The organism is Brevibacterium sp., assembly GCF_031179145.1.
Taxonomy (GTDB): domain Bacteria; phylum Actinomycetota; class Actinomycetes; order Actinomycetales; family Brevibacteriaceae; genus Brevibacterium.
In genome coordinates this window covers 1-44,399 of record NZ_JAPSIB010000005.1, presented here as the reverse complement: position 1 = coordinate 44,399, position 44,399 = coordinate 1, and the positions used below count along the sequence as shown (strand labels likewise).

Genomic DNA, 44,399 nt, shown 5'->3' with positions numbered 1-44,399 from the left:
CGACGTCAACACCACGGCCAACGTCGACACCACCGCCGACGCCAGCGCAACCGCCGGAGCGGAAGCCACAGCCGAAGCCACCGACGACGTCAACACCACGGCCAACGTCGACACCACCGCCGACGCCGGCGCAACCGCCGGAGCGGAAGCCACAGCCGAAGCAACTGCCGGAGTGAACACTACCGCCGACGCCGGCGCAACCGCCGGAGCGGAAGTCACAGCCGACGCAACCGCCGGAGTGAACACAACCGCCGACGCCAGCACCACCGCAAGCGGACAAGTCGATGCCGGTGCAGGAGCAGAAGTGACTGCTGACACCGATGCACGAGGGGACCTTCCCACAACGGGTGCCGGTAACCTCTGGATGGTGGGAGTCGCGATCGCGCTCCTCGTAGTCGGAGCTTCTCTCTTGCTGCTGACCAGACGGACCCGGACCGGGCGCTAACCGTTCGCGCGCACATCAACTAGCAGCAGGACGGTGCTCTGAGGCCGAGCGTCAGGGTATTAGGGAAAGGGCAGCGGATTCTCTCCGCTGCCCTTTCCCTTTGCTCTTCAGCGACTCACGCCGCGAAGATCGATCCCTTCGAAACGCGGTCGACGAGGTGCTCGGTGTAGGCCGGCATCGTGATGAACTCCGGGAACGCGTCGTCGAGGGCGCACTGACGGAAGAGCTCCACCGCCTCGGTGTAGTGATCGGCGGGGTGGCGCTCGATCAGAGCCAGCTCCTCCCCCATGTAGCGCTCGACCAGGCGGCGGGTCAGCTGCTTGCCGTTGTCGAGGGTGACTCCGTGCCGGGTCCACTGCCAGATCTGGGACCGGCAGATCTCCGCCGTCGACGCATCCTCGATGAGATTCTCCAGCGCCACATGCCCGTTGCCGCCCAGCCACGCATTCATGTAGCCGATGGCGACGCGGATGTTCAGCCGCACCCCCTCCTCGGTGACCTCCGGATCGAGCCCGTGGACGTCGAGGAGGTCAGCCGCGGTGACATCGACGTCCTCACGCAGCACATCGAGCTGGTTCGGCTTGTCCCCCAGCACTTCGTCGAAGACCTCGAGGGCGACGGGCACGAGGGCCGGTTCGGCGACCCAGGTCCCGTCGAACCCATCGGCGACCTCCCGCTCCTTGTCCTCGCGCATCTGGGCGAATTCGGCGGCGACGAACTCCTTGTCGGGATGCTTGCTCATGAGGTTGCTCATGCCGCCGATCGCATGGGCACCGCGCCGATGGCAGGTGGCGACGAGCAGATCGGTGAAGGCCCGCATCATCGGAATCGTCATCGTCAGCTTGTCACGGTCAGGCAGGACGAATTCGGGGTACTTCTTGAAGTTCTTCACGATCGAGAAGAAGTAGTCCCAACGCGCCGCATTGAGGCCAGCACAGTGCTCGCGCAGCTCCCAGAGGATCTCCTCCATCTGGAACGCCGCGGTGATCGTCTCGATGTGAACGGTGGCCCGGATGGTGCCGCGGTCGATGCCGAGGTGCTCCTGGGCGAAGACGAAGACCTCGTTCCACAGCCGGGCCTCCCGCGCGGATTCGAGCTTCGGCAGGTAGAAGTAGGGACCCGACCCGTCCTCGATGAGCTCACGAGCGTTGTGGAAGAAGTAGAGGCCGAAGTCGACCAGCGTCCCCGACGCCGAGAAGTCGGCGTCGTTGTCGTCGACATAGTGCAGGTGCTTCTCGGGCAGATGCCACCCACGCGGCCGCAGTCCGATCACCGGCGGAGTCTGGTTGTGGACCCCGGGCAGTCGACCGCGCACGGCCTTCATCAGATTGAGCTGGCCGGTAATGATGTTGATCCAGGTCGGACTCGTCGCGTCCTCGAGATCGGCCAGCCACACCTTGGCCCGAGAGTTGAGTGCCGCGACGGTCTCACGTTCCGTGACGGGTCCGGTCACCTCAACCCGACGATCCTCCAGCCCGGGAGCACCCGCGAATCCTGCGACCTTCCACGAGGGGTCGCTGCGGATCTCCTCGGTCTCGGGTTTGAATGTCGGGAAAGTTCCATGGCTGATCTTCGCCGCCCGGATCCGGCGCGCCTCGAGCAGATCCGCTCGCGGGATCCGGAACCGGTCGTGCAGCGCCGCCAGGAAGTCGAGGGCCCCAGCGGTCAGCACGGCATCGAAACCGGGCGGCATTGGTGCGTTGATCTTCATGTGTGACATGGCGTTTCTCCTCACCCTGCGGTCGATCACGAGGCCTGTGCAGCGATCACGAGTTCGTGGAGATCGACCGGAGCCGGATGCGTCGGGGTTTGAGTCCGATCTTAAGGGGTTTGGGAGGGAAATGGATGTGAATGCGTCGACGCGAGTCGACAATGCAAACCCCGTGAAAACATTGTCGACCCGCGCCGGGTTCTTGGGTGGCGAAGCGAACCCCGCCGAGGCGGCGGACCGATCCCCGCCGAGGTGACGGGCGGTCAGGCTGCGACGATCGGTTCCTTCGCCGGGGCACTCTCACCGATGAGGAACTCGCTGTAGGCCGGCATCGTGAGGAACTCGGGGAAGTCGTCGCCGAGAGCGCTGCGGCGGAAGACCGCCACCGCCTCGGCGAGGTGATCGTCAGGTTTCCGCTCGAACCGGGCGAGTTCTTCGGCCATGTACGCCTCGACGAGCCCGCGGGTGAGCCGGTGTCCGTTGTCGAGGGTCACCTCGTGGCGGATCCACTGCCAGATCTGCGAGCGGCAGATCTCTGCCGTCGAGACATCCTCGAGCAGGTTCTCCAGCGCCACATTGCCGCGCCCGCCCAGCCATTCGCGGATGTAGCCGATGGCGACGCGGATGTTGACCCGCACGCCTTCCTCGGTGACGATCGGCTCGAGGCCCGTGAGGTCGAGCAGGTGCTCGGCGCAGACGGTGACGTCGGGGCGCAGGTTCTCGAGCTGGTGCGGACGCTGCCCGAGAGCCGCGTCGTAGACCGCGAGCGCCGCGGGAACGAGACCGGGATCGGCGACCCAGGTGCCGTCGAAGCCCTGCCAGGCCTCCCTCGCCTTGTCTTCGCGCAGCCGGTCGAACTCGGCGGCGACGTACTCCTCATCGGGATGATCGGTCATGAGGTTGCTCATGGTGCCGATCGCATAGGCCCCGCGGCGATGGCACGTCCAGACCAGTCGATCGGTGAACGCCCGCATGAGGGGCAGGGCGTTCGTCAGGCGCTCACGGTCCGGCAGCACGAACTGCGGCAGATTCCGGAAGCTCTTGACGACGGAGAACAGATAGTCCCACCCCGCCGATTGGAGCCCGGCGCAGTGCTCGCGCAGCTCCCAGAGGATGTCCTCCATCTGGAAGGTCGCGGTGATCGTCTCGATGTGCACGGTCGCCCGGATGGTGCCGCGGTCGATGCCGAGACGCTCCTGGGCGAACTCGAAGATCATGTTCCACAGGCGGGCCTCGAGAGCCGACTCGAGCTTCGGCAGGTAGAAGTACGGTCCCGAGCCGGTGTCGATGAGGGCCTGCGCGTTGTGGAAGAAGTAGAGGCCGAAGTCCACGAGCGCACCCGACGCCGGTGTCTGCCGTCCCTCGTCATCGACAACGCTCAGATGCTTCTCCGGCAGATGCCATCCGCGTGGCCGCATCCCGATGGTGGGTCGGTGCGAGTTGTCCACTCCGGGCAGCCGATCGCGCACCGCGTTGAACAGGGAGACCTGACCGCCGACGATGTTCGTCCAGGTCGGACTCGTCGAGTCCTCGAAGTCCGCGACCCAGACCTTCGCCGACGAATTGAGGGCGGCGACGACCTCGGGTTCGGTGACCGGACCGACGAGCTCGACCCGGCGGTCCTCGAGACCCGGGGCGCCTGCCGAGCCGGCGACCATCCAGGACAGGTCGGCGCGGATGCGGGCGGTGTCGGGGTTGAACCGCGGAAGCGTGCCGCCGTCCATGGCTGCGGAGCGAGTCCGGCGCTTCTCCAGCAGAGACGCCAGACGATCGGCGAAGCGGTCGTGCAGCTCCGCGACGAAGTCGAGGGCCGGTGCGGTCAGGACGGTGTCGAAGCCGCGTTCGATCGGTGCGTTGACGGTGATGTGTGACATGGGGCTTCTCCTCACCCGGGGGCGAATCATCAATGGGACGTGCGAATCGGTCGTGCGGGGTGCCGGTGGTATCCGGCGGACCCCGCCCCCACCTCGGCGGCGGGGGCGGTGCCGGTCGTCCGGCTCAGTGGAATTGGGCGGCCTCGGTCGAGTCGGCGAGTGCGGTGGTCGAGCTCTCCGGGTTGACCGCGGTCGAAACCAGGTCGAAGTAGCCGGTGCCGACCTCGCGCTGGTGCCGCGTCGCGGTGTAGCCGCGCTCCTCGGCGGCGAACTCCCGCTCCTGCAGGTCGACGTAGGCCTTCATCTGCTCGCGGGCGTAGCCGTGAGCGAGGTCGAACATCGAGTAGTTGAGGGCGTGGAAGCCGGCCAGGGTGATGAACTGGAACTTGTAGCCCATCGCGCCGAGCTCACGCTGGAACTTCGCGATCGTGGCGTCGTCGAGGTGCTTCTTCCAGTTGAACGACGGCGAGCAGTTGTAGGCGAGCAGCTGATCCGGGTGCTCGGCCTTGATCGCCTCGGCGAACTGCTTGGCGATCTCGAGGTCCGGCAGGGACGTCTCCATCCACAGCAGATCCGAGTACGGCGCGTAGGCGTTGCCGCGGGCGATGCACGCCTCGAGGCCGTTGCGCACCTTGTAGTAACCCTCCGCCGTCCGCTCACCGGTGATGAACGGCTGATCGCGTTCATCGACGTCCGTGGTGATGAGCGTGGCGGCATCGGCGTCGGTGCGGGCGACGATGACCGAGGGAACGTTCTCGACGTCCGCTGCCAGGCGCGCCGCCTGCAGGGTCCGGATGTGCTGCGAGGTCGGAATCAGGACCTTGCCGCCGAGATGGCCGCACTTCTTCTCGCTCGCGAGCTGGTCCTCCCAGTGGACACCGGCCGCACCCGAGTTGATCATGCCCTTCATCAGCTCGAAGGCGTTGAGCGGTCCGCCGAAGCCTGCCTCGGCGTCGGCGACGATCGGCACCAGCCAATCCTCGACGGTCCTGATGCCCTCGGCATGCTCGATCTGGTCGGCGCGCATGAGCGCATTGTTGATCCGGCGGACGACCGCCGGCACCGAGTTCGCCGGGTAGATCGACTGGTCCGGGTAGGTGTGGCCGGACAGGTTGGCATCGGCCGCGACCTGCCAGCCGGAGAGGTAGATGGCCTTGAGGCCGGCCTTGACCTGCTGGACGGCCTGGTTGCCGGTCAGTGCGCCGAGGGCATTGATGAAATCGTTGCTGTGGATCTCGTCCCACAGCCGCTCGGCCCCGCGGCGGGCCAGGGTGTGCTCCTCGACGACCGTGCCGCGCAGCTTGACGACGTCCTCGGGCGAGTACTCGCGGGCGACTCCCGACCACCGGGAGTTGGTGGCCCAATCGCGGCGGATCGCTTCCACATCATGCAACGGGTTCGCGGTGTTCTCAGTCATCTTCCTTGCTCCTGCCTCATCGGGGTTGGTGTCTGTGAGTTCATTCTGTCGCCGCCGAGAAGGGGTCGACAGAGAAAAGCCGCATGAAAAACAGGCATTCTTCTCATTTCAGAAATTTCGGGGTTCTGTCATACTGATGAACACCATCACCGTTCGACCATCCACCTGCGAAGGAACCCGCCATGACTCAGCAGATCGCCGAATCCCTCGCCGAGGAGGTCCAGCCGGACAGCCTGAGCATCGGCAGAAGAATCCGGTTCTTTCGCAAACAGCGTGGAATGACCCTGAGCGACCTGGGCGAGAAGGTCGACCGCGCGGCGTCCCAGATCTCGACGATCGAGAACGGCAAGCGAGAAACTTCTGTCACTCTCCTGACGGCCCTCGCGACTGCCCTCGACGTCGACATCGCCGACCTCCTCGACCCCACCCCGGTCGACGGTCGGCAGGCCCTGGAGCTGGAGGCCGAGCGCTACCAGGCCTCCCCCATGTACTCATCCCTGGGGCTGCCGCAGGTGCGCACCAAATCCCTGCCCCACGACGCCCTCGAGGCGATCGTCGGTCTGCAGCGCCAGCTCGCCGAGGTGCTCGCCCGCAGAGCTGCGACCCCGGAGGAGGCCAGGCGGGCCAATCGAGAGCTGCGGGAGAAGATGCGGGCGCGCAACAACTACTTCCCGGAGCTCGAGGCGAAGGCGGCCGAGCTGCTCGACCTCGTCGGCTACCGAGCCGGGACCGTCTCCCAGCGCCAGACCGCGATGATCGCCGAGAAGCTCGGTTTCAGCCTCCACTACGTCTCAGACCTGCCGAAGTCGACCCGGTCGATCTCGGACACCGTGAACAAGCGCCTCTACCTGTCCAACGAGGACGCCGCCTTCGACCCGCGCTCACACATGCTCACCGCCCTGGCCCAGCACGTGCTCGGACAGGACTCCCCGAAGGACTTCCGCGAGTTCCTCCAGCAGCGGGTCGAGGCCAACTACCTGGCAGCCGCGGTGCTGCTGCCCGAGAGCGCTGCGGTGCCGATGCTCACCGAGGCGAAACGGAAGCGGGAGCTGTCCGTCGAGCACCTGCGTGACATGTTCGGCGTGGGCTACGAGATGGCCGCCCATCGATTCACGAACCTCGCCACGGAGCACCTGGGTCTGCCCGTTCACTTCATGAAGGTCCACACCTCCGGCACGATCCACAAGGCGTACTCGAACGACGGGCTGCCCTTCCCCACCGACCCCCTCGGTGCGGTCGAGGGGCAGTTCGCGTGCAAGAAGTTCACCTCCCGGACGGTGTTCGGCGTCGCCGACCGATTCAGCCCCTACTACCAGTACACGGACACACCGGCGGGCTCCTACTGGTGCACGGCCCGGGTGCTGCCCGGCGGTGACTTCGCGATCAGCGTGGGCGTGCCGTTTGCCCACGTCAAGTGGTTCGAGGGTCGCGAGTCGCCGATCCGCTCCCGGTCGGGCTGCCCGGATCCGGGATGCTGCCGGCAGGCCCCGGAGGAGCTGGCGGAGAAGTGGGCGAGCCAGGCGATGCCGGCCGCGCGGATGCATGCCTCCCTGCTCGCCGCGGTGCCGCCCGGGGCCCTGCCCGGCGTCGACGACACCGAGGTCTACGAGTTCCTCGAACGCCACGCGCAGTGAGGCCTACGGGTTCCTCGCGCCACGATCAGTGAGGTGATCAGCGGGCGGAGGCCCGCAGTGAGGTGGTCAGCGGGTGTAGGCGCGCAGTGAGGGGATCAGCGGGTGTAGGCGCGCAGAGCCTGATCGGCGACGTGCTCGGCGACAGCCAGCGCCGAGGTGGCTCCCCACCCCGGGACGTTCCTCACCTCGGTCAGCCTCCCGCGCGTGGTGACGATGAGCTCGTCGCGCAGTTCGCCTGCCGAGTCGATGGTCTGGGCGTGGACTCCGCGCGGCCCCGGCTTCACCGCACCGGCCTTGATCTCCGGCACGAATCGTTGCACGCCCTCGACGAACGCCGAGGTGCTGACCACGGACTTCGCTCCGCGCACCGCGGTCTTCGCATTCTGCGAGGCGAACTTCCAGAACCCTTTGAACCCGAGAGTCGAGCTGAGGTCGCCGAAGTTCACATCTCGCCGTTCGTACGCCTCACGGCCGAGTGACGGGTAGGTGTTCGGCCCCAGCAGCAGGGTTCCGCTGACCGTTCTGGCGAGGGTGGTCCTCGTCAGCGGTGCCTTCGGGTCCGGGACGGAGCTGATGATTCCGTGGACCGCATCGGCGTCGGGTTCGGACGCGACGAACCAGTCGCTGGTGAACGGCACGATCCGGGGTTCGGGGTCGAGCCCGGCAGCTTCGGCCAGCCGGTCCGCGTGAAGGCCGGCGCAAACGAGAACGAGGTCGAAAGACCCGGCATCCTCATCCGGGATCCGGGACGACCGGCTGCGCGGCTGAGCGGCCTGCGGTGCGGGTCGCACGTCGTCGGTGCCGTGTCCGGCATCGTGAGTCCGCCCGAACTCTGCGCCTGAGTCCCGGCCGACGCGCCCGGCGTCTGAGTCCCGGCGGGTGTCCGAATCCTCACTGGTTCCGGTGCCGTGACCCGCGCCGGAGATCTTCTCACCCCAGCGGTCGAGCGTATCCTCCACCTGCTTGAACCAGTCCTTTTCGCCGAACCGGCTGCGCAGCTCGTCGCCGAGCCCGATCACCGGGTCCGCGTCGCGTCCGCGGTAGGTGTGCGGCACCTCCCGAACCTGCTCGTCAAGATGCTCGTCAACGCCGCGATCCGCCCGCACGTCCCCCGGCTCGACGTGAATGTCATCGGCGTCGGACCTCTCATCCTCCGGGTCGACCCGGACATCCTCCGCTCCGCCCTTCGTGTCCTCGCTCCCGGCCTCATCGGACGTCGCCTCACCGGCCCCGGAGCTCACGGATCGCGCCCGCAGCCGCACCTCGTCGGCCATGACGTCGATGCCAGTGACCTCGGTGCTCAGGCGGAACTCACCGCCCGCGGCTCGGACGTCGGAGGCGAGCGCCTCGGCGAGGGCGGGATAGTCGATGACCGCGGTGTGCGGTGAGTACAGGGCGAGCACGCCCCGGGCATGGGGTTCGATCTCGCGCATCTGGCCGCGGTCGAGCAGCCGCACTCCGGGGATCCCGTTCGCCGCGGCGCGGGCGAGCATCTCCTCCAGGCGGTCGGCGTCGTCGGCGTCCTGGGCGACGAACAGCTGCCCGCACTCGCGGTAGGGGATGCCGCGTTCGCTGACGTAGGGGACCAACTTCTCCACACCTCGGCGGGAGACGGCGGCGCCGAGGGAGCCGGGCACCTCCTCGAGGCCCGAGTCGACGATGCCCGAGGTGTGTCCACTCTGATGGGCCGCGATCCGGTCCTCTTTGTCGAAGACGGTGACCTGCGCCTCGGGGAGCCTGTCGGCGATCTCGCGGGCGAGGGCCAGGCCCACGAGCCCCGCGCCCACCACTGCCACTCGTGCGATACTCATACAGCAATCTTGGCACCGATCGGCGGCGAGGAGAAGGATGACGACCACCCTGGATTGGCCCGGCAAAGCCGCCGCATTCGCCCTCGGGCAGGAGTCGATCTCGGCCACGTCGTCCACTACCCACCTCCTTCGCCGAGGTGAGCGCTGTGCCCCGGGCACCGACGAGAACCTCCTCATCGTCGGTGACAATCTGCCCGCGCTCACCGCGCTCCTGGCCACGCACCGCGGTCGGGTCAAAGTCGTCTACATCGATCCGCCGTACAACACGGGCAGTGCGCTGGCGTACAAGGACCACGGTCACGATCACGCGAGCTGGCTGAGCTTCATGACTCCGCGGCTCCTCCTCGCGCGCGAACTCATGAGCGATGACGGTGTGCTCTTCCTCCACCTCGACGACGGTGAGAGCGCGTGGGCGCAGCTGCTCGGGCACGAGATCTTCGGCGAGGAGAACTCGCTCGGCACCCTCATCCATCAGCGCGCGAAGGGCGGCGGGAACTCGCCCTCGTTCGTCCGCGGCCACGACTACATCCACGTCTGGGGCAAGGACGCCGAACAGGTGGGCCCGTTCCTCACCGAGAAGAAGGCTCCCGCGAAGCTCGAGGTCATCGACGGCAGGCGGATGCTCGTCGAGACGGATGTGCTGCGCGCCGGGTTCGGCCGCTACGCCCGTGGGCAGGAGCGACGCCTCATGTACGAGGACATCCTCAAGGTCAAAGGCCCCAAGAAGCTCGCCGAGGTGGACGCGAAGCTGGACTCGGGGGAGTACATCCTGCGGCCCTGGGGTGAGGACGGGAAGCACGCCGTGGTGCGGGTGACTCCGGCGGAGAAGGCGAGCTCGAAGCTCTACTCGATCATCAAGGCCCTGGGCGGGCAGAACGACCTCGACGAGCTGGGGCTGGCCGGGATCTTCAGCTATCCCAAACCGGTCGAGCTGGTGAAGACACTGGTGGCATCGCAGACATTCTTCGACCCGGATGCGATCGTCCTCGACTTCTTCGCGGGCTCCGGCACCACTGCGCAGGCGGTGATGGCGGCGAATGAGCGCGACGAGGGCAGCCGGACATTCATTCTCGTGCAGACTCCGGAGCCGTTGCGGACACGAGTCCTGGTGGGCGAGATGGATGCGGTTGACGACCTGAACGCAGGTGAATCCCGAGGTCAGCGACGTTTCCGCACCATCAGCGACCTGACCGCCGAGAGGATTCGCCGCGCTGGCGCCAGACACGCACCGGAGCTGTCGTTCGAGGAACTCACGGTCAGCGATTTCCCGGGATGACGATTCCCCCGGGATGACGATTCCGCGGGAGGAAGATTTCCCGGTAGCAAAAGGTCGAAATCGACCGGCGAAATCGACCATTTCCTCCCTGGAAATCCTCGGGGCGGAGCACGCCGACCCGGGGATTGCCGCTCAGAGGCTCGCCTCCCGTCGCCTCAGCCACGCCGCGCTGCGCTCGTCCGAGGTCAGTGCGATCGCCTTCCGATAGGCTTCCGCTGCCTCCGCCCTCCGACCGGACCGGCGCGCCACCTCGGCGAGGGTGGCCCAATAGGGCTGGAAAAGAGCACACGCGGGATCCTCCGACAGCTCACCGAGGAGGGCCGACGCCTCTTCGGGTCCATGCGTGCGCAGGGTGATCGCGGCCCGTGCGACCTGCGCCCCGAGCGAGGGCGCCAGCACCAGGAGTGCGTTGACCAGGACCAGGAGCGCGGGCCAATCCGTCCGGCCGGTGCGGGCACGATCCGCGTGCACCGCCTGCATCGCCGCTTCCAGGGTGAAACGACCGGGGCGCTCGATGGCCAGGGCACGGCGCAGGTGGGCCTCGGCCTCGGCGATGAGTTCCCGATTCCAGGTGGACGGGTCCTGGTCCTCGACCGGCAGATAGTCTCCTCTCCGCGCCGGTGCGCGGGAGAGCGAGAACGCCACGAGCGCGGCGAGGCCGTGGACCTCCGGCTCGGTCTCGAGGAGCTGGGTGAGGGTGCGGGCGAGGAACAGGGCTTCATGCCCCATCGACTCGGCCAGGTCGATGTCCGGGCTCTCCGCCCACGCGATCGCGAGACACCCGTAGACGGCTTCGAGGACAGCGCCGAGGCGGTCGGGAAGGTCACTCAGGGAGGGCACGACGAAAGGGATCCGGGCATCCCGGATCCGACGTTTGGCGCGCACGAGCCGCTGAGCCATCGTCGCCGGTGTGACGGCGAAGGCGCGGGCGATGTCGGCGGCTTCGAATCCGAGGACGACCTGCAGCATCAGCGGAGTCCGCACCGCGGGGTCGATCGCCGGGTGGGCGCAGACGAAGAGCAGGGACAGGCGGCGGTCCTCGATCTCCTCGGCCCCGATTTCGTCAGCCCTCGCCTCGGCTGAGTCGGCGTTCATCCAGGCCTCGTCGAATTCGGTTCGCCGGCGGTGGGCGGGTGACTTCCACACGTCACGCTGGTGGTTGCGCGCGACGGTGAGCAGCCAGCCTCCCGGGTTGCCGGGAATCCCGGCCTCCGGCCACCGGATCAGCGCCCGTTCGAAGGCCGTCGCCACCGCATCCTCGGCGAGCTCGACATCCCCGTCGGCCGAGGCCAGGAGCGCGATGATGCGCGGCCGCGACTCCCTGGCCGCGACCGCGAGCACCTCGTGCACGGGATCTGTCATCCCACCTCCGGTTCCGACCTCGGCTCCTCGTGCATCGTCATCGGCGTGATCCGTGTGCCGGGTCCGCTATTCAGCGGGGGCGGATGGGCACCTGTCGGGGCTCTGCTCTCCCATCGTCCAGTTCCCGTCGACGACATGAGTCGCACCGGGTCGGATCTCGATGGCGCCCCATTGCAGCGGAGGTGCTTGGCGAGCCCATTCGATCGCAGCGTCGAGGTCGTCGACATCGATGACGAATGTGCCGCCCAACTGCTCCTTCGTGTCCGCGAACGGGCCGTCCTTGACCTGAACGGAGCCGTCGACCATCGTCAGGGTGGTCGTCAGCGGAGAGGGTGAGAGCACCTCGGCAGACAGGAGGACTCCGGCCTGGTGCAGCGCGGTGACGTAGGCCGACATCTGCGCCTGAGCCTCCTGCATCGCCTCGGGAGGGAGCTCCAACTCGCCTTCCTTGGGTTCCGGGTAGTGCATCAGCAGTGTGTATCGCATGATCGTTCCTGCACTTTCTCGTTGTGGCGTTGAGCTTAGCAAGGAGGCGGATCTGCCTCCTGCGCCCCTATGACGACACAGCGACCGCCCAATCGACAGGTCGGACGAGTTCTTTTCGAGAAAGTTCTGATCTTCGCGGCGCCCTTGATATCTTTCCTGGTCAGGGTGTAGGAATGCATTGAGGCTTATCTTTCCCCTCGCCGTCCACCCAGGAGTGATGCAGTGCCGACATACACCTACAGATGCAGAACCTGCGGGGACATCGAGCAGTCATTTCCCATCAGCGACAAGCCCAGTACGATCCCCTGCCCCGAGTGCCGAGCCACGGCCACGACCGTCTTCGCGGCGCCCCACCTCGGCGCCGGCGCGAGCACGGCGCATCGACTCATCGACGCCACCAAGAAGACCGCCGAGACTCCTGGCGTGGTCTCACAGCTGCCCGGTTCACGGCGCCGCCCGCGCCCCGTGAGTCGCGACCCTCGCCATGCGAAGCTGCCGCGGGCCTGAGATCCGCCGCTCGATCCGCACCACCGTCTCGATCCCCACCGCCCTCTCGATCCGCACCACCGTCTCGATCCCCACCGCCCTCTCGATCCGCACCACCGTCTCGATCCGCGCCACCCCACAGTTCCACCGCGGTCAGCACCACAGCGATCAGCACCACAGCGATCAGCACTACCTCGATCAGCACCGACCGCATGCAATGCCGACACTATGAAAGGGATTCCCCATGCCAGACGTCGTGTTTCCACTCGATTCGACCAAACCGTTCACGGAGCAGGAGATCACCGGTCACAACCGGTGGCACCCGGACATCCCTGCCGCAGTCCATGTGAAGCCGGGTGACTCCTTCCGCTTGGACTGCCGGGAATGGTTCGACGGCTTCATCAAGAACGACGACAGCGCCGACGACATCAGGGACGCTCCCGTCGACATCGTCCACGCATTGTCCGGACCCGTCGCGGTCGAAGGTGCGAAGCCTGGCGACCTGCTCATCGTCGACATCCTCGACGTCGGGCCCATCCCCCAGGAAGAAGGTCCCCTGGCCGGCCAGGGCTGGGGCTACACGGGTATCTTCGCGAAGAAGAACGGTGGATCGTTCCTCGTCGACCAATTCCCCGACGCCTACAAAGCGGTCTGGGACTTCAGCGGCGGCAAGGCGACCTCGCGCCACGTTCCGCACGTGTCATTCACCGGCATCGTCCACCCCGGACTCATGGGCACCGCCCCGAGCAAGGACATGCTGGGCAAGTGGAACACCCGCGAAGCCGCACTCATCGCCACCGACCCCGACCGCGAACCGCCGCTGGCCCTTCCGCCCGAGCCGAACGGCGCCATCCTCGGCTCCCTGACCGGGGATGACTTCGACCGGGTGGCGGCCGAAGGAGCACGCACGGCTCCCCCGCGGGAGAACGGCGGCAACCAGGACATCAAGAACCTGACCAAGGGAACCCGGGTGTTCTATCCGGTCTTCGTCGACGGGGCGAACTTCTCCGCCGGTGACCTCCACTTCAGCCAGGGCGACGGCGAGATCACCTTCTGCGGCGGCATCGAGATGGGCGGATACCTCGACATCCGCGTCGACATCATCAAGGGCGGGATGGAGACCTATGGCGTGTCCGAGAATGCGATCTTCCAGCCCGGCAACACGGACCCGCAGTACTCGGAGTGGCTCGCATTCTCCGGCACCTCGGTGACCCTCGACGGCGAACAGCGCTATCTCGATTCGCACCTGGCCTATCAGCGCGCTTGTCTGCACGCGATCGACTACCTGACGAAGTTCGGCTACAGCCCGGAGCAGGCGTACCTGCTGCTCGGAGCCGCCCCGATCGAGGGGCGCTTCTCCGGGGTCGTCGACATCCCAAACGCCTGCGCCACGGTGTACCTGCCGACCGCGATGTTCGACTTCGACGTCACGCCCTCGGCGGATGGCCCGGTCCAGATCGACCCGGGCATGGGGGCGCCGCACTCGGCGTAGGTTCGAAATCGTGGGGACAGCGCCCCGTCTTCGCGGTGAGCCTGCCCGATCCTCGCGCTGAATCCGGACAGTCGAGCACGTGGACGCTTCAGGCCGGATTCAGATTCGCGTCGTAGGCTCGACACGGTCGGAGGGACCGACCTGCCGGTCAGCAGCCGGCGGTCGGTCCCTTGATCACACTCGACCACGTCACCGAACTAGGAGCGAAACATGTCCATCGTCGCCATCAACACCCTCTCTGTCCCCGAACCGGCCCGCGCCGAACTGGAGAAGCGCTTCGCGGCCCGCAAGCACTCCGTCGACAGCGCTCCCGGCTTCGAAGGCTTCCAGCTGCTGCGCCCGGTGGCCGGCGGCGACCGCTACTTCGTCTACACCCAGTGGGCCACCCGCGAAGACTTCGAGAACTGGAAGGCCAATCGCCAGTCCTCCCACGAGAGCACCGGCCAGAAGCCCGTCTCCGAAGCCGCCGATCTCCTCGAATTCGAAGTCGTCGACCTCGGCGACTGAGCGGTCACCCGCGACCGAGAAGCCCGTCGAGCTCATCGGGGCTCGGCGGTTGCGCTCCGCTGCGGGAGACCGCGATCGCCGCGCTGGCCAGCGCAGTGTCGAGCACTCGAACGATCTCCTCTGGCCCCAGGCTCCTGCCTTCGACGAGGTGCCGGTCGATGCCGTCGCGAACGATCCCGAACAGCAGTCCGGACATGAAGGCATCGCCGGCGCCGATCGTGTCCACGAGCTCAACCGGATACGCGGGCCTCTCGACGGCAGCGCCGTCGACGATCGCCATGCACCCGTTCCGGCCGCGGGTCATCACCGCGAGTCTCGCACCGGAGTCGGAGATGGAACGCAGCACCTCCTCGGCGGTCTGCCCGGTCTCGACTCCGAGCCAGGCGGCGTCTTCGTCGCTGAGTTTGACCACATGGCACACGGCTGCGAGGTCGCAGATCAGGCGCCGGGCCCGGCCGGCGTCGCCCATGATGTCGGCGCGGATGTTCGGGTCGAAGCTGCGCAGCGTCGCCGGGCCCGCCGCGCGGATCGCGGCGCGGGCCACGGAACCGCCGGGTTCGAGCACTGCGGCGATCGAACCGGTGTGGACGAGAGTCGCCTCCGACACGTCCGGCTCGTCGATCCGCCAGTCGAGGTCGAATTCGTAGCTGGCCGAGCCGTCGGCCTCGACGGTCGCGGCAGCCGTTGAGGTGCGCCCCGAATCCACGAAGGTCGGACAGCGCTCGACGCCCGCCTCGTCGAGGTGGGAGGCGATGAGCGCGCCATGATCGTCGTCGCCGACTCGGGCGTGGAGGCACGCGGCCACGCCGAGGCGGGACAGCCCGACGGCGACATTGAGCGGCGAACCGCCGACATAGGCGTCGTCGCCGACGACGTCGACGAGCGCTTCGCCGACCACAACGGCGCGCGGCTTCATGTGCCCACCACGGATCCGACGACGAGGCTCTCGAGCCGCACCGCTCCCCCGATGCCTGCCAGACTCAGCTGCGGCGACCGCAGTGAGCCGATGAGGTCGGTGAGGACCCGCGTCCCGTTCTCGGCGTAGATCTCCACAGCTCGGCGATCCAGCCACAGGGTCAGGGTGATCACGGGTGCGGCCGCCACAGGCATCCGTTCTGCACTGGCGAATTCGGCCGGCAGTCCGGCGGCGCTTGCCCGCCGGTCCACCGACAGTTCCTCGGCCTGAGCGTCGTAGGCGAGCACCACTCGCGCCTCGTCCTCGCCCTCCAGACCGATCTCGAACCCGCAGGCCTCCCCCAGGGAGATCGCGAACTCGAGACGCCCGGCGTCCGGCACAGCCACCGGCAGGTGGGACTTCTGCGTGACCTCAAGCTCCTCGAGTCGAGCGCCCTCCACCACGGAGGGTGCCACCGGAACCTGCCGCAGCCGCAGGCGGCCGTCGACGTCGACGAGCGACAGCCGCCGGGGCAGAGTCATGCTCCCGCGCTGCGGCGCACCCTCGTCGACGGGCATCTGCTTGGCATAGTCCCAGTTGCTCATCCAGGCGATGAGTGTCCGCTCCTCGTCCGGCAGCCCCGCGAACGTGACCCCGGCGTAGCAGTCGCGCCCGTAGTCGACCCAGTCGAGCCTGCGCATCCCCGCATCGTCCGCGGACTGTGTCAGCGGGAAGTCCGTGTGCGGAGTGAAGGTCCGACCATCGAACTCGCCGAGGAAGCACTGCGTCCCGGAGCCGCCCGCGATGCCGCCGGGGTTGAGGCTGACGAGCAGAACCCAGTGGGTCTCGTCCGTCCCCTCCACCCGCAGCGGGAACAGGTCCGGGCATTCCCAGACCCCGCCGACGGCTCCGGCGGGTCCGAAGGTGGAGAGGTGCGTCCAGTGCAGCAGGTCGTCCGAACGGTAGAACACGACCTGCCGGTCCTCTGCCTCGACGGCGACCATGACCCAGTACGTCTCCTCGGCGCCCGTGCAGCGGATGACCTTGGGATCGCGGAAGTTCTCCGAACCACGGTCGAGGATCGGGTTGCCGGAGTACTTCGTCCAGGTCAGCCCGTCGTCGAGGCTGTAGGCGATCGACTGCGTCTGCAGGCTCTGTGTCTTCGAGTGAGAGGTGTAGAAGGCGATGAGAGCCGGCTCCTCCACTGTGCCCAAGCCTGTGGAGTTCTCGTGGTCGACGACGATCGAGCCGGAGAACACCTGCTCCTCGTCGTCGAAGCCGATCGCCACCGGATGGTCGTCCCACTCGAGGAGATCGGGACTCGAAGCGTGGCCCCAGCTCATGTTGTCGTGCTCGACGCCGAGGGGGTTGTACTGGAAGTAGAGGTGGTAGCGGCCCTTATGATGGACCAGTCCGTTGGGGTCATTCACCCAGTTGCGGGGTGGCGAGTAGTGCAGGCGTGTCATGGCTCCAAGCTCTGGCATCGTCGGATCGGTCCGGGCAAACGGTTCAAACGTACACCACCGCCCGGTGGTCTCATTCCCGGGTACCGGTGCCCGGTGAGGCAGCGCCGAGGCGGCCGATGCCGGGAACTCTTTCGATCGGCGGTGGTCAATCGACTCGCTCCGGAGGCGCCTCGTCGAGCGGGCCTGCGCTGTCGTCCTGGTCGACGCTTCCGCGCGAGTCGGCAGCGCCTCGGGTCTTCCGCCATGGATCCCGCACGAACGGGTCGCCGACGACCTGCTGGTCGTCGCGCTTGAGCACGAACAGGGCCCAGATCCCGGCTCCGAGCACGAGGGCGGAGATGATGTAGAACGTCGGCTGATAGCCGATGGCGTCGCGCACCGCGCCGAAGGGGCGGGCGAGGAGCATGTTGCCGACCTGCGCGGACACCTCGAAGGCGACGAGGTACATCGTTGCCGAGAGGTTGGCCGGGAAGTGGAGGGTGATGTAGCGGAAGATGCCGAGGATGAACAGCGGCACCTCGATCGCGTGCATCATCTTCACACCGGAGACGATGACCGGATCGTCGAAGACGGCGGAGCCGAGGATCCGCAGGGCCATCACTGCGATGCCGAGCAGGAGGATGTTGCGCACCCCCACCTTCCGCATCAGGATCGGCACGAGCATCATGCAGCCCGCCTCAACGAACACCTGGATCGAGTTGAGGACACCATAGGTGCGCTGCCCGGCCTCCTCCTCGGCGAACAGATGCGTGTAGAAGTCCGGGAACATCTGCTGGTCGTAGAGGTTGTAGAACGTCCAGGAGCAGATGACGATGATGACGATCTGCCAGACGCTCTTCATCTTCAGCACCGCTGCCATCTCGGTGAAGCTCGGCGTCTTCGGGTGGTCGCTGTGACCGGGTGCCAGCGGAACCCTGTCCGTCCGCCAGAAGAGCTGCACGAGGAGGCAGATGACGCCGAAGACCGAACCCGCGACGAAGTTGAGCATCGGATCGACGGTGAAGAGGAAGGAGGCGAGGAGGGCGGCCACCGCGTAGCCCAGCGATCCCCAGCTGCGGGCCTGGCCGTACTCGAAGCCGTAGGTGCGGCTCATCCTCTCGGAGACGGCTTCGAGCAGCCCGGCGGCAGCGGTGTAGCCGATCGGCAGGAAGAGAATGCCGACGAAGACGCCGATCGCGAAGTTGTTCCGCAGCAGCGGCTCGTAGACGAAGATGACGAAGGGTGCGGTGCACGCCATCGCAAGAGAGGCGAGGATGACGAGCTGGCGCTTGAGGCCGAGCCGGTCCTGGATCGTGCCGTAGAGGAACATCACGACGAGGGTCGCGAAGGAGTTCGCGGCGTACAGGGTTCCGACCTGCTCGCCGTTGAGCCCGAGGCCGGATTCCTCACTCGTCAGCCAGATCTGGAAGAACGACCACCAGACTCCCCAGGATCCGAAGAAGAGGAGCAGCGTCGCTGAGCTCTGCAGGTACGCGCCGTTGCGGAAGACCTTCAGATTGAAAGACATGTCGAGACCTCCATTGGTCTTGCGAGTCAGCCCAGGACACCTTCCCGGAGTGTCGGAGCCGTATCGAGCCGGTCATATGCTAAAAGCTTTTAGCACTGGTAAGTTAACACGTGAGCCGGAAGTAGGTCAACGGCCGCGTTCACCCGCTCGTCACGCTCGGTTCACCGCCCCGCCCCCAGTGCAGCTCATCGGCAGTGGGCCGACCCACTTCCGGGCAGCTCGTCGGCAGCGGGCCGCCCGGCTTCCGGACAGCTCGTCAGCAGCGGGCCGCCCGGCTTCCGGACAGCTCGTCAGCAGCGGGCCGACCGGCTCGCTAAGGTGAGCGTGAGACCCATCGATTCGAGGAGGACCCGTGGCTCCACCCGCCGCCCGTCGGCCCACTCTCGCCGACGTCGCCCGGCTCTCGGGGATGTCGACCGCCGCGGTGAGCATGATCCTCAATAACCGTCCCGGTTCCCGACTCTCCGCCGAGGCGGCCGACCGTGTCCGTGCCGCCGCTGCCGAGCTCGGCTACCGCCCCAATCCGGCCGCCCAGAGTCTGCGCCTGGGCCGGACGCGGACGATCGGCTTCGTCTCGGACGAGGTGACCATCACCCGTTACGCCTCGGCGATGATCCGCGGGGTCCTCGACGCCGCCAGAGCCCGCGACCACACCGTGCTGATGACCGAGACCGGGGGCAGCGACGACCTCACCCAGGCCGTGCAGGAGATGACCGATCGACGGGTCGACGCCCTGCTCATCGGGCTGATGACGGCGCGGATGATCGATGTTCCGCCGGTGCCGGACACACAGCTGCCTCTCGTCGTCGTCAACGGCGCGTCGCCGGAGGGGCACGCGAGCATCCTTCCCGATGAGCGTGCTGCCGGGGCAGAGGTCGCCGGTCACCTCATCGAGCGCGGGCACCGCCGCATCGGCATCATCGGCGACCTCCCTCAGGTCGCGGGGGATCCCCGCCGATCGATCACCATCGCCGAACGGTTCGCCGGAATGTCGGAGGCGATGGACGAAGCCGGGGTCACACCGGTGAGAACCGACGTGCCGGACTGGAGCCCAGAGGTCGGACGCGAGCACTCGGCCCGTCTGCTCGACGCGCACCCCGACCTCACCGCGCTCATCGCGGGCAATGACAACACCGCTTTCGGCATCTACCAGACGGCCGCCGAGCGGCGGCTGCGCGTCGGCGAGGATCTCTCCGTCGTCTCCTTCGACGACGAGGAGCTCGCCGGATATCAGAGGCCCGGCCTGACGACTGCCCGCCTTCCCTACGAGGAGATGGCCCGCCTCGGTGTGGAGATGGTGCTCGGCGACCGGGAACTCGGCCAGACGCTCGTGCCGATGCCGCTCATCGTCCGCGAATCGGTGCGCACCCTCGGCTGAGGGGGCATGGCTGCGGCAGCCGAGGCGATCGGCTCGGCGCCCGCGGGTCTACCTCTCGGGGTCTTTGTCGAGCTCGCTGAAGGCCTCCACCTTCCGCGGATGACCCGCGACGAGGATCTCGTCCTCGGCGTAGAGAACCACTTCGGGGTCCGTGATGTCCCAATGCTCGGTGCCGTTGCGCTTGAACGCGACGATCGTCACCGAGTACTTCGTGCGCACCCCGAACGAGGCCAGCGGGACATCGGCGATCCGCACCGGCGTCTTCGTGCGGGCGAGAACGAAGTCCTCGTCGATCGGCAGGAAGTCGGAGATGTGCCCGCGGATGAGGTGGGCGAGCCGCTTGCCCATGTCGTTCTCCGGCCTCACCACATGGTCGATGCCCATCTGGTGGAGGATCTCGGCGTGGGGTTCGCTGATCGCCTTCGCCCAGATGTGGCGGTTGCCGAGTTTGAGGATCCGCGAGGCGACGAGAATGCTCGCCTGCAGGTCGCTGCCGATGGCGATGACGACACGGCTGACCTCGTCGACGCCGAGCTGACGGAGCACCACCTCGTCGGTGGCGTCGGCACGCGAGGCATAGGCCAGCGAGTCCGCGAATTCCTCGACGGCCGCCTCGGCGATGTCGATGCCGATGACGTCGACTCCGTGCGACGCGAGCTCGCGCGCCAGCGATCCCCCGAACCGGCCGAGCCCGATCACGGCCACGGCTCCCTCCCGCCCCATCGGCTTGGGGTCGCCGGCGAAGAAGGCGGCCGGTCGCGCCAACCAGGATTTCTCGTTCATTGCAGTCCTTCCATCAGGTCCCCGTCAGGGGCATCAGGTCCCCATGAGGGGGTATCAGGTCCCCACGAGGGGGTATCAGTTCCCCACGAGAGGGCGAAGTGGGTACGGGTGCCTCAGCCGATGAGCGGTCGCTCCTTCGGCAGTTCATAGCGCACGGGCCGCGAACGCAGGGCCAGCGCCGAGGCGACGGTGACCGGGCCCAGCCGGCCCGCGGCCATGGTGAGGATGATGGCCGCCTGGCTCAGCGGGGGCAGATCAGCGGTGATCCCGGTGCTCAGACCCACGGTGCCGAACGCGGAGACGACCTCGAAGAGGATCCGGTCGAATCCGAGTTCAGGGGCGTCGAGCATGATGACCATGGTCACCGCGACGATCAGCCCCATGGCCAGGATGATGACCGTCGTCGCCTGCCGGTGGACGGACCGCGAGATCCGTCGCCCGAGCAGGTTGACCGCCCGCCCGCCGGTGACCTCCGTCCATGCCATGGCCCCGATGACGAGCACCGTCGTGATCTTCACACCCCCGGCGGTACCCGCAGGCCCGCCACCGATGAACATGAGGATTTCGATTCCGAACCAGGTCACCGGGTGCATCTGCGCGATGTCGACGGAGTTGAACCCGGCGGTGCGGGTGATCGTGGACTGGAATGCCGCGGCCTGGATCTTCCCCCACCAGTCGAGCGGACCCAGGGTTCCGGGGCTGTTCCATTCGATCGCGGCGATGAATGCCGTACCGCCGATGAGCAGCACCGGAGCGAAGACGACGACAGCGCGGGTCGTCATGCTCCACGTCAGCGGAAGCCGGTAGCGATGGAGGAGCTCGATGAGCACCGGGTAGCCGAGCCCTCCGACGATGACGGCCGCAGCGATCGGACCGCAGATGAATGGATCGGTGACGAATTCCATCAGACTGTCGCTGCGGAGTGCGAATCCTGCGTTGTTGAACGCGGAGATCGCATGGAAGACCGCGTCCCAGACTGCCCGGGCCGGAGCTTCGTCGTAGTGGAGGAGGAAGCGCAGGAAGAGCGCCGAGGCGACCGCGAGTTCGACCACCAGCGTGAGTCCGACGATGCGCAGCACCATCGACTTGATCCCTCCGATGGTGCCGCTCTTCGTCTCCGTCGCCACCGACTGGCGGAGCCGGAAGCCCGCCCGGCCGGCGACGACCAGGGCGAGCAGTGTGGTGAGGAGGACGACGCCGAGGCCGCCGACCTGGATGAGGGCGAGGATGACGATCTGTCCGAAGAACGTGAAATCACTGCCGGTGTCGAGGACGACGAGCCCCGTCACGCTCAGGGACGAGGTGGCGGTGAAGAGCGCCGACAGCAGTGAGATGCCGCCCGGTGCGACGGTGGCTGCGGGTGTCATGAGGAGGCCGGTCCCGAGCACGAGAGCGGACAGATAGCCAGCGACCACTCGGCCGATGGCATTGCGATGAGTGCTGTGCACAGAGGAAACCTAACACTTTGCGCACAATCGACGGCGACTGCCAGGTAACTCTCAGAGTCCTGCTACTGTTCCATTCAGCACTGTTCGAGGAGCGAGGAATTCGCTCGCCGGACACCGCACAGCTCGATTCGTCGCAGCGCCGCTCGGAGCACCGGGCGCAGCTGAGACCTTCATCTCACCGGCGCTATGAAAGGCACATCATGAGTCAGCCGCAGACCACCACGAATGACCGGGACCACGGTTTCGTCAAGGCATTGGGCACCGTCGACGCCCTGTTCATCGGTTTCGGCGCGATGATCGGATTCGGCTGGGTCGTTCTCACGGGCGACTGGCTCACCAGTGCGGGCACGATGGGCGCGATCCTCGCCTTCGTCGTCGGCGGCATCATCATGTGCTTCGTCGGCACCGTGTATTCGGAGCTGGTGGCTGCGATGCCGCATGCCGGCGGTGAGCACAACTACCTGATCCGGGCGATGGGACCCAAGGTCTCCCTGTTCGGGTCCTGGGCGATCACGGGCGGCTACATCAGCGTCGTCATGTTCGAAGCGGTCGCGGTCCCGCGCACGGCCCTCTACCTCTTTCCCGACATCGAACACATCAAGCTGTGGACGATCGCCGACTCCGACGTGTACCTGACCTGGGCTCTCATCGGCACGGTCACCGCGATCCTCATCGCCTGGATCAACATCCGGGGCGTCAAGATCGCCTCCCTGGTGCAGACCTTCGTCGTCTCGTTCCTCATCATCGTCGCCCTCCTGCTCCTGACCGGCGGACTGGTCGGCGGCGAGGCGGCCAATGCCGAACCGCTGTTCACCGGCGGAGGGGCCGGATTCATGGCCGTCGTCGCGGTGGTCCCGTTCCTGTTCGTCGGCTTCGATGTGATCCCTCAGTCCGCCGAGGAGATCAATCTGCCCGCTCGCAAGATCGGCAAGCTCGTCGTCATCTCCGTGCTCATGGCAGTCGTCTTCTACATCATCATCATCGGCATGACCTCCCTGGCGATGCCCGCCTCGGAGATGGGCGCCGACGCACTGGTCACCGCCGATGCCCTCGCTGCCATGTTCGGCTCCGCCTTCTGGGGCAAGTTGGTCATCGCCGGCGGCCTGGCCGGCATCATCACCTCGTGGAACGCGTTCCTGATGGGATCGTCGCGGCTGATGTGGGCGATGGCCGTCGCCGGAATGATCCCCGCCTGGTTCGGAAAGCTGCATCCGCGTTACCGCACCCCCGTCAACGCGATCCTCTTCATCGGCGTGCTCTCGGCCCTGGCGCCGTTCCTCGGACCGACGGCTCTCGGCTGGATCGTCGATGCGGGATCCCCGGCGATCGTCATCGCGTACTTCCTCGTCAGCGTCGCCTTCCTCGTCCTGCGCAGGAGTGAGCCGACCATGGACCGGCCGCTGCGGATCGGCGGCTCGGGCAACGGCGGAATGATCATCGGCGCCATCTCCGTCGTCCTCACCTTCCTCCTGTTCATCCTCTACGTGCCGATCACTCCGGTCTCGGCGCAGCTGGCACCGCAGTCGTGGATCATGTTCTTCGCCTGGATGCTCGTCGGCGTCGTCTTCATGTTCCTGCTGCCCAAGGGAGTCAAGGCCGGGCCCAACGCCGAGGTGGAGCTCCTCGCCAAGGTCCGGGACCGCCGGAGGGCCTGACCCGCCGGGGCGCAGGACGCGAGAGCCCCAGTTCGCCGCGCCGGCACGACCCCGCCGAGCACGGTTCTCACCTCAGACACCAGTAGCCTCTCTTCGCACTGCTGCAACTGTGCGAAGAGAGGCTACTGGTGGTTCGTGTCGCGCTACCGGTGGGAAGTAGGGCCATCGCGCTCAGACGGCGGCGTCGAGTCCACGTGTCTTCAGGCGCTCACGCTGGCTGGGATTGACGCTCGGACGGAACGGCATCTCCACCACCTCGGCGTGGACGGGCTCACCCGGCTTGTCCGCGTATTCGTCGGGCAGCTGGACCCAGAACTCGGTGCCGAGCGCGGACGAGTCGACCGGCACGTGCGCCATCGCGATGTTGGCCTCGAGCTCGGGCGAATACCACGGCGAGGTCACATAGCCGACGGGATCGCTGCCTGGAGAATCGCTGACCAGCCAGAAGTCGGGAGCGTAGTCCGTGATCGGCTTGCCGCCCAGGAGCAGTCCGACGAGCTGTGTCCGGTACGGCGGGTTGCCCGCGTCGAGCTGAGCACGGGCCTCTTCGAGACGTGCTTTGCCGATGTAGTCAGCCTCCTTCTTCCGCGGCACCTGGTAGCCGAGGTTGACCTGGAAGGGCAGAGTCTCGAAATCCATGTCCTGGCCCCATGAGAGGATGCCGGCCGCGATCCTGCGGTGATGGCTGGGCGCGACGACCCGGAGGTTGTACGGCTGCCCGGCTTCGAGCACCGCGTTCCACATGTCCTCAGCGTACTTCGTCGCATCCTTGAGATAGATCTCGTAGCCCTTCTCACCCGTGAAGCCGGTCTGCGAGATGATGACGTCGTGGCCGCCGACCTGGGCCTCCATGAGTCCGTAGCTGGGCAGCTCGCGTCCCTCCTCACCGACGAGGTCGGCGATGACGTCGACGGACTTCGGGCCTTGGACCTGGACCGGTGCGACGTCGATCTCCTGAATGGTGACGTCGAACTTCTTGCCGACGTTGACGCCCTGGAGCCACAGCATGAGGTCGGTGTCGGAGAGGCTGAACCAGAACTCGTCGATTGCGACCCGGAGCAGGATCGGATCGTTGAGGATCCCACCTGCCTCGTTGCAGAGGATGACGTAGCGGGCCCGCATCACCGGGATCTTCGTCGCGTCACGGGTGATGACGTAGTCGACGAACGCCTCGGCGTCGGGGCCCTTGACCTGGATCTGGCGCTCGACGGCCACGTTCCACAAGGTCACATCATTGACCAGTGGTTGATATTCGGCCATCATGCCGCCCTCTTCCCGCGGAATGTAGCCGCGGGGGTGGTACATGCGGTTGTAGATCGAAGCCCGCCAGCAGCCCTGCTGAACCGAAAGCTCCCAATAAGGAGATTTGCGAACTCTGGTGTCGATGAGCATTTCGACTGGAGTGGGCCCTGACTGGCGAAGATTGATCGGGACTGCTCTATCGGTCTGATCGACGGATGGGACGTTGTTGTCCATTGTGTTCCCCCTGCATAACAGTTCTATATTATGGAACAGGATTCCCATAATATGGGTACTTCGAGTGTAGGATTGATCACACCGAGGAAGCAAGGGTCCGCACGAATAATTTCTACCCACAAAGAACCATCCCGCGGCAAGGCCCTTTGTCGCCCAGACACACTGCAGGAGACGAGGATGTCCGACACAACCATCCGCAAGCTGCTCGAGTCCGCCCGCTACGAGATCCTCCCCACCACCGGGATCGTCGAACGCGTCCACGAATACGTCGCACCCGGTCGGGTGATCACCGTGACCGCGTCGACCGGCCTCACGCTCGACGCGACTCTGAGCACCGCCGAGCAGCTGCAGGCGCTGGGATTCGCCGCCGTACCCCACATCGCGGCGCGAATGGTGCACGGTCGCACCGAACTCGAGGAGATCGTCGACCGGCTGACCACCGCCGGCATCAGCCGAATCTTCGTCCCCGCCGGCGACGCTACGCCCCCGGTCGGAGGCTACAGCGGGGCGCATGACCTGCTCCTGGACCTGACCAGCATGGCGGCCCCGTTCACCGATATCGGCGTCGCCGCCTACCCCGAGTCCCATCCGCTCATCCCCGATGACATCACCGTGCAGGCGATGTGGGACAAGCGCGACTACGCCAGTTATCTGGTGTCGAACCTGTGCTTCGAACCCTCTCTCGTCTCCGCATGGCTCAAACGGGTGAGGGGGCGCGGAATCGAGCTTCCCCTGTACCTCGGCGTGGCTGGAAAGGTCGAACTGGGCAAGCTGGCGAAGATCGCCTCGAAGATCGGTGTCGGCGAGTCGACGCGGTTCCTGCGCAAGAACACCGCGACCTTCGCCCGGATGGCCAAGCCCGGCGGCTACAACCCCCAGAAGTTCCTCGACAAGCTCGAGTCCGTATTCGACGATCGCAGCCTCGGCGTCGTCGGCCTGCACATCTACACGTTCAATCAGATCAAGGACACCGAGGAGTGGCGCCGCAAGCAGATCGACAAGCTCGGCGGTGACGGCGGTCTCAAAGTCGGCACCGAATCACGCCGCTAAGCCTCGTCCTAGAGGTGGTTGACCTTGCGCTTGAGGCTGCGTGAGAGCAGTCCCGCCTCGGCGACGAGGAGCTGGCCGAGGCTCTCGTGGTTCTCGGCGATCCGCACGGTCGGTCCGGAGATGCCGACTGCGGCGATGACCGTGCCGTCGACTCCGTAGACGGGGGCGGCGAGCGCATCGAGACCCTCCTCGAACTCCTCATGCACGATGGAGTATCCCCGGGCGCGCACCTCGGCGAGGTTCTCCATGAGCTCCTTGCGGGAGCCGAGGGTGTGCGGGGTCCGGCGTTCGAGGCGACCCGACGGGATCGAAATGACGTCAAAGGCGAACATCACCTTGCCCAGCGCCGAGCAGTGGGGTGGGACCTCGACGTCGACCCAGTTCGTGGCGCCGAGGACGTAGGTCGAGTCGACCTGCGCGACCTGCACGACTCCGGCCGCGCCCGGCACGGCGAGGTTGACGGTCTCGCCGGTCTCCTCGCTCAGACGCTGCAGGATCGGGTCGGCGGCGGTCACCAGTGTTTCGACGCGGTCGAAGCGAGAGGCGTAGGTCGCGAACAGGGACCCGCCGCGGTAGAGACCCTCCTGGTTGCGCTCGACCAGACCGTTGCGCTCGAGAGCCGAGAGCAGCCGGGACACCGTCGACCGGGCCAGCTCGGTGGCCTCGACCACCTCGGTGTAGGACACCGGCTCGTCCGCCTTGATGATCAGGGACAGGATCTCTGCGGCACGATCGATCGATTGCGTCCCGTTGCTCATACTGCTCGCACTCCGTGAAGTCAATGGTCCGCCGGCGCACCCAGGCACCCCGGCGGCTCTCACCCTACATGACCGGCGCTCGCCCCTGTCGCCGCTTCGCCACCTGGGCTACAGTGTCGAGGAGAGCAGCACACTGCCGTTGAAGACGAGGGCGTCTTCGTCTTCGGAGAGGAGCCGTCATGGCTTCCGTTCCCAGTCAGGCCAGCGTCGTCGTCATCGGAGCAGGCATCGTCGGCAACAGCCTCGTCCATCATCTGGCGCAGCTCGGGTGGTGCGACATCGTGCAGGTCGACAAGGGACCTTTGCCGAATCCGGGCGGCTCGACAGGACACGCCTCGAACTTCATCTTCCCCGTCGACCACTCCCGTGAGATCACCGACCTCACCCTCGACAGCATCCGGCAGTACCGGGAGCTCGGCGTCTTCACCCAGTCCGGCGGCTTCGAGATCGCCCGCACCGAGGAGAGGATGCAGGAGCTGCGGCGCCGCATGTCCTCGGCTCAGGCCTGGGGCATCGAATCCCACCTCGTCAGCGCCGAGGAGGTCGTGGAGAAAGTGCCCTACGTCGATCCGTCCGTCATCCTCGGGGCGTTCTGGACCCCTGGCGTCGGCGTCGTCGACTCCGTCGGCGCGGGCACCATGATGCGCGAATCCGCGCAGACCCTCGGAGCGCTGACGGTGTCACCGAACACCGAGGTGACCGGCATCGACGTCGAAGGCGGCCGGGTGGTCCGCGTCCACACCGACCGAGGTGCGATCGAGACCGATCGGGTGCTCGTCGCCTGCGGAGTGTGGAGCCCGCGCATCGCGGCGATGGCCGGAGCGGCGATTCCGCTCACTCCGGCCGTGCACCAGATGATCAGCGTCGGCCCGGTGCCCGATCTCGCCGCGATCCCGGGGGAGATCTCCTTCCCCATCGTCCGCGACATGGACGCCCTCTGCTACGAACGCCAGCACGGCTCAGACCTGGAGATCGGCTCCTACGCCCACCGCGCGATCCTCCACGAGCCCGATGGGATCCCCTCGATCGCCGCGGCCAAGCTCTCCCCCACGGAGATGCCGTTCACGGCCGATGACTTCGATCCGCAGCTCGAGCAGGCCCTCGAACTCATGCCCGACGTCCTGTCCGACCCGAACGTCGAGATCCGCTACGCGATCAACGGCCTCCTGTCCCTGACACCCGACGGCTCCCCCATCCTCGGCGAGTCACCGCAGGTCAGAGGCCTGTGGTCGGCCGCCGCCGTGTGGGTGAAGGAAGGCCCGGGAGTGGGTCGCGCGGTCGCGGAGTGGATGACGAACGGGCTGCCGGAGGTCGACGTCCAGGGCGCCGACATCGCCCGGTTCCACCCCCACCAGCGCACCCGCGAACATGTCAGGGCCCGCACCTCCGAAGCGTTCATCAAGACCTACGGCATCGTCCACCCCGGCGAGCAGTACGAGTCGGATCGCAAGGTCCGCCTGTCTCCGATGCACTCGCGTCACGAGGAGCTCGGCGCGGTGTTCTTCGAGGCCGCCGGGTGGGAGCGGCCGCAGTGGTATAAGTCGAACGCGCACCTGCTCGAGGAGTTCGGCGACCGGGTCATGGACCGCACCGCCGAATGGGATTCGCGCTGGTGGTCGCCGATCATCAACGCCGAGCACCTCGCTCTGCGGGAGCGGGCCGGCATCGTCGACCTCTCGAGCTTCGTCATCTTCGACGTGTTCGGGGCTGCCGCCCTCGACGCCGTCCAGGCCATCGTGGTCGCCCAGATGGATGTGCCGATCGGTCGGGTCGTCTACACACCTGTCCTGGACGAAGCGGGCGGCTTCCGCTCCGACCTCACGATCATCCGCCTCGCCCATGACCGGTTCCGGGTCGTCACGGGAGCAGCCCATGGCATGGTCGACGTCAAGTGGTTCGCCGACCGGCTGCCCGAGTCCGACGCCGCCATCGCCGACCTCACCTCCTCCTTCACCACGATCGGCATCTGGGGTCCCCGCGCCCGCGACATCGTCTCAGCTCTCACCTCGGCGGACATGACGAACGACGGCTTCGGATTCGGCACCGCGCGGACGATCGAGGTCGGCAGCCTCGAGGTCCTCGCCTCCCGCATCTCCTACGTCGGCGACCTCGGCTGGGAGCTCTACGTGCCGATGGAGTCGGGGGCGAAGCTCTGGGACACCCTCCGCGAAGCCGGTGCCGGTCACGGTCTCGTGCCGGTCGGCCTCGGCGTCTACGGCACCACCGGTCGGATCGAGAAGGGCTACCGGGCCTTCGGCGCCGAGCTCGACTCGGAGCGCACCGTCGTCGAGGTCGGCATGAGCAGGCCCAAGGTCAAGGCACAGGACTTCGTCGGCCGCGAGGCGCACCTGCGACACAGGGAGGAGGAACCGAAGACGGTTCTGTGCTCGCTGACCGTCGACGACCACACGAGCTCGACGGGCGAGAAGCGCTACATGCTCGGCGGGGAGCCGATCGTGGACCGGGACGGACAGCCGCTCATCGACGGACATGGGCGCCGCTCCTACGTCACCTCGGCGGGATCGGCGCCGAGCCTCGGCAAGCATGTGCTCATGGCCTTCCTCCCACCCGCCGAGGCGGTCGTGGGCAACCAGCTCCAGGTCGTCTATCTCGAGGAGCGCTATCCGGTGACGGTGGCGAGCGTGGATGCGACGCCGCTCTTCGACCCCGACAACGAACGGATCAGGAGGTAGGTGATGGACATTCTCGTCTGCATCAAACGCGTCCCCGACATCTCGGGGCAGATCACGCTCGACGCCTCGGGCCGGGACATCGACCACGGGGCGCTCGGCCATACGATCTCCGCGCACGAGGAATGCGCCGTCGAACTCGCCGTCCAGCTGGCGGGTGCCACCGACGGTGAGGTGACCATCCTGACGCTGGGCACCGACGACGCGGTCGAGCAGCTGCGGGCGTCCCTGGCCGTCGGGGCCGACGACGCCGTGCTCATCGAGACCGAGGACCCCGGCGCGTACGGGCCCGAGGACATCGCGTTCGCCATCGCGGAGGCGGTCCGGACCCGCGCGAACGACAGCCGGAGCTGCGACCTGGTGCTCGTGGGCAACGACGCCGCCGACACCGGCGACTTCCAGGTCGGCGTCCGCCTCGCCTACGAACTCGACCGCCCCGTGCTCACCGGAATCACCCTGCTCAGACTGGCCGAAGAGGCCGCCGAGGTCGACGCCGCCTCCGAAGGCGGCCCCACCTCCGTCGAGGCCTACGGGATCGGCCCGGCCGGCACCGAGGTCTTCCGCCTGCCGCTGCCCGCGGTCGTCGCCGTCCAGGAGGGCGGGGTCGAACCCCGGTATCCCTCGATTCCGGGCCGGATGAAGGCGAAGAAGGCGCCCCTCGACGAGGTGGACGCCCCCGAGCCGGTGCACGGCAACCCGCGGAACGCCCTCGAGCTGCCGCCGGAGCAGTCGAGCACCGTGACCGTCCTCGGCGAAGGCCCGGAGGCTGCCGGTGCCCTCGTCGATGTGCTCGACGAGTTGGGAGTCCTGCGATGACACTCGTATTCGTGGAGATCGAGGGCCCGGATGCGCCGAGTGGGTCCGGTGGGGTGCAGCTGACCTCCGCCGAGGCGGTGACCTTCGCCCGCACGAACACTGCGATCCTCGACGGCGGCAGCGCGGCGGACTCGTCCCCGCTCGAGGTCGCCGTCATCGGCGCACTCACGGACGAGGCGCGGGACCGGCTCGCCCACCTCGGCGTCGACCGGATCCATCACATCGACTCCCCCGACGTGCACGCTTATTCGGCTGCCGCGTGGGCGCAGGCGCTCGTCGACGTCGCCCCCACCCATGGCACGGTCATGGCCTCGGGCACGCCACGGGGCATGGAGCTCATGGCTCATGTCGCCGCGCGCTTGGGCGCTCGGATGGCGGCGAACGTCGTCGCCGTCGACGAGGACGGGTTCTTGCGACAGGTGCTCGGCGGTGCCGCCTTCGAGAGGCTGAAGCTCACCGGCGCCCTGCAGGTCCTCACTGTTGCCGGCCACGCCTGCGACCCGGAGGACACTGCACCGACCGAACCGGAGATCCTCACCCACTCGCCCGAGGCGTCAGCTGATGACCTGCGCACCCGAGTCGTGCGGACCGAGGTCGAGGAGGCCGACGACACCTCGGGTCTGACGCAGGCGAAGGTCGTCGTCGGGGCCGGCCGCGGTGTCGGTTCGGCCGATGGCTTCGCCGAGGTGCTCGAACTCGCCGACCACCTCGGCGGGGCGCTCGGGGTCTCCCGCGTGGTCACCAGCTTGGGCTGGCGACCGCACGCCGAGCAGGTCGGGCAGACCGGGAGCCGGATCTCCCCGGACGTCTACATCGCCTGCGGGATCTCGGGGGCGATCCAGCACTGGGCAGGCGTGCAGGGGGCGAAGTCGATCATCGCGATCAACACCGATGAGGAGGCGACGATGGTCCAGCGCGCGGACTACGCGATCATCGGCGACCTCCACGAGGTCGTCGCCGCCATCAACGAGGAGATCACGCGCCGTCGGAGATGAGCGGGGTGGTTCAGCGGCCGGCGCCGTGATTCCCAGGGAGAAAATGGTCGAAATCAGCGCCGAATCTCGACCATCTGCTCCCTGGAAATCCCGATTCGACCATCTGCTCCCTGGGATTCCGCCGGACACCGGAGCCGACCCTAACCGTCCTCACGCCTGATGGCAGCCGGGGAGAACCTGGGCGCGGGGGCGGGCTGGTCGACGCCTGCGCCATCGGTGCTGAAGAGCCCCCGCGCGACGTTGTGTCGGTCCTGTTTGGCCTCGGCCATGGTGAGCACGGGTTCGACGCAGGCATCGCGGTCGGCGAAGAGCGCGACGAGGTCGTCCAGGGTGCGGGAGGCGAGCGCAGACGCGAAGGCGGCCCGCAGTGCCGGCCAGTGCCGGGGCTGCCAGTGGTCGAGTTCTCCTAAGGGTTCGGGCAACTGGTCCTCGAGGTCGAGTGCGCGCACGAATTCTGCGAAGAAGGCCGGTTCGATGCAAGCCACGGACACATACCGGCCGTCGACGGTTGGATAGACGTCGTAGAAGGGCGCGCCCGAGTCGAGGAGATTGTGGCCGCGGGCATCGTGGTGCCACAGCCCCATGGCGCTGAAGCCGTGCATCATCGACCACAGCAGGTTCGCGCCGTCGATCATCGCGGCGTCGACGACCGTGCCGATTCCCGTGGCGCGGGCCCGGGGCAGGGCCGCGAGCACCCCGACGACGAGCAGCATTCCGCCGCCGCCGAAGTCTGCGATGAGGTTGGCCGGGAACTGAGGAGGGTCCTCGGCCCGGCCGAGTTGATGGAGCAGCCCGGTTGAGGCGATGTAGCCCAGATCGTGCCCGGCCTTCTGTGCCTTGGGACCGGTCTGCCCGTAACCGGTGATGCGTCCGTAGACGAGTGCGGGGTTGATCTCGTGGAGGTCGGCCGGTCCGAGGCCCAGGCGTTCGGTCGTCCCGGGTCTGAACCCTTCGACGAGGATGTCGCTCCGGGCCGCGATCGTCCGGGCCCGCTCGAACCCGGGCTCAGCCTTCAGGTCGGCGATGACCGATTTCTTCCCCCGGTCGAGGACCGGGTTCCTCAACTCATCCTGCAGGGAAGGCGGGTCGAGGCGAATCACCTCGGCGCCGAGATCGGCGAGCACCATGGTCGCGAAAGGACCGGGACCGATGCCGCCGAGGTCGAGGACCCGGGTCCCCTCGAGCGGGCGGCTTGCGTCGAACGGACTGGCGTTCTGCGGGACGCTTCCACCAAGCGGGCCGCCGTCGTCGAACGGATCGCTTTCGTTCACGGGGCGATTTTCGTTGATGGTGTGACTGCTGTCGGGGACAGCTGGCATGGATTTCCCTTTCGCTGGGCGGTCCTGCTTAACTGTAGAACGATCGTTCAGTGCGGACAATGCACTTGCGCGTTCACCCCCTTCTGACACCGAGTTCGGCCCAGGCACCCCCTGCTCCGAGCTCTGCCGCTCCACCTTCACCCGGAGGCTCTGTGAAGACGTTCGAATACCGACCGGAAGTGCGCTGGTCGGACCAGGATCTGCTCGGCCACGTCAACAATGCCCGGATGCTGACGCTCATCGAAGAGGGGCGGATCAAGTGGATGCACGAGATGGGCACCGTCCGGCTGACCGGCGGCGGTCTGCTCGTCGCCCGGCAGGAGATCGACTACCTGCTGCCCGTCATGTACGGCCCTGAGCTCACGCTGACCCTTTCGGTGGCGAGAATCGGGTCCAGTTCGTTCACCGTGAACACACGCGGTGACCAGAGCGGGCGCCAGGTCTTCGACTCCAATGTGGTGCTCGTCCACATCGACAGGGAGACCCAGCGGCCGGCGCCCCTGACGGACGTCGCCCGCCGTTTCCTCGAGGATTACCTCCCCGATTGAGGTCATTCCGGTCCGGTCCACGCCTGGAGAATCGGACCAGATCGACCATGATCGACACCAGTGGCGGCCTTCCTGACACGTTTCGGCGCCCTATGGGGTCAGCGCCCTGCGAAAGAGAATGCGAGGGAAGATGTCCGTTCTGTTCATGGTCGGTCTCGGTGTTCGCACCTAGTCTGAGGACATGAAACTCGACGCGATATCCATCATCACTGCCGACATGCCCGCCGCCGTGCGCTTCTATTCAGCACTCGGTCTCGAACTCCTCGACGGAGGTCCCGAGGCCCCGCACACCGAGTTCTCCGCCGGCACCCTGCGGGTTCTCCTCGACACGGAAGAGGTCGTGCTCAGCATCGGTCCTGAGTGGACCCGACCGACGGGTGGGCACAAGATGTCCCTGGCCTTCGACTGCACCACTCCCGCGGTGGTCGACTCCACCTTCGCCCAGCTCACTGATCCCGGCACCGAAGGCGGACCGGTGGCAGGCGTGGCCAACGAGCCCTGGGATGCGTTCTGGGGTCAGCGCTATGCCGTGATCACCGATCCGGACGGCAACACCGTGGATCTGTTCGCCGCCTTGTCCTGAGCCCTCGCCTCACTACTCACTCGCTGCGTTGTCCTGAGCCCTCGCCTCACGACTCATCTGCCGAGGAGCGCCTGCTCGTCCCTCCACAGATGTGCGGCATCGGAATAGCCGGCCGCCGCGGCCGCTGCGGTCTTCGTCTGCCCGGCGGCGATGAGCCGCCTCGCCGCCTGCCATCGCAGCACCTTCGCGAGGTGCTTCGGTCCGTAGCCGAACCAGTCGGCCGACAACCGCCGCAGCTGCCGCGGGGAGTAGGCGAATTGTTCGGCCGCCTCGGCGATCGACGGGGAAGGCGAGGGACGAAGACTCGACGCGAACGCCATCGGAAGGGGATTCAGTTCCGTCCGATCGGCAAGCATGCGCGCTGTTCCGAGCAGTGCCCGCGAGGCCCGATCCACAGGTCGATCCGAGTTTCCATCGGAGTCGAGCGGGGTGGCCGCGTCCAACGGGGTGACCGCGTCCAGCGGCGTGATCGCGTCCAACGGCGTGACCGCGTCCAACGGCGTGACCGCGTCCAGCGAGGTGGCCGCGTCCAGCGGCGTGGCCGCGTCCAGCGAGGTGACCGCGTCCAGCGGCGTGATCGCGTTCGCGAGCTCCGCCGCCGAGGTGGCCAACAGCTGCGGGAGAACGCCGGGATCGAAGCGCAGGCCGACGGCGGTCTGCCGGGCCCCGCGGAAGGCACGGGCTGTGGAGTCGGCTCCGGCGACGACCACCTCGGCGTCGAGGACGATGAGGTCCATGCATCCGTCGGGCACGATCAGGGATTCAGCCGGCGCTTCGTCGAGCGGTTCCTCCGGCTCGGAGCGCCACAACGTGGCGGCCAGGCGCGGGATTCGGAATTCTGAGTACATGGCTCGCCCGTGACCCTTCAGCTTCGAGCGGTATCCTAGGATCGAAAATCCCACCCGTTCGGCGGGGATCCATACTCAGACTAACCGGTTGCCGCCGAACTCAGTCCCCAGCCTCGGCGACCTTTTTGGAAGGAACGATGTCCGCTGCATCCCCGTCGCCGATCTCGGCACGTCGGCAGGCGCGGCACGTCACTGTGTTCCTCGACGTCGACGGCGTCCTCAACTCTTATCCGGTGCCGAAGCTGCGGATCGTGACCGAAGGACGCAAGCGGCTCCAGGCCTGGGACTACGAGCTTCACTACAAGCCGGCGGTGATCGAATTCTTCGACCGCCTCGTCGAGACTCACGACGTCTCCGTCGTCTGGCTCTCCACCTGGTCGGGGCGGTGCAAGACCGAGCTGGAGCCGAAGTTCGGACTGCGCAACTCCTTCGACTGCATCGAGATGCCCGACGACACCCACAACCGTTTCGCCAACGACCCGCACGTGTGGTGGAAGGCACGAGCCATGGAGGAGTGGCTGGACTCCCACGAGCACGGCCGCGCGATCTGGATCGATGACGACCTCGTCGCCCCGGCGACCCGGCAGTACTTCATCGACCGGTACTCTGCGAACAAGCTCAAGCTCATCGCCCCCAAGTTCGCGAAGGGCCTGACCCGCGCGCACCTGAAGGAGATCAAGGACTTCGTGTACCCGAAAGAGGCCTCATGACGCGCATCGGTCTGCTCGACTCCGGGCTCGGCCTGCTCGGCACGGCCGACGCACTCTTCCACCTGTGCCCGAGCGTGGAGCTGGTGCTCGCAATGGACCCGGACTTCACCCCCTACGGTTCGCTGAGCGCCGCCGACCTGGAGGCACGGACGTTGAGTTCGGCGGCAGTGCTCGCCGAGTGGGAGCCGGACGCCATCGTCATCGCCTGCAACACCGCCTCGGTGCAGGCGCTCGAGGCCGTCCGGGCGCTCTACGAGCCCGAGATCCCGGTCATCGGCACGGTTCCGGCAGTGAAGATGGCGGCCGGCACCGGTGAGGACTTCGCGATCTGGGCCACTCCGGCGACGACGGGGAGCATGTACCAGCAGAACCTCATCGACATGTTCGCCGCGGACGTCGCCGTCGCCAAGGTCGCCTGCCCCGGCCTCGCCGAGGCGATCAACGTCGCCGACATCCCCGCGATCGACGCAGCGATCGACGCCGCACTGGACCAGATGGAGCCCGGCATGGAGACGATCGTGCTCGGGTGCACCCACTACGGCCTCGTCGCCGACCGGATCATGGCCGCCAGGGCCGGAGCCATCACCCTCTTCGACTCCCCCATCCCGGTGGCGAAGCAAACCCTGCGCCGCATCGGCGACGACCTCGCGTCGGCGAGCAGCGCGAGTGCCCCCGGTTCCGTTCATTCCGACACTATTCATTCCGACGCCGAGGCGGCCGCAGGCCCCAGCGAGACCGACGGCTCCCGGGCGTCCGGCGGGATCCTCGCCACCTTCGCCTCCGGCCGCCGGATCTCGCTGCCCGAGACTCTGCGCGCCTACCCCGCAGGCAGACGCCTCCTCGCCAGGGAGCGAGCTGCCACTCCCCGATCCTGATCGGCCGCAAGCCGGTCAACGACTCCCCCATCCTGATCGGCCGCGAATGGTAACCGAAGGAGAGCATTCGCACAACTTTCGGTGCTAGCCTGAATTGACCGTTCATCGCTGAAGGAGGCGGTCTCGATGTTCGCTCTGTACATCGCAATCGGCCTGGTCACGTTGGGTGCGCTCCTGCTCGGTAACAGCTTGCGAATCGTCAAGCAGTACGAGCGCGGGATCATCTTCCGCTTCGGGCGCGTCACGAGCGCCCCCAAGCCCCCGGGTCTCACGGCCATCGTCCCGTTCGTCGACAAGATGCAGAAGGTCAGCCTGCAGATCATCACCATGCCGATCCCCGCTCAGGACGGCATCACCCGTGACAACGTCACTGTCCGCGTCGACGCCGTCATCTACTACAAGGTGGTCGATCCGCGACGCGCCGTCGTGGATGTGGAGAACTACCATCTCGCCGTCGGGCAGGTCGCTCAGACATCGCTGCGGTCGATCATCGGCCAGAGCGAACTCGACGATCTGCTGACCAACCGGGAACAGCTCAACCAGGGCCTGGCCCTGATGATCGACAACCCCGCCGTGGACTGGGGCATCCACATCGACCGAGTCGAGATCAAGGACGTCGCCCTGCCCGAGGGCATGAAGCGGTCGATGTCGCGACAAGCCGAGGCCGAGCGCGAACGTCGCTCCCGGGTGATCATCGCTGACGGTGAGCTGCAGGCGTCGAACAAACTGGCCCAGGCCGCCGAGGCGATGGCGAACACGCCCTCGGCCTTGCAGCTGCGTCTGCTGCAGACGATCGTCGAAGTCGCCGCTGAGCGGAACTCGACGCTGGTCCTGCCCTTCCCTGTCGAGCTCCTCCGGTTCCTCGAGTCCAACACGCCCCAGCAGGCCGACGCCACCGCCGAGGACCGGCCTGCGACCACGGATCATGCAGCCACATCTCCGGATCGCGCGACCACGGATCATGCGGCTCCGGACCGCACACCCACGGTGACGCCTCCGCGGACGAAACCCGATGTCGCTCCGGCATCGGGATGAGGGATTGACAGCGTCCTTCAATCCCCGCTGATTACGCTGGGCACATGGATCTCAAACGCACCAGCAGGGCAGTCATCGTCAACGGCGCGATCGCTTTTCTCGTCGGCGCGCTCATGATCGCCTGGCCCGGCGCCACCGCCGAGGTGGTTGTGCGCATCTTCGCCTGCTGGCTGGGCCTCATCGCCGTGACGTCGATCGTCCTTGCTCCGCGCGGGGGCCGCACGGGTGGATTGGTCGTGCGCTCACTCCTCCTCATCGCCTTCGCCGCCCTCATCTTCGTCTCGCCGATGTTCTTCGCCGCTTTCGTGACGATCGTGGTCGGCATCGCGATCATCTTCTTCAGCGTGCTCGCCATCAGCTCCTCCCTGTTCATCCGCCAGCTCGGAGTGAGTGCGTGGTGGGTGCTGACGATCATCGGCGCGATCGGCATCGCAATCGGTGGTTTCTTCCTCTTCGCCCCGCAGGCGGGGATCACCGCTCTCATCTTCACCCTGGCGGTCTTCATCGGGATCGTCGGCATCGCCCTCATCGCACTCGGCTGGCGGCTGCGCCGGCTGGACTCCCAGATGGCCCGCGATCCGCGGCGCCACAATGGCGGCAATGGCGACACCATTCGCGGCGAGATCATCGAGTAGCCGCCTCATCTCTCGCCCACGCGACTGCACGCGCAGCAACACCGTCAGTCACCTCGGCGAGGCATCGAGCCCCTCCCAGCCGTCGGGCAGCTGAGGATGAAGTCGCCCAAAATTTCCCCTTGCTGAACCCTGGTCGGTTCACGACGCCCGTGCTACATTGACTCGCATGGGAACTTTGAACAGCAGCGCAATGACAGCGCTCAATTTCTACATCCGTGACCGCCGCTCCTGACGGCGCGCACGATTCTCGACTTCTGAACCCCTGACGGAGTCCTCCGGCTGACGCCGGCGATCTCCTGTCAGCGCGGATCCTGACGACCTGTAGAAGCACGCGCGCTGTAATCCCGGACCGACATCGGCATCCGGGGCGAGCGGCACTGTTCTCCTCTTTGCGCTGCCTTGGGTGCTCCCTCCCAGATTCCTGGAGCGCCATCCCATGCGTACCCATTCATCTTTCGGCGGCCGTCATGAACTCGGCCAGAACTTTCTTCATTCCCACCGCACTATTCGCACGATCGCGAGCCTGACCGAAGCGACCACCGGACCGATCCTGGAGATCGGTCCCGGCACCGGGGCGGTGACCGCCCAGCTGTACCGGCTCGGTCGACCGCTCACGCTCGTGGAACTCGATGAAACGAGGATCAATCATCTTGAACATGAATTCCCCCGCGCACAGGTCCGGCACGCTGATGCTCTGAGCACTCCGTTCGACGCACCCGTGATCGTCGGAAACATTCCGTTCCACCTGACCACACCCATTCTGCGCAAGCTCCTGCGGGCCCGCGCCTGGCGTTCCGCCATCCTGCTCACGCAATGGGAGGTGGCTCGCAAGAGAGCCGGGGTCGGAGGGTCGACCATGCTCACCGCCCAATGGGCTCCCTGGTACGACTTCCGTCTGATCGAACGAGTTCCCGCGCACGCGTTCACGCCCAGACCCAGCGTTGATGGAGGGCTCCTCGCCATCGACCGCATGACGCCCGGGCTGCTCCCGGCCCGGCAGCGATCCGATTATCAGCAGTTCGTCCGCACCGCCTTCACCGGCCGCGGGCGAGGGATGAAAGGAATCCTCACCCAGATGGATCTGACCGATCGACACAGCCTGAAGTCCGTCATGGAGAAGAACGAAATCGAAGGAGACACCTTGCCACGAGACCTCGCCCCCGACCAATGGGCCGGACTGTACTCGGCCCTGGCACCGAAGGCTCGCTCGAATGCCGAGTCGAACATGAAGAAGTCGAACACGAAGTCGACGACGAACAAGGAGATGACGATGCGAAACGACAAGACTGCCCAGAAGAACGGAACTAACCCGGTAGCCGGCGAAAAGGTGCTTGACCCGAGCGCGTTCGGACACCTCCCGCCGATCACCGGCGAGATTCCTCTGGTCGCGGAGAAGCCGGTGATCACCGGGGAGATCCCGATCGTCGGGGCCGACGCGGCGGCCAAGGGCGTTCATGCTCCTGTGCCCGGGCTGGGCGCCACGGCGAAGAGCCACGACAAGGCGCATTCGAATCCCGAGCGCGGGTTCACACCGCAGCACAAGAAGGCTCAGCCGCAACCTCGGTGGAACCTGCCGCGACGACAGGGCTGAGCCCGACGCCGGATTCGACGCCGGGTCGGATCTCGGGTCCGACGCAGGGTCGGATCCCGGGTCCGACGCCGGGTCGGTGCAGCGTGACGGGAACTCTCGTTGCGCTGCACCGGACCTGCACTCGTGTCGATCATCACAAGGCCGTCTCACCCAAGCCCGAGTTCCTCGCCTATCACCGAGCTCATAGCACCTGACCTGGAACGTTGAGTGAACAGCACCGGAATTGCCCTAACTGTGCATTCAAAGTTCGACACTGTTCGCGGTGTCGTTCACCTTCCATTCACCTTCCCCGTAACTTTCAGGACACCCACGAGGCGAACCATGAGTATTGATCGGTTTTCGTTCAGCCCTCAAGGAGTCGCCCATGTCTCAGACCCTGGCACCGGAGAAGTTCTCTCCGACGCCCACAGTCGGTCGCAGCAATGACCGGATGTGGCACCTGTGCTTCGGCGCGCTGTTGGCAATCGCCCTCATCAGCTTCACTCTCTGGTCGTTCGGGTACGTCGGTGCGGGCACCAACCGCACCGTCCTGATCACCACGATCGTCTTCGGCGCCTTCATGGCGTTCAACATCGGCGGCAACGATGTCGCGAACTCCTTCGGCACCTCGGTGGGCGCGGGAACGCTGACGATGAAGCAGGCACTGCTCGTCGCCGCCGTGTTCGAAGTCGCGGGCGCCCTGCTTGCCGGCGGCGAGGTCACGGACACGGTCCGCAGCGGAATCGTCGACCTCGGGGCGGTCTCCCTCGACCCGATGGAGTTCGTCTACATCATGATGGCGGCCCTCCTCGGTGCGGCCGTCTGGCTGCTCATCGCCACCCGCATGGGATGGCCGGTGTCGACCACGCATTCGATCATCGGCGGCATCATCGGTGCCTCTCTGGCCATCGGCTTCGTCACCGGCACCGGTGGGCTCGAGATGGTGCAGTGGGGCGAGGTCGGCAAGATCGCGATGTCCTGGGTCATCTCCCCTGTCCTCGGCGGACTCGTCGCCTTCCTCATCTTCGGGATGATCAAGAAGCACGTGCTCGGATACAACGAGGCGGTCGACACGAAGATCCGCGCGATCCGCGAAGCCCGCGCCGAACTCGACCTGCACCAGGGATCGACCAGCCTCGAAGAAGACATCCGGGACTCCTCCTACTCCTCGACGGTCATTGACCAGTCAGAGGTCGACCGCAAGCTCAGCGCGATCGAGGAGCAGGAGCAGAACCTCAACGCCCACCGGGCGCTGCTGACCTGGGTTCCCCTGATCGCCGCCGGCGCAGCCGTCGTCATCACCGCGATGCTGCTGTTCAAGGGCCTGAAGAACCTTGACCTCGGGCTGAGCACCGTCGGCGGAGTCCTCGTCATGGCCATGATCGGGGTGGCCGTGTGGATGGCCGTGTTCGTCTTCGCGAAGACCCTGCGCAAGAAACCACTGTCGAAGTCGACGTTCATCCTGTTCAGCTGGATGCAGGTGTTCACCGCCTCGGCATTCGCCTTCAGCCACGGCTCCAACGACATCGCCAATGCGATCGGGCCCTTCGCCGCGATCCTCGATGTCCTCAAGACCGACACCATCAACGCCGAGGCGACCGTGCCCATGGCCGCGATGATCACCTGCGGTGTCGCCCTGATCGCCGGCCTGTGGTTCATCGGCCGCAAGGTCATCACCACCGTCGGCACCGGCCTGACGAAAATTCACCCCGCCTCCGGCTTCGCCGCCGAGCTCGCCGCGGCCGCCGTGGTCATGGCCGCCTCGCTCAGCGGGCTGCCCGTCTCGAGCACCCACATCCTCATCGGAGCGATCCTCGGTGTCGGACTCGTCAACCGCTCGGCGAACTGGAAGCTGATGAAGCCCATTGCCATGGCGTGGGTCATCACCCTGCCGGCCGCCGCCACCATCGGCGCGATCGGAGTCCTCACCCTGCGCACCGTGTTCGCCTGAGCGAGGAGCGCACCGAGCCGGTGCGCACTGTCTGGTGCGCACCGTCTGCACCGAAGCGCCCATGGCCCCACTTGGTCATGCCGGCCCCAATCACAACCGGTGTGCTCTCTCAGGACATAGTGGACAGTCTCTGTCAGGACATAGTGGACACTTCGGCAGTGTGGTCATGATGGTGCATGAGTCGCATACCCAGCATGTTCGCCAGGTGGTCGTCGAGTGGGACGAGGATGCTCCGCGCGGCGCGGTGGAGTACTTCTGCCGCCGGCACGGAGTGTCCCGGTCCTGGTTCTACCGAGTCCGCGCCCAAGTAGCGCGGGAGGGCGCGGCGGCAGCACTGTCGAAGCAGTCGACACGGCCACGTCGTTCGCCCTCCCGCGTCCCGGACGCGGTTAAAGCCGAGGTCCTGGCCCTACGCCGGCGTTTGACCAGCGAGGGCAAGGACGCTGGGGCGCTCTCGATCCAGGACCGCATGTGCCGTGATGGGTTTACCCCGCTGGTGTCGGTGTCGACCATCGCCAGGATCCTGGACCGGGAGTACCTCGTCGCCCGCAATCGACGTAAGCGCCCGAAAAGCTCTTACCGTCGCTTCCAAGCCGAATACATCAATGAGTCCTGGCAGTCCGACGCATTTGAGATGACACTGACATCCGGGCTCACAGTCGTCATCGTGGAGATCATCGATGACTGCTCCCGATTCAGCCTCGCCGAGCATCCCGGTCCGGCAGAGACAGCCCACGTGGTCCTCGACGCCTTCAAGAAGACGATTGACACGTACGGCCTGCCAGTCAGAGTCCACACCGACAACGGGGCAGCGTTCAACCGGGAGCGCTACAACGTCATCACCCGCTTACAGAACTTCCTCAACGGGCTGGGCATCAAAACGATCACCGGGCGCCCGATGACGCCACGAACACAGGGCAAGGTTGAGCGCGCTCACCAGACCATTCAGAACTTCATCAAAGCCCATGATCCCCTCACCCTCGACGACCTTGATGCGGTGCTGGAGGAGTACCGGGACTGGTACAACAACGACCGGTCCAACCAGGCACTGCCGCCTCACACAGCTCCTGGAGAGGCCTATGCGGCCTGGGAGAAGATCGCTGCGACAGGTGTGCCCATCAGGCCTGCGGGGAGGTCTCCTGTTGCGCCGGACAAGCGCAAGGTCATCAACTGTTCACACACGGTGAGGCTCACTACCTCGAAGCGGATCCGTGTCGGCGGCTACAGGTTCAAATTCGGCAAGCGCTGGGTAGGCCAGGAGATCCACTACATCTTGGAAGTCACCGGCGAGGAACCGTACATCAGCTGGTTCGATGTCAACGGGGCTCACATGCTCACCATGGCCTGGCCGCCACCGCACCCCGAGACCGGGCTAGCAAGGCTCCTCAGTGCCCACACGCCTCCAGAATTGCCGTCCACTATGTCCTGAACCTCGAGTGTCCACTATGTCCTGACAGAGACTGTCCACTATGTCCTGAGAGAGCACACCAATCACAACCGGGGCTCGCGTGAACAAGTGGGGCCATGGTCGTTCCGGCGGGCACCTCGGCGGCTGCTGGACCTGATGTCTGCACGCCGGCGCAGTCCCCGCGCGCTCACCGCTGGCAGACATGGTCGAGGCGAAGATAGACGGCGAGCGCTCAGGTGACACAGGATGACACTCATTGAGCCACGTCGGTGCTGCTCGCCTACAGTGATGCTCACGTTCACGAGCTGTGGCCATCGGTACCTGGCCGGCCACACGGCAACCCGTCATCGACCGGGTGCCCCAGGGGAAGAACGGGTCCGCACCGATCGGTGTCGGGCAAGTCTCGATCCGGGGCCTCACGCCCCGAGGAGGAACTGCCGGTGTCAGCAGATTTCAGTTCCGGTCCCTCGCCTGATGACGAGGACATGCCCGTCGAGTCGCCGCAGAACAGGTGGCCGGGAATACCCGATGACGAGGCTCTCGAATGGTGCCGCGTGTTCAACCGGCACCCACCGTCCCCGTACCGCCCGTGGCTGATGGGGCAGCTTCAGCAGGCGACGAATCGCGGCCAGCTGCCGGTTGTCGACGAGTGGGTGACAACAGCGGATGCAGCGCGCAGCGACGGCTTCACTCCCACGCTCTATCAGGAGCTCTTCGACTCACTGAAATCGATCAAGCGATGGGCCTACCGCTCCCACCCCAAGAATCGGATGATCACCGCAGGAAACTGCAATCCCGCCGTCCCCTTCGAATCCGTGCTGTGGGAGGACTGGCCACGACTGGTGCGCGACGAAGGCTGCTCACCCCATGAAGCGACCGAAATCATCCTTCTGCTTGCGGAGCCGAAGTTCCCTCCGCGCCGGTGAGGTGGACTGCGGCGGCCGCCTCGGCGGGGATGTCACAGCGATGGCCGTCGACGATCGCGCCCACAGCCCCATCGTTCTTGACGGGTCCATCAGTCTTGGCGGGTCCGTCGGTCTTGGCGGGTCCATCAGTCTTGGCGGGTCCACCGCTGACTCTGTCCTCAATCTCGATCCGCGCACCCGGGCGCACTCCGACCTCAGCCAGTTGCGACAGCACCTCGGGATCGGCATCGGAGACCCTGAGCACCCGATAGGAGCCAGGCCCCACCTCGGCGAGCATCGGGGAGGGATCGTGTGAGACCACCCGACCGTCGGCGCTGGGGATCGGGTCTCCATGGGGATCCGCGGCGGGACGGCCGAGGAAGTCATCGATGCGTTCGATGAGCAGGTCGGAGGCGGCGTGTTCGAGGGACTCGGCCTCGTCATGAACCTCGTCCCAGCTGTAGCCGAGGGATTCGACGAGGAAGGTCTCGATCAACCGGTGCCTGCGGACCATCGACAGCGCGATCTTCCGCCCCTCGGCGGTCAGTTCGGGAGGCCGGTAGGGCACGCGGAGGACGAGCCCGAGTTCGTCGA

At 66.5% G+C, this 44,399-nt stretch carries 37 protein-coding genes, 1 pseudogene and 1 riboswitch; of the genes and pseudogenes, 22 read left to right on the top strand and 16 right to left on the bottom strand.

Annotated features, from left to right (window positions below; translation table 11 throughout):
* The coding region (locus tag RIT73_RS05600) for an LPXTG cell wall anchor domain-containing protein (RefSeq protein ID WP_309131075.1) at window positions 1-445 on the top strand (445 nt) is incomplete at its 5' end.
* Window positions 446-560: 115 nt separating this feature from the next.
* Here the strand turns inward: RIT73_RS05600 and aceB (RIT73_RS05595) are convergent.
* From aceB (RIT73_RS05595) to aceA, 3 genes are all read right to left on the bottom strand, one after another.
* A complete protein-coding gene (aceB, locus tag RIT73_RS05595) occupies window positions 561-2,165 on the bottom strand; it encodes a malate synthase A (protein WP_309131074.1) in 1,605 nt (534 codons plus the stop codon).
* Window positions 2,166-2,419: 254 nt separating this feature from the next.
* On the bottom strand, window positions 2,420-4,030 hold the full coding sequence (gene aceB, locus RIT73_RS05590) for a malate synthase A (protein WP_309131073.1): 1,611 nt from the start codon (window positions 4,028-4,030) through the stop codon (window positions 2,420-2,422).
* Window positions 4,031-4,154: 124 nt separating this feature from the next.
* Window positions 4,155-5,447, bottom strand: a complete 1,293-nt coding sequence (gene aceA, locus RIT73_RS05585; RefSeq protein WP_309131072.1) for an isocitrate lyase — start codon at window positions 5,445-5,447, stop codon at window positions 4,155-4,157.
* A gap of 182 nt (window positions 5,448-5,629) precedes the next feature.
* On the opposite strand from aceA, the gene RIT73_RS05580 reads away from it, so the two are divergent.
* Entirely contained in the window at window positions 5,630-7,081 is a 1,452-nt protein-coding gene (locus RIT73_RS05580) for a helix-turn-helix domain-containing protein (protein WP_309131071.1), read from the top strand.
* A gap of 95 nt (window positions 7,082-7,176) precedes the next feature.
* Here RIT73_RS05580 and RIT73_RS05575 read toward each other — a convergent pair whose 3' ends face one another.
* Window positions 7,177-8,892 carry an FAD-dependent oxidoreductase gene (locus RIT73_RS05575; RefSeq protein WP_309131070.1) on the bottom strand — a complete coding sequence of 572 codons (1,716 nt, stop codon included), beginning with the start codon at window positions 8,890-8,892 and terminating at the stop codon, window positions 7,177-7,179.
* A 37-nt stretch (window positions 8,893-8,929) separates the two neighbouring features.
* Here RIT73_RS05575 and RIT73_RS05570 point away from each other — a divergent pair, with 37 nt between their 5' ends.
* Window positions 8,930-10,168 (top strand): site-specific DNA-methyltransferase, encoded by a 1,239-nt coding sequence (locus RIT73_RS05570; RefSeq protein ID WP_309131069.1) that lies wholly within the window; start codon window positions 8,930-8,932, stop codon window positions 10,166-10,168.
* 132 nt (window positions 10,169-10,300) lie between these two features.
* Here the strand turns inward: RIT73_RS05570 and RIT73_RS05565 are convergent, their stop codons facing one another.
* Together RIT73_RS05565 and RIT73_RS05560 are read right to left on the bottom strand one after the other, a co-directional pair.
* Window positions 10,301-11,530: a DUF6596 domain-containing protein gene (locus RIT73_RS05565; RefSeq protein ID WP_309131068.1), complete on the bottom strand. Its 1,230-nt coding sequence runs from the start codon at window positions 11,528-11,530 to the stop codon at window positions 10,301-10,303.
* Window positions 11,531-11,596: 66 nt separating this feature from the next.
* Window positions 11,597-12,016 (bottom strand): YciI family protein, encoded by a 420-nt coding sequence (locus tag RIT73_RS05560; protein ID WP_309131067.1) that lies wholly within the window; start codon window positions 12,014-12,016, stop codon window positions 11,597-11,599.
* A gap of 222 nt (window positions 12,017-12,238) precedes the next feature.
* On the opposite strand from RIT73_RS05560, the gene RIT73_RS05555 reads away from it, so the two are divergent.
* The 3 genes from RIT73_RS05555 to RIT73_RS05545 all read left to right on the top strand — a co-directional run bounded on the left by RIT73_RS05555 (window position 12,239) and on the right by RIT73_RS05545 (window position 14,501).
* Window positions 12,239-12,523, top strand: coding sequence for an FmdB family zinc ribbon protein (locus tag RIT73_RS05555; RefSeq protein WP_309131066.1), 285 nt, complete (start codon window positions 12,239-12,241; stop codon window positions 12,521-12,523).
* 223 nt (window positions 12,524-12,746) lie between these two features.
* Complete coding sequence (gene fmdA, locus RIT73_RS05550) at window positions 12,747-13,994, top strand: formamidase (RefSeq protein WP_309131065.1); 1,248 nt, start codon at window positions 12,747-12,749, stop codon at window positions 13,992-13,994.
* 210 nt (window positions 13,995-14,204) lie between these two features.
* Window positions 14,205-14,501: an antibiotic biosynthesis monooxygenase gene (locus RIT73_RS05545; protein ID WP_309131064.1), complete on the top strand. Its 297-nt coding sequence runs from the start codon at window positions 14,205-14,207 to the stop codon at window positions 14,499-14,501.
* Between the two features lie 4 nt (window positions 14,502-14,505).
* Here the strand turns inward: RIT73_RS05545 and RIT73_RS05540 are convergent, their stop codons facing one another.
* The 3 genes from RIT73_RS05540 to RIT73_RS05530 all read right to left on the bottom strand — a co-directional run bounded on the left by RIT73_RS05540 (window position 14,506) and on the right by RIT73_RS05530 (window position 18,369).
* Window positions 14,506-15,417, bottom strand: coding sequence for a carbohydrate kinase (locus RIT73_RS05540; RefSeq protein ID WP_309131063.1), 912 nt, complete (start codon window positions 15,415-15,417; stop codon window positions 14,506-14,508).
* Window positions 15,414-16,862, bottom strand: a complete 1,449-nt coding sequence (locus RIT73_RS05535; RefSeq protein ID WP_309131062.1) for a glycoside hydrolase family 32 protein — start codon at window positions 16,860-16,862, stop codon at window positions 15,414-15,416. Before RIT73_RS05535 ends, RIT73_RS05540 begins: the two co-directional genes overlap by 4 nt.
* A 145-nt stretch (window positions 16,863-17,007) precedes the next feature.
* Window positions 17,008-18,369 (bottom strand): oligosaccharide MFS transporter, encoded by a 1,362-nt coding sequence (locus tag RIT73_RS05530; RefSeq protein WP_309131061.1) that lies wholly within the window; start codon window positions 18,367-18,369, stop codon window positions 17,008-17,010.
* A gap of 352 nt (window positions 18,370-18,721) precedes the next feature.
* Here RIT73_RS05530 and RIT73_RS05525 point away from each other — a divergent pair, with 352 nt between their 5' ends.
* Window positions 18,722-19,747: a LacI family DNA-binding transcriptional regulator gene (locus tag RIT73_RS05525; protein WP_309131060.1), complete on the top strand. Its 1,026-nt coding sequence runs from the start codon at window positions 18,722-18,724 to the stop codon at window positions 19,745-19,747.
* Between the two features lie 48 nt (window positions 19,748-19,795).
* Here the strand turns inward: RIT73_RS05525 and RIT73_RS05520 are convergent, their stop codons facing one another.
* On the bottom strand, window positions 19,796-20,530 hold the full coding sequence (locus tag RIT73_RS05520) for a TrkA family potassium uptake protein (RefSeq protein WP_309131059.1): 735 nt from the start codon (window positions 20,528-20,530) through the stop codon (window positions 19,796-19,798).
* Window positions 20,531-20,643: 113 nt separating this feature from the next.
* Window positions 20,644-21,978, bottom strand: coding sequence for a potassium transporter TrkG (locus tag RIT73_RS05515; RefSeq protein ID WP_309131058.1), 1,335 nt, complete (start codon window positions 21,976-21,978; stop codon window positions 20,644-20,646).
* Window positions 21,979-22,178: 200 nt separating this feature from the next.
* Here RIT73_RS05515 and RIT73_RS05510 point away from each other — a divergent pair, with 200 nt between their 5' ends.
* On the top strand, window positions 22,179-23,633 hold the full coding sequence (locus RIT73_RS05510) for an APC family permease (protein WP_309131057.1): 1,455 nt from the start codon (window positions 22,179-22,181) through the stop codon (window positions 23,631-23,633).
* A gap of 171 nt (window positions 23,634-23,804) precedes the next feature.
* On the opposite strand, the gene RIT73_RS05505 is transcribed toward RIT73_RS05510, so the two are convergent.
* The gene (locus tag RIT73_RS05505; RefSeq protein ID WP_309131056.1) at window positions 23,805-24,896 is read right to left on the bottom strand and encodes an aminomethyltransferase family protein; all 1,092 of its coding nucleotides are present in this window, start codon (window positions 24,894-24,896) and stop codon (window positions 23,805-23,807) included.
* Between the two features lie 390 nt (window positions 24,897-25,286).
* Between RIT73_RS05505 and RIT73_RS05500 the strand changes: the two genes are divergently transcribed.
* Window positions 25,287-26,159: a methylenetetrahydrofolate reductase gene (locus tag RIT73_RS05500; protein ID WP_309131055.1), complete on the top strand. Its 873-nt coding sequence runs from the start codon at window positions 25,287-25,289 to the stop codon at window positions 26,157-26,159.
* Between the two features lie 8 nt (window positions 26,160-26,167).
* On the opposite strand, the gene RIT73_RS05495 is transcribed toward RIT73_RS05500, so the two are convergent.
* A complete protein-coding gene (locus RIT73_RS05495; RefSeq protein ID WP_309131054.1) occupies window positions 26,168-26,917 on the bottom strand; it encodes an IclR family transcriptional regulator in 750 nt (249 codons plus the stop codon).
* A 179-nt stretch (window positions 26,918-27,096) separates the two neighbouring features.
* On the opposite strand from RIT73_RS05495, the gene RIT73_RS05490 reads away from it, so the two are divergent.
* Genes RIT73_RS05490 through RIT73_RS05480 form a run of 3 tightly spaced genes read left to right on the top strand, consistent with a single transcriptional unit; the run spans window position 27,097 to window position 31,418 of the window.
* Window positions 27,097-29,610, top strand: coding sequence for an FAD-dependent oxidoreductase (locus RIT73_RS05490; protein ID WP_309131053.1), 2,514 nt, complete (start codon window positions 27,097-27,099; stop codon window positions 29,608-29,610).
* A 3-nt stretch (window positions 29,611-29,613) separates the two neighbouring features.
* Complete coding sequence (locus RIT73_RS05485; protein ID WP_309131052.1) at window positions 29,614-30,423, top strand: electron transfer flavoprotein subunit beta/FixA family protein; 810 nt, start codon at window positions 29,614-29,616, stop codon at window positions 30,421-30,423.
* Window positions 30,420-31,418: an electron transfer flavoprotein subunit alpha/FixB family protein gene (locus tag RIT73_RS05480; protein ID WP_309131051.1), complete on the top strand. Its 999-nt coding sequence runs from the start codon at window positions 30,420-30,422 to the stop codon at window positions 31,416-31,418. The genes RIT73_RS05485 and RIT73_RS05480 overlap by 4 nt, the downstream gene beginning before the upstream one ends.
* Before the next feature lie 140 nt (window positions 31,419-31,558).
* Here RIT73_RS05480 and RIT73_RS05475 read toward each other — a convergent pair whose 3' ends face one another.
* Window positions 31,559-32,689, bottom strand: coding sequence for a CaiB/BaiF CoA-transferase family protein (locus RIT73_RS05475; protein WP_309131050.1), 1,131 nt, complete (start codon window positions 32,687-32,689; stop codon window positions 31,559-31,561).
* Window positions 32,690-32,889: 200 nt separating this feature from the next.
* Here RIT73_RS05475 and RIT73_RS05470 point away from each other — a divergent pair, with 200 nt between their 5' ends.
* Window positions 32,890-33,285 (top strand): thioesterase family protein, encoded by a 396-nt coding sequence (locus RIT73_RS05470; RefSeq protein WP_309131049.1) that lies wholly within the window; start codon window positions 32,890-32,892, stop codon window positions 33,283-33,285.
* A 181-nt stretch (window positions 33,286-33,466) separates the two neighbouring features.
* The gene (locus RIT73_RS05465; RefSeq protein ID WP_309131048.1) at window positions 33,467-33,868 is read left to right on the top strand and encodes a VOC family protein; all 402 of its coding nucleotides are present in this window, start codon (window positions 33,467-33,469) and stop codon (window positions 33,866-33,868) included.
* A 53-nt stretch (window positions 33,869-33,921) separates the two neighbouring features.
* Here the strand turns inward: RIT73_RS05465 and RIT73_RS05460 are convergent, their stop codons facing one another.
* Window positions 33,922-34,716, bottom strand: coding sequence for a helix-turn-helix domain-containing protein (locus RIT73_RS05460; RefSeq protein WP_309131047.1), 795 nt, complete (start codon window positions 34,714-34,716; stop codon window positions 33,922-33,924).
* A 137-nt stretch (window positions 34,717-34,853) separates the two neighbouring features.
* Between RIT73_RS05460 and RIT73_RS05455 the strand changes: the two genes are divergently transcribed.
* The 8 genes and pseudogenes from RIT73_RS05455 to RIT73_RS05420 all read left to right on the top strand — a co-directional run bounded on the left by RIT73_RS05455 (window position 34,854) and on the right by RIT73_RS05420 (window position 43,826).
* Entirely contained in the window at window positions 34,854-35,426 is a 573-nt protein-coding gene (locus RIT73_RS05455) for an HAD domain-containing protein (protein WP_309131046.1), read from the top strand.
* Entirely contained in the window at window positions 35,423-36,301 is an 879-nt protein-coding gene (locus tag RIT73_RS05450) for an aspartate/glutamate racemase family protein (protein ID WP_309131045.1), read from the top strand. Before RIT73_RS05455 ends, RIT73_RS05450 begins: the two co-directional genes overlap by 4 nt.
* Before the next feature lie 126 nt (window positions 36,302-36,427).
* A complete protein-coding gene (locus RIT73_RS05445; RefSeq protein WP_309131044.1) occupies window positions 36,428-37,336 on the top strand; it encodes a slipin family protein in 909 nt (302 codons plus the stop codon).
* Window positions 37,337-37,380: 44 nt separating this feature from the next.
* Window positions 37,381-37,971, top strand: a complete 591-nt coding sequence (locus RIT73_RS05440; protein ID WP_309131043.1) for a DUF308 domain-containing protein — start codon at window positions 37,381-37,383, stop codon at window positions 37,969-37,971.
* A 436-nt stretch (window positions 37,972-38,407) separates the two neighbouring features.
* Window positions 38,408-39,160, top strand: a pseudogene (gene erm, locus RIT73_RS05435) (23S ribosomal RNA methyltransferase Erm); the annotation flags it as partial.
* 766 nt (window positions 39,161-39,926) lie between these two features.
* Window positions 39,927-41,492 (top strand): anion permease, encoded by a 1,566-nt coding sequence (locus tag RIT73_RS05430; protein ID WP_309131041.1) that lies wholly within the window; start codon window positions 39,927-39,929, stop codon window positions 41,490-41,492.
* A 166-nt stretch (window positions 41,493-41,658) separates the two neighbouring features.
* Window positions 41,659-42,921 (top strand): DDE-type integrase/transposase/recombinase, encoded by a 1,263-nt coding sequence (locus RIT73_RS05425; RefSeq protein ID WP_309131040.1) that lies wholly within the window; start codon window positions 41,659-41,661, stop codon window positions 42,919-42,921.
* A gap of 275 nt (window positions 42,922-43,196) precedes the next feature.
* Window positions 43,197-43,309, top strand: a riboswitch (SAM riboswitch).
* A 31-nt stretch (window positions 43,310-43,340) separates the two neighbouring features.
* On the top strand, window positions 43,341-43,826 hold the full coding sequence (locus RIT73_RS05420; protein ID WP_309131039.1) for a hypothetical protein: 486 nt from the start codon (window positions 43,341-43,343) through the stop codon (window positions 43,824-43,826).
* Here RIT73_RS05420 and RIT73_RS05415 read toward each other — a convergent pair.
* Window positions 43,783-44,399 (bottom strand): metal-dependent transcriptional regulator (locus tag RIT73_RS05415; RefSeq protein ID WP_309131038.1); only part of this gene is annotated, 617 nt, incomplete at its 5' end. The genes RIT73_RS05420 and RIT73_RS05415 overlap by 44 nt on opposite strands.

Bases quoted from the DNA above. Each gene is read 5' to 3' on its own strand.
- RIT73_RS05430 (WP_309131041.1), top strand. From the start codon at position 39,927: ATGTCTCAGACCCTGGCACCGGAGAAGTTCTCTCCGACGCCCACAGTC.
- RIT73_RS05495 (WP_309131054.1), bottom strand. From the start codon at position 26,917: ATGAGCAACGGGACGCAATCGATCGATCGTGCCGCAGAGATCCTGTCC.
- RIT73_RS05450 (WP_309131045.1), top strand. From the start codon at position 35,423: ATGACGCGCATCGGTCTGCTCGACTCCGGGCTCGGCCTGCTCGGCACG.
- RIT73_RS05485 (WP_309131052.1), top strand. From the start codon at position 29,614: ATGGACATTCTCGTCTGCATCAAACGCGTCCCCGACATCTCGGGGCAG.
- fmdA (WP_309131065.1), top strand. From the start codon at position 12,747: ATGCCAGACGTCGTGTTTCCACTCGATTCGACCAAACCGTTCACGGAG.
- RIT73_RS05490 (WP_309131053.1), top strand. From the start codon at position 27,097: ATGGCTTCCGTTCCCAGTCAGGCCAGCGTCGTCGTCATCGGAGCAGGC.
- aceA (WP_309131072.1), bottom strand. From the start codon at position 5,447: ATGACTGAGAACACCGCGAACCCGTTGCATGATGTGGAAGCGATCCGC.
- RIT73_RS05500 (WP_309131055.1), top strand. From the start codon at position 25,287: ATGTCCGACACAACCATCCGCAAGCTGCTCGAGTCCGCCCGCTACGAG.
- RIT73_RS05480 (WP_309131051.1), top strand. From the start codon at position 30,420: ATGACACTCGTATTCGTGGAGATCGAGGGCCCGGATGCGCCGAGTGGG.
- RIT73_RS05545 (WP_309131064.1), top strand. From the start codon at position 14,205: ATGTCCATCGTCGCCATCAACACCCTCTCTGTCCCCGAACCGGCCCGC.
- RIT73_RS05530 (WP_309131061.1), bottom strand. From the start codon at position 18,369: ATGTCTTTCAATCTGAAGGTCTTCCGCAACGGCGCGTACCTGCAGAGC.
- RIT73_RS05440 (WP_309131043.1), top strand. From the start codon at position 37,381: ATGGATCTCAAACGCACCAGCAGGGCAGTCATCGTCAACGGCGCGATC.
- RIT73_RS05505 (WP_309131056.1), bottom strand. From the start codon at position 24,896: ATGATGGCCGAATATCAACCACTGGTCAATGATGTGACCTTGTGGAAC.
- RIT73_RS05565 (WP_309131068.1), bottom strand. From the start codon at position 11,530: ATGACAGATCCCGTGCACGAGGTGCTCGCGGTCGCGGCCAGGGAGTCG.
- aceB (WP_309131073.1), bottom strand. From the start codon at position 4,030: ATGTCACACATCACCGTCAACGCACCGATCGAACGCGGCTTCGACACC.
- RIT73_RS05570 (WP_309131069.1), top strand. From the start codon at position 8,930: ATGACGACCACCCTGGATTGGCCCGGCAAAGCCGCCGCATTCGCCCTC.
- RIT73_RS05575 (WP_309131070.1), bottom strand. From the start codon at position 8,892: ATGAGTATCGCACGAGTGGCAGTGGTGGGCGCGGGGCTCGTGGGCCTG.
- RIT73_RS05560 (WP_309131067.1), bottom strand. From the start codon at position 12,016: ATGCGATACACACTGCTGATGCACTACCCGGAACCCAAGGAAGGCGAG.
- RIT73_RS05535 (WP_309131062.1), bottom strand. From the start codon at position 16,862: ATGACACGCCTGCACTACTCGCCACCCCGCAACTGGGTGAATGACCCC.
- RIT73_RS05460 (WP_309131047.1), bottom strand. From the start codon at position 34,716: ATGTACTCAGAATTCCGAATCCCGCGCCTGGCCGCCACGTTGTGGCGC.
- RIT73_RS05455 (WP_309131046.1), top strand. From the start codon at position 34,854: ATGTCCGCTGCATCCCCGTCGCCGATCTCGGCACGTCGGCAGGCGCGG.
- RIT73_RS05465 (WP_309131048.1), top strand. From the start codon at position 33,467: ATGAAACTCGACGCGATATCCATCATCACTGCCGACATGCCCGCCGCC.
- RIT73_RS05520 (WP_309131059.1), bottom strand. From the start codon at position 20,530: ATGAACGAGAAATCCTGGTTGGCGCGACCGGCCGCCTTCTTCGCCGGC.
- RIT73_RS05540 (WP_309131063.1), bottom strand. From the start codon at position 15,417: ATGAAGCCGCGCGCCGTTGTGGTCGGCGAAGCGCTCGTCGACGTCGTC.
- RIT73_RS05580 (WP_309131071.1), top strand. From the start codon at position 5,630: ATGACTCAGCAGATCGCCGAATCCCTCGCCGAGGAGGTCCAGCCGGAC.
- RIT73_RS05425 (WP_309131040.1), top strand. From the start codon at position 41,659: ATGATGGTGCATGAGTCGCATACCCAGCATGTTCGCCAGGTGGTCGTC.
- RIT73_RS05510 (WP_309131057.1), top strand. From the start codon at position 22,179: ATGAGTCAGCCGCAGACCACCACGAATGACCGGGACCACGGTTTCGTC.
- RIT73_RS05445 (WP_309131044.1), top strand. From the start codon at position 36,428: ATGTTCGCTCTGTACATCGCAATCGGCCTGGTCACGTTGGGTGCGCTC.
- aceB (WP_309131074.1), bottom strand. From the start codon at position 2,165: ATGTCACACATGAAGATCAACGCACCAATGCCGCCCGGTTTCGATGCC.